The organism is Paraburkholderia dipogonis (assembly GCF_046027395.1).
Classification (GTDB): domain Bacteria; phylum Pseudomonadota; class Gammaproteobacteria; order Burkholderiales; family Burkholderiaceae; genus Paraburkholderia; species Paraburkholderia dipogonis_A.
Genome location: NZ_JAQQEG010000004.1, coordinates 230,686 through 273,964 on the forward strand (window position 1 = coordinate 230,686; position 43,279 = coordinate 273,964).

The window sequence follows — 43,279 nt, forward strand, 5'->3', positions numbered from 1 at the left end:
AGGAGCGCGCGCAGGGAGTTCTGCTGGGACACCGCAACCCGCATCAGTCCGGCACCCTCGCAATACGGCCATGTTCGCGAATCGCGGTGCTTTCCTTCGAGCTTTTTCGCCATCCGTTTGACGACCGGCAGGCATTCGTCAATGGTGGTACGTATCTCGACGGTCGGTACTTGCGGTGCCCGCGTTACATCCTCATCGATTCGGGCCTGAGTGCGCTGTGACAGCTCGTCGTCCTGTGGGTTTTTAAAGACGGAACGCCGGTAGGTCGTCGCACCCTTGGTTGGTGGGAGTGACGGTTTTTCAACAGTCTTGCCGGCGGCAAGCTTTGCCCAGTAGCCAAGAGGTGGAACCGGAATATCCAGGTTCACGCAAATCTTGCGAAGTCCCACATCGGAGATTTGATATTTCTTCGACACCTTGCTGACCGGTTCGGACCAGATTTCCTCGTACAGCTTGTCGCGCTCGAAGTCTTGATGGACGTGTGGCATGTGAACTCGTCGTGTGTTTGGCGGGGTCTCGTTAGTCTTCGCCGCCTGGTGTTGAGCCCGCTACGTTTGAACTCAGTTCGATGCGTCTTTTGCACGGCGGGGACCTTGGAACAGAGCCAGACCTAGTTCGCAGAAAGCTTCTTTCCGGCCAAACCTACAATGCTCGCCATCAGTCGGCAACCTCGGGGTCCGAACTCATGAGACTAGCTGTCCATGCCTTTGCGAATAGCGCCTTGCGCGGTACACATTTTCCAGCGGCGGCGATGCCCCGCATCGCTATCGTCGTCGCTCCGTCCTGCCCGGCTGACGCGGTTGCGGAATTCACCCGACGCAATCACAATTGTCGCGTGCGTTTTTACACACATTTTATAGTATATGGCCACACGAAATTCTGTGAAAACTGCAGCCGTCGACGCGGCATGGGCAAGACTTAGCTCGCGCGCCATCCGCGTCGCGCTAGCGCGCCGGGATGTGAGCTACGCACAACTTGCTGAGGCACTGACCGGCATGGGTCTCGCAGAATCCGCGCGCTCTGTGGAGGGCAAAATCCAGCGCGGCACCTTCCGCTTTGCCTTCTTCCTGCAGACTTTGACCGCATCAAAAAACCAATATCCTGAACATTGGGCACTCGCTCTGCGCGGCGGAGCGACCTGGGAAGAGCGAGCCGCAGCGGTGATTGAGACAGAACTGGCGAAACTACCGTGGTTAGACGGCACCAAACTCTCGCAACGGCTTGACGAAATCGGCGTCCAGGTGGAAGCCGACACGGTATGGGAACAGATTGAAGAAGGAACGCTTTCCACTGCTCTATTTTTCCAGTGCGCCACTGTCTGCCGGTTCACGAGCCTTCAATTCTTTCTGGACTGCCGAGACTTGATTGACGCTGCCGTCGCTGGCGCATCAGTCCGGTAAAGCGACGATTCGAACAAAATTTCTTGCTTTTCTTCGACGGCCGACTATATTTCGGCTTGGCTTTATCGCGTGTAAAAACACACGAAAAATAACTTGCTGTGTGGCTGCAAGTGGGTGATGTCGCGGGTCATTCGGACGTCTCTGACAGGCACTTGTTGCCTGCAAGGAGATGTCTGTACGCAGAGTCGCATCTGTAGTGGCCGAACAGAAGATGTTGTTATTGCAACGGAGCATCGTAAAGACCATGGACTCCATCATTTCGACCCAACGAGCCAACGCATAAGTGCGCATCCTGAGATGTCACTTGCTGAATGGCAAATCTTCGAAACGCAACATGATTCCAAGCACTTTGCTGGCCGCGACAAGCGCTTTTGCACGGGCCTGGTCAGCACCTCCATTCAAAAGGTTGGCCCTGCCGTGCTACGTGGCGTCTCGTCTTCCAGTCGTGTCTATCAACCGGTCGGCGCTCGCGGTTGTCCAAGGGAGGGCCAATACATCCAGGAGCGTCGGTGCAAGGTCAATGGGTTAACACGGCACGCCGACGTTACGACCGAAGTTCTCGCGGAGAGGGAGTGATGACAACGCCAGTGGAACGTACGAAGGCTGTGGTCGACACACGGGACTTTCTGGAAATGCTGGCCAATGCAGAAGAGGTCACGATTCGCGGTCTGCTGCAAACGGTCGCAATTGGTCTTCTCAGGCACTACCCCCTGAACGTCGATTTGGACGTGTCAGCATCTGCGGCCCCGGGAATCTGGGCGCATCCGACGGCCGAGCGGCCTGAAGGAAGAGCGACATGCACTCGCGTTGTTCGGTTGTTCGCAACACGAACTGACGAATAGCGTGTCGAGTGAAGAAGACTATGCCGCGACCTACACGCGACTCGTTAAATGACCCTTCGCCCCATAAGGCCCGCGTGTTACTGATTTTGCGGAACGCCGCGGTGGCAGTGACTCTGTTCGACCCTGTCGGTGCTCGAGCGCTTCTCGAAATGCCGGATGCGGAATTGGGGCGGCGTTTCAAACTTGCGCTTGTTCGAGTTGCCGGCCTGGCCACCGTGTTAAATGTGGACCCGAGTTCAAGTCTCGACGAAAGCGCACCGGGGCGGAAGAACCCCAGCTCGACTCGGCGGAAGCCGACGCAAGCATCCTTGGTTGCCAAAGCAAGACTACTAGGCGAGTCTGACTTTCGTGCAGCCATGGGTATCACAAATCAAAGGCTCAGCAAGGATGTCGCTGCCCGACGCCTTTTCAGTGTCGACATCGACGGTGAACCGTATTTCCCAGCGTTCTTCCTGGTTAAGCAAGTCCGCAAAAAAGACTTAGCCAATGTTGTGAAAGCGCTCCGTGACTTGACTGGCTGGAGCAAGTGGGAATTTTTCACAACGCCCGTCCGGACGTTGGGCGAATTGACACCATTGCAAGCACTCTTCTACGGCGACAGGAAGCGCGTGTTGCGCGCCGCCGCTGAATTCGCCAAGCGGTGAGGAATCCGTCGGCGGTGACCGTCAGTTATATATTTGGAGACCATGGAATCTATCTGGCAATTCGCTCTCAGAAATCCGCCGTTGCTGCTCGTGCCGGCATGCGCATTCTTCCTCACTCTTGTCGTGTTGCGCATTAAGAAAAAATATGTGAATGAGGGAATCTTGCTTTGGCGCAAGCCTGCCCCGGAGTGCGACCACTGCGCATCAAAATCAGCGGGAGACGAGATGCACGCGGATAACGGTATTGACCTTGAAATTGCGCTTCGCAAGTTCCATGAACTCGGCTTGGCGGACGGGGACTTGGGGTATGCCTATTGGTATGAAGTCGGACAGCTACTGAAACGAGCTGCTGGCATGCAAGCACAAATAGACGTGCTTAGCAGAGAGCTGGAAAAGTGTCGCGCCTTGCGACCGAAAAAGATTTGACATCACCGCCGCGCTACAGCGGTTGGGATTTTGTTCCGTCGACGCGGCGCGCATGCGCACTCGGTTTCGTCGCAGGCAGATGAAGAATGACCATCTGTTCACGAAGTACTTTTGTGTCGTCACTTTATTTGAGAGCTGTGCGAAGCAAGGCCGACTTTGCTTCCTTTTAGGCTAGCAGATTGCGGGGGCGTTTTTGCAAACTGGAATGGGCCGGGAAGGTTGCCGGGCCAGAATGAACGCGATATTTCGGGTTCATTCTGGCCCAGCCCTGAAGACAAGCACATCAATATGAGGAACAATCTGTCAGTTATGTTTGATGTATTTAGAACATTGTCGAGCGGCACTGATTAGAAAACAACGCCGACTGGTCGCGCATCGGCTCGTGCTCGGGTGTTTGACAGCCTCTCCGTTAATATTCGGAGGAATATGCCGTAATATTGAGCAAATAGCCGTGACAGCCAGTCGGTTTTGACCGGGGCCGTCAGTTGGCTGCCGAGGCGCGTCTGGAGAGGGAGGCGCTGAGGAAAACACACTAACAAAACAAGCCCTTAACCGGGGAGACCGAAGTTGAACATCCAGTCGTTGCTTGCGGGCGTACCGACGCCCGCACTCGTCACGGGCGCATTTTTAACCGCCCTAGTCGTTGCTGTCATTGCGTTTTTTTTCGGCCCCGCGATAAGGCATCTGCTTCGGCTGCGCTCTATCCAGCATCGCATTGAAAGCTTCGAAGACGGAAATTACCCTTCGCAATTTGAAGCGGTATTCGCTGGCGACCGCCGGCTCGCCCATCTATGGAATGAGTATGCCGAATCGTTGCACGTTCAGCGTGAAGAGCGCGACGGGCAGATGGTTGTTCGCGCTGTGCGCGCCACGGTGCCCGCCGAGTTGTACTTCAACAGCCAGGTCGTCGTAGACAGCCGTCTGCGCACGGAATTTTTTAAGCATGTTCCTGGAATTTTTACTGGCATCGGTATCATCGGGACGTTCAGCGGACTGATAGAAGGCCTTCACGCCTTCCAGATAAGTGATAACGCTGCGACCGTGCGCGGCAGCCTCGAATCCCTCATGCATTCTGTGGGAGAAGCGTTTCTTGTGTCCGCCTCGGCAATCGCTGCGGCGATGCTAACCACGCTCTTCGAAAAACTCCTTCTTGCCTCGCTGTACCGACGTACCGAGGAAATCGTACATGCGATTGACGCGCGCTTTGAGGCGGGCGCCGGCGAAGAATACCTGGCGCGTCTGGTTAAGGCGTCGGAGGAGTCGGCGAGCCAATCCAAAATATTGAAGGACGCCCTCGTCAAGGAGATGGGAGAGCTGCTGCGCGAGTTGACTAGCGCGCAAATAGAAGCAAACAAAGAACAATACGCGCTGGTCGCTGAGGCGGGTCGCCAGAACAATGCCGCTCTCGGACAGGTTATTGCGGAAAGCATCCAGCAAGGTCTCAAAGGCCCGCTCGATGAAATTGCAGCAACGGTTAAAAGCGCCAGCGGCGACCAGAGCGCAAGCGCCGGACGAATGCTGCAGGACGTAATGACGAGTTTCAGCCAACGGCTGAATGATTTGTTTGGCGGCCAGATTTCGGGCCTTACCGAACTCAATCAGCAAACTGCCCACAGCATTCAGCAGGCCGTCAGCACCTTGCACACCCTAGTCGCGAACATCGAAGCTTCGAGTCAACGTTCCACGGATGCGATGGCGCAGCGCATGGCAGAGGCCATCGAAAAAATGGAATCGCGGCAGGAGGCGATGAACGCCCAATCAGCTGCGTTCGTTGAGCAGCTGCGCCAATTGGTTTCGACATCCCAGTCGGAGACAAACCAGAAACTGCAGACGACGCTGGAAACGCTTGGCACGCACGTCGGAGAGATGCTGACCACGTTGAGCGGCGCGCAGAAAGATGTATTTGAAAACAATCGGGCACGCGAGAGCGCTATGTCTGACCGGGCGACCGGTGCGGTTACAGCAATGTCCGAATCCGTGGATGCCGTTGTCAAGGAACTGGGCATCGCGACGACGCAGATGGCCCAAAGCGTATCTGCCTTGACGCAGTCCACCGCTTCATCGGTAGACCGCATGCACGCAGGCGCGGAAGCATTAGGCGTGGCATCGCGAAACTTCGCCACGGCGGGCGAGCGCGTCGCCGGCGTCATGGGTCAAACCGCCGACGTTTCGACCAAACTCGCCGCGACGGCTGGGAATTTGACGAGCGGCGCGGGAGCCATCCAGGAACTTCTGGGCGACTACCGTGCCCACCGCGACAGTATCGGCCAACTTGTTACCGAATTGCGTGCCACCGTCGATGTTGCGCGAAGAGAGGCCGCGTTGACTGGCGACATTCTCAGTCGAATCGAGACGTCCACGGGCCATCTTGGTGCGGCGCAAAAGCAGGCCGACGAATACCTCGCTGGTGTAAGCCGCGTCCTCGCAGACGCGCACGGCGCCTTCGCGACCGAGGTGAAGCGCACGCTGGATAAAGCGAATGCCGAGTTCCATACAAAGCTGACTTCGGCAGTGGGGTTGCTTTCGTCCGCAGTCGGGGAGCTGGAGGTCACGCTTGCCGCGATGGGAACCCTCACACCGGCAAGGAGGTAGACGATGTTTGGAAGTCAAATAGTCGTCAAGCGAGGAAGCCGTGATGAGGCGGAGAAGCCCTTCTGGATTTCCTTTGCTGACTTGATGACAGCGCTGATGGTGCTCTTTCTCGTGGTCATGGGCGTGGCATTGCTCGCCGTGACGAAGGATGTAACGGAGAAGGAAAAGCGCGAAGAGCAGCATCGGAAGGACATAGAACTTATTCTCGACCGCTTTCAAACTGCGGCAAAGCGGTACAACGGCATCAAGATAGACCGCGACCGGCACGTCATCGATTTTGGCGACCGGGCGCGTTTCGCATTCGGGAAATCGAATCTGGCACCTGAACAGGAAACGGTGTTGCGCCAGTTCGTTCCCGAAATTCTGACACTGGCGAACGACAACCTTGGCAAGCGGGTACTCAAGCGCGTGGTTGTTGAAGGCTACACGGACAGAACGGGCACATACCTGAGCAACCTTAACCTCAGCCTTCAGCGTAGCGAGCGGGTGTTGTGCAGCATGTTTGCAACGGCTGGTGCGAGTCAGCTCGAAGAGGACCAGAAGCAGGACGTACGAAATCTGTTTCTTGTCGGCGGATATTCGTTCAATGACTCGAAGGAGACCGACGAGGAGAGTCGTCGCGTCGAGATGCGCCTCGAGTTTCTTGGTGTTGGCGAAGAGAGACCTCCGGCCCCGGCGCAATCGGGGAACTTCGGAGACTGCGCGCTGCGATGAGCGAACTGAACTACCTGGCGTCTTTACTACAGTCATCCGTCAGCGAAGAGACGCAATCCATTCGCCCGGACACTGAAATCGACGAACTTCTCGAGAAGCTGAAAGCGCGTGCGAAATCAGGTGGCGGCCGGGAACCCGTGCTTGACCACCAGCTGGATGCGGTCCGGCGGTACTGGCATAGCCAGGAAGTGTCCACGTTCCGAGATGCGTACTTGCTGTCCTTTGGTTTATGCATTCCGCACCGCCCCCAAGGCGAGTGCGTAATGGAAGACCGACCACGCTTGCAGCGTGTCCTCGACAGCGTTGACGGCTACATAACCAAAACTGCGTCATACAGGCGCTGCTATCAAGGACTCGCAAAGAGCTACTTCACGTATGACGTGGACGCGCCTGCAGCAGCGCCCGTCGGAAAGAAGAACTGGCTGACTTTGCGAGACTATCTTCACGACCGCAACCGTGAGATACGCGACAGCAGACCAGGACCCGCATGGGTCGACACGGCAATTGAAAATCGGCAGCTTTTCAACGAAGCCCCGTGTACCCCCTATGTGGACCAGCTGCTGCGCGGCGACGAATCGCATATCGACCGTATTTGTGAGCAGCTTCAAATCGGGAAGGAGTCGTGGTTCCTGCGCCAACTCGTTCTGACGCAGGTTGAAGGTGCGACGAAGCTCGATGACGACGAGTTTGTGAGCCTGCTCCCTCGCTTGCTCGGTCTGCTAGCCCACAACGAGGTGCTTCGCGACCGGGGAACAATTCTGGTCCTTGACCGATACGCCCGGGTCTCCGGTAGCCCGATGCATCCAAGACTTCGTGACCATGCCGTTTCCTGGTGGGGCAATCCGTGGCTGCCTTCAAATGCAACTCGATGGGGTGGCGTGGCGCCCGCGGCTCGAACGATGGTGTCCGACTGGTTGAAGCTCGAATTCATCGAGACATTCTTCACCAAGCTGGCAGAGGATGGACTCGCCGACCGTCGCCGAATGGAGTTCTGGAAGCGATATGTCAAGTCTATCGACGACATCGAGTTCGCATTAGGCTCGACTGCACGTAATTCGCGTGAACCGGACCTTGTCGCCCTGCGTAAAAAAATGAAAGGCCTGACTCGCGAACTCGACGCGTCCGGTGCCAACAACGCCTTCATTATGACGATGGGCAAGTTGGTCGCTGTGGAATTTAGCGGTCTCGGAAATGCGTTTTACGGCTATGACTCCAGTCGCTCACTGCCCTTCAATACGAACCAGGTATTGAAGCTCGGAAAAGATGAACGTAACTCGCTCAAGCAATCTAACCGCATGCTCTGGCTAAAGCATGGGGATGGCATTCATGGCTGGAACCGATGGGAGGATATGTTCGAAGCAACGCTTCGGGAGAATTTTCAGATTCACCCCTCAGTCGAGACGCCACGTGCTTCAGTCAGAGCCCAATCCGGAAACGAACGAGCAAAATCGACCGGTTCCGTCTCCCCTCGCGACAGTGGTCGGTCGCCGCAAAGCGGAACTGAAACGCACGAATCCTACTCGCACATCGCACTTCGAAGGCTAGCCGCGACACACGGCCTGGAAATCGATGACAGGACATCGCTCGGCGGAAATTTGTGGGTCCGAGGAAACGAGGGCGATGAGAGTGTTAATCGGGTGTTGACGGGATGGGGCTTCCGGGTGAAGCCGGGCAAGGGTTGGTGGAGATAAGGCAAAATAGTGTTCAAGCTATTCAAGCAGGCAAAAGAGCGAGACGCTGCATCCTGGAATCGGCGCTGGTCCGACCTGGGCATTGTTCTGACTCGTCGAGTTGAAAAATCCGGCGCCTCCGTCGACGGAACTCTCATAGAGGCTTACCTCACGCAACTCGCAGATGACGGTCTGGTGAGTCCGCTGGAAGACGGATTTCTGCTCGATTGGGAGTCTCTGTATGACACTCTCGAGCGCCCCGACTACTCGCAGTTGCGAGACGTGCTTCGAATCCCGGCATTCACAGATACGCGTCCCTCTCTGCGCAGCGTCCACTCATTGGCTGACCGCGAATTCGCTATTGCGATAGATGGATGGCACGTTGATGGCGGTCGTGAATTTCGCGGCACCATCACCGGACCCATGATGGCGGAAGGCACTGCAGAGGCGCTGATGCGCCCGGCGCAATGGAAACTTCTCAGTGCGGTGGTCGCGTTCTCGCGCCGCAGTGATGAGGACCGCTCGGATTTGAGCAATCGCCAAGGTTGGGGACGGATTCGAAAGCTCGCACTCGAAGCTGAGACACGGCTTGATGATTTTCTGTATCGCTCGGTGGTGCTGAGTCCGGAACAGCTCAACATCGGCCTTAGAAAGTCGTCCCATGTGGTGGATGACCACGTCATTGAAATCGAACCTGGATTCGAAGGAGCGCCTGCCGATTGGCTCGATGCTTTCGACAGAGTGCGGGAGATTCGCGACCGGTATGACATCACCACCCGGGAGGGAATTGTTCAGGTTCTGGTGACGCCGAAGGTAAAGACCGTGCTTCGCGAAATCAAGCGCTTGCCCGGACGACGCGTGGCAGGGTCAAGGGCTCAGGCGTTCCTGCTCAATCCCTACGCGGCACTGGGCGCCGATGCCAATGATGTCATCGAAGAGTCTCAGTTCGAGCGCGCCCGTGAAGACGCCGGCCTTGACTACGAGCGCTTTGTACCGACTTTCGAGCGAAACGCTGCAGGCTATCCACTTCGCGTCGGCTTGCTTATCGAAACGGCGTCAGCGAGCGGACCGACTTCCTCGAAGACGCATTGGCTCGACGACGACGAACTTTACACGTTCGTCACTGCCCTCTCCAGGTCTTTGGCACTTGGACACCAACTGCTCGCCTGGCAGGGCTACGACCTTGCTCTGCAGGGAGATTCAGAGCAGCAACTAAAAGAATTGTCGGCCGCACTGTCTCAACGTCGTACGCCTCCGACGATGGTTTCCTATGCTCAGGTCCATGACCTGGGAGGCTACTCGGCACGCATAGAAGCCATTGGCGTGGAAAAGCCATACCACTCTCCGTACATCGCGAAGAAAGACGAAGGTGAGGGATGGTTTCCCGACAACATCCTGCCTGTCATTGTTTATCAGTCGAAGGATGGCGGCGAGCCGGTGGCCGTGCCCACCAACAAGCTGGCCATTGAAAAACTCAAGAACGAGGTAGAGGCAGCCGATTCGAAAGGCGTGGCGCGGCTCGACGTCCCCTGGCTCAAGGACCCTATTTCGGTTTCCGACGCCAAGGAAATCATTTCTACGTTTGAGAGCGTCTTTTCCGATTTGGAATCGGGCAAGCCGTTTGACCCTGCAAATGTACGCAAACCACCCAGCGAACGCGGACCCAAGAAGCAGCTCGTTTTGCGTGCAAACATTCAGGCACTGGAATACGAAGAACTGCGCCGTGAGGCGCTGCAGGCGGTCCCCGCGCGCCCCAAACTACCTCTAAGCATCCGGCCCGGATTCGCCCTGCTGCCTCACCAGCAGACGGGCCTCGCCTGGATGCAGCACTTATTCAGTTTGCAGACTGACTACCAGGTTCGCGGCGCAATCCTCGCGGATGACATGGGACTCGGCAAGACCTTTCAGTTGCTGGCGCTCATGGCCTGGCTGCTGGAGCAGGAGCCCACCATAAATCCTATGCTGGTGGTCGCGCCGGTTTCGCTTTTGGAAAACTGGGCCGAAGAGGCTGACAAGTTCTTTCAGCCTGGCGCATTGCCCCTGCTGACTGCCTACGGCGACAGTCTTGCCGAGTTTCGCGTACCGCGTAGCCAGATAGACCAGCGGCTGCAAGCTGAGGATGGTCTGGTCAAGTTTTTGAAGCCCAACTGGATTGGCGATGCGAAGGTCGTATTGACGACATACGAAACGTTGCGGGACCTGGAGTTTTCGTTCGCGGCACAAAAGTGGTCATTGATGGTTTGCGACGAAGCACAACGCATCAAGAACCCAGCCGCAATGGTGACCCGGGCCGCAAAGAAGCAGAATGTCGCATTCAGGATTGCATGCACTGGAACCCCGGTAGAGAACACACTCGCCGATATGTGGTGTCTCTTCGACTACGTGCAGCCAGGGTTGTTGGGTGCCCTGAACGATTTTGGTGAGCGTTACCGAAAGCCAATTGAGGCGAAGACAGACGAAGAAAAATCTCGCGTCGACGAATTGCGGGCTCGCATTTCACCCCAGATTCTCCGACGTCTGAAGACCGAGGTCGATACGGGACTGCCTCCGAAAATCGTAGTTGAAGATTGTCGGCGGCTCTCAATTTCTGGCGTTCAGCGCAACCTCTACGCAAAGGCGGTGGATGGCTTCAAACGACGTAAAGAGCCCGACCATACGTCGCCGTTCAAAAATCACCTTGGCTTGCTGCACTATCTCAGGCTGGTATGTACCGACCCGAGAGTGCATGGTCTGAGCGTGTTCAAGCCGGAGCCATTGGGCGAATATCGCGCGAAATCTCCAAAGCTCGATTGGCTGCTCAGGCAGCTCACCGAAATCAGAGCGAAAGGTGAAAAGGTAATCGTCTTTTGCGAGTTCCGGGAGATTCAACGTCTTCTGCAGCACTATATCGAAGCCGAGCTCGGGTTTCGTCCCGACATCATTAACGGAGACACGAGTGCGTCGTCGAGTCACGTCGCCAGTCGGCAAAAGAGAATCAAGGCCTTTCAGGACGCGCCCGGTTTCGGTGTTCTTGTGCTATCGCCGGTGGCCGTCGGATTCGGCGTGAACATTCAGGCGGCGAACCACGTAATTCATTACTCGCGCACCTGGAATCCGGCCAAAGAGGACCAAGCCACTGACCGCGCGTACCGTATCAATCAGAAGAAGCCGGTCTACGTCTACTATCCAACTGTTTGGGCGGACGATTTTACGACTTTCGACGTCAAGCTCGACCAGTTGCTTGCTCACAAGAGAGGGCTATCAGAGGACATGCTCAACGGCGCCGGGGACGTGGCGCCGGGAGACTTCAATATCGCAGACGTTGTACCGCATTCGCAGAGCAACGACCTGGATGAACGAATCACTCTGGATATGGCGTTGCGCATGGGCTGGCAACACTTCGAATGTCTTGTCGGCACACTTTGGCACAAGCGTGGGTACGACTGTTATCGGACGCCGGGTACGAATGATAACGGCGTCGACGTCGTGGCCATCGATGGCAATCGGGGTCAGCTCATTCAGGCAAAGACCAGCGGAATCGATGGCACGAAACTGGGATGGGACGCCGTCAAGGAGGTCGTCGCGGGCGAAGCGTTCTACCGGCGTCGGCACCCGAGCGTGTCGTTTGAAAAGGTCTGCGTTACAAATCAATTCTTCAATTCGCAGGCACAGGAGAATGCGACCTTAAACTCTGTCGAGTTGCTTGACCAGAAGCATCTCGGCGAGCTGCTTCAAGCGCACGAAACGACGATGCTCGAGGTCGAACGGATGTTGTTTGCCGAATGGCAATCGGCGGACCTTACGGATTAAATCAACAAGACGAATGGGGAGATGATGTTGTCGCAAGTATGACGTGCAAGGTCGTTGCCGTTTGTCGGTCGGTCGTCGGGTAAATATGCATGAGCAACGCTGTGCCATATATTGACTCATCGCCTGCCGTCGTAGCGGCCGGGCGGCGTCAGCGATGAGCCCCTGAGGTAAATGCGGACGGCCTCGCTCGGTCTGGGTATTTACCCACGAAGCGTACCTCACGAAATAATCTCAGGTCGCACTTGGGTCGTAGAGCAACCGGCAAGTGGTTGCGTACCATACGCAGAACGCGGGGGACGAAGTCATGGCTAAATCAACGGTGACGTCAAAGGGGCAGACTACTATTCCGGCGAAAGTGAGAGCGGCTCTCCGCGCCCTGCCTGGCACGCGGCTTAAGTGGCACGTCACACCAGACGGTGACGTCATTGTGCGGGCAAAAACAAGGTCTGTGCTGGACCTCGCAGGGTCGTTGAAAACTGACAAGCATGTCGAGGTTGACGACATGAGTCCGTGGCGCAGATGATGCCGCATCCGATGGGAAAGTCCCTTCGCGCGTACGGACTCGACCAGCCTGACGAGCGGCTCTACGCGCAATTGGTACCCATCGCGCGCTGCTCGGCCAGGTGCAGGTTGCGAGCCTTGTGCTGTCGACATCCAACTGCATTCACTTCGACCGCCTGGTTGCCCGCATGTGACAACAGGGCCGCAAGAAAAAACGCGTGATGTTCGGTGCGACTGGCTGGCCAAGGAAAGGCGTTTGCCATCAACGTCCACCCAGAAATATGTCACGCGCGGCTATTTCTCTGGTCGTCTGCCGGTGTCGCGCAACCCGAACTCAACCAATTTTTGGTCAGTTGTGTTAGCGCACTCGCGAGGCATCGAAAACCACGCTTTAGTGAGGTTCGCCAGTTCCAGCCCTGCTAGCTCGGCTACATTGATTACTGAGTCTACAAATACTAGGCAAGGCATGCGCTCACAATAATGCCGTGAGCCGCCGGCCGTTCTCTTGTTGATTTTCCGGACAGCGATGTGGAGTACAAGTTATTGCGATGTGGAGTACAAGTTCGGGCGATGTGCGGTACAAGCGCCACCGATGCGGAGTACAAGTTGTAGCAGAGCAAGCCCGGAAAGGAATAACTACGCTGCTTTGCTTTGATATTTCGGGATATGGTCCCGCGCCGCCAATATTGCGCATTAGACGGCCATCGTTTGCACATATACCGATATATCTCCAACTCGCAAATGTTTTCATGGCCACCTCATCAACGTCCGTTCACGCGGCCGCTATCTGCCAGCCCGCCTCGCCTGACAGCCACCCTCTCCGGGATGCGCTCCCTATTCATTCTGCGCAGTCGGGCCTCATTGACACAGTGGTGCTGCGGGCAGCAACTGAGCGCGCCATCCGTCTCACGGAGCCGCACCATGACTAGGTTGCGCATATCAAAAGAAGTCGGCAACAAGGTCGCTGAGCTACGCGAACTCGCGAGCCGCACAGCCGCAGTGGCACTGACCACCTCGCCCGACGAACAAAATACAGTTTTCGATGCGGCGGAACAAATTGACCGTTTCGCCGACGGACTCGAACGTCGTGCCGGGGCGACACTCATCGAGCCAGCGATTGCCATCCTTCCATCAAATGCGACGACCGAGGAGGTTCGAACCGCGAGGCGACGACAAGCAACCCGCCGCGGCGCCGATGTGTTCCTGCCGGCCTGGTCGTCGATGGCACGCGCGTTGCCGAATGCATTTCTTCGGTCGGCGCTGTTTTCTGTCGGACGAAGCGTGCAGGCCGACAACGCGAGCCTGCTGGTGGGCGACCCGAAAATGCTCGTCGCGGAAAAGGAAATTGGCTCGTTTCAGAATATGACTCTGACTCTCAGCGGATACGAGTTGTGTCAGTTTGACAGGTCCGTTTATACCACCTGTCTCGACTACTATCGGGAGACACCGCTTTGCCCCGAGGATAGTTCCCGGCACAAACAGACGACCTTCTATGAGTTCACCCGTCGCATGGGAAACGAATACAGCGTAAAGGCGCATAAGGCCGTTCGGGCGAGCCTGCTTCGTTTAAGCTTTGCTCAACTGCGCTTGCGCTACAACCGCCTGAATATCGAAGCACCGAAGCTTCTGTCCGTGACGTTCGAGGACGGCGGCGACGACGGAAATTTCAAGGCGAGCGATGCTCTGCTGCTTCGCGTGACCGCTTCCGTTGCCGAACTCTTTGGGCCAGGCGCCTGGACCGCTGTCGATAATGAAGCGGTCAACTATGACGGGCTGCGGGGGTGGCTCGCAAGCTTCTATGCAGGCCACGCTGGCCCGCAGTGGTTGCCGGTTAAAACCTTATACAGGCTCTCCGGTTACGAGTCTCACCCGCGCAATTTCAAGGCTAGCCTCATTCGCGCTCTCGAAAGACTGAAGGACCCAAAGACGCCGAGCAGTTGTCGCGTCACGGCCTATCACTTTTCCAAAGACGGGATGCAGATTCTTGTCACACGTTCTGAATGGCGCGTTAGCCAGGTCGACTGACATAACGGGGAAGGCGCGCCATGCATGGCCACCGAAAAACAAAGGCGCATGCGGAAGGTTCGGACGAGTGATTGCTTTTCTCGCCACAACCTGGTCTGCGGGTGAATGAGTGCGCTTGCGCAATGACACAAGATGACAAGTCGAATTCGCATTCTGATACCACGCCAGCGTGTTCATGTTCCATGCCGATTAAAATTGTTACGTACGTCGGTCAGTCTGAAACCGTGCGCTTTCGCGCGGTTTATGGAGACCGCTTTTTCCGAGGCCTGCTGGCGCGTTGCCTAGGAATCGCGTTTCGGGTCACCATCAGCGGGTTGATGGTTGGCACGGGTGCAATCGTTTCGAGCCAGGATTCACGTCCTAGTGTTCGTACGACTTGTACAAGCGTACGCAGAGAAGAGCCATTGCCGCTTTCGAGGTTCCGCAGGGAAGGAACGCACGCTAATGCCTGCCCGCCCGGCGAGTGTCGCCTGGTCAAGATTACGGTGGAGTCGCAGCGTTCTCAAGCTCTCGCCTAGTTCGACTTCCCATTCTTCGACGGTCCTATTGCGCACCATTAGCTCTTCCCATCGTGCGTGACCCAGGTTCACGCGTCTCATTTATTACAGGCAGCTTTTTGCCGATTAAATGGCCAAACCCGCTATAAAGGGCAATTTTTTGCCTGCTATTTCAAGCGTACTGACAGCGGCCGGCTGAACGCTGCCCGGCCCGACCATGTCGGCGGCCGAAATCCGCCGTCCTGCATCGCGTCGTCCCGGATGACCATCCAGCTCATCGGCGGTTCGAATCGAGAACTTTGCGCACAACGGTCACTATGTCGTCATCGTCGCTGACAATCACCGGCGCCATATCTTGGCCTATTCCGCTCTCAAACAACGCAGTGCTGTACGCTTGACCCCGTGCGACCCTTACATCAAGCCTCGCCTCGCGGTCTGTTTTCGTTCCCGGCAACGTCTCGCATGTGATGAACACCGTCGCCGCGCGCAGCCTGGGATAAGGCGGGTATTGCCGCTCTGGAGAAAGGTTGCCTCCATCGTGCAGGGCATTGCGAGCGCGCAAAAAGATATTTACGCGGGGGTCGATTTCGTCGACTCCAGTGCACACGAGTGGAAGCTTTGCCTTTGCGGAAAACTTGCCGTCATGGATTGTTACGACGGTTCTGGAGTATTCAGAGGCCCAGCCGTGCGCCAAAACCAGCAAACGCTTGTAGTTTTCGTCTTCGGCTAACGCCTGGAGCGGCGTAATCGCACCGAGTGCGCCACTGCGCTGGGTAAGAAAGAATATGCGTTCATTCGGAGGTGCGGGCCACAGCATGCGACATATGCGCTCAAGACGTCGTCGATTGTAGGTCGGGTCAATAAAAAACGTTGGATAGAACGCAGACCCATCCACATCGACCGAAAACACACTTCCACTCGCTTTCAAGCGCGCAAGTCGGTTCGGTGCGACCATGCGCTTCCGTCGAAAGTCGGCTTCCGATAGGAGTCGACCTTCGCCTATCAAACGTCTGAACTCGCGCAGTTCGTCGATGACGAAAACGTTGAGCGGTGCTGGCTTAGCGCGTGACATATCGAAACCCTCCGATTGTTGACGGCCTCAGGTCCGTCCTTGCCGTTTCTCGAAAAGAGCATACCGGGACGGCACGTTGAAGCTGCATAGCACACCGGGCGTGGCCGGGCTTTACAGCGTTTGAAAAATTGGCGCTCCGCGTCGACTGATGCGCGATTGACCCAAGCGCAGAACCGCCGCGCAATATAACGATGACGGCCTCGACTCTTCGCGCCCGGTCTCGCTCGCAATGATTGGCTGAAGAAGCAACTTCGGCTGGCCGCGATTCCACGAAAACACGAATGGCCCGGACTTGCCCCTGCGCAAACACCTCGGCGAATTTGCTCCTCACTCGGTCCGGCAGGTCCGGGTCGAGGAAGTCGACGTCGGCGAAGCTCAGACGCAGCACCTGGGTGAACTCGCCAATGTTGGCAGGACGACGCTCCGGCGCGGTTACTGAGATGACGGTAATCGACGAAAGCTGCTGAAGTTTTTCCGCATCCGGCCTTGACAGTGCGAATACCTGACGCGCCCTTCCCGTTCGAGGCCTGTAAAGCTTGCTGAGAATGTACGGCTGCCGCTGCGCCATTGCATGCCCCTCAATCGCTATGTACTGCGTCGTCTTGCATCGATGCAGATACGAACAGGTCGCGACCCGCCTTTGCGCCGATGACTGCCAGCCGGCACAGGTCACTGATTCGCACCAGACCGCCGCGCGCCGTCCCATTGGAAAGCGTCTGCGCACCGACGAGCTCGATGCCTGATAAAAGTCTCGACAGCGCCGATGACTTGGTACCCATGCTACGAGCCAGGTCGGCAAGGGGCATGAAGGTTTGTCGGAACACGAGCAGGTGCTGTGGCAGCACGACTTGACATTTCTGTCCGCGCAGCACAATCGAATGTGAATCCAGCAGACCTTCGTCAATCCAGTGCTTGATGCTTTCCCACTTCCACCCGGTCGCTCTGGCCAACTGCTGAATCGACATACCGGCCTCGAGCAGCGGCGTCCCGAAATGCTGAGACACCTCTGCTCTCAGAAAGGATATTTCGCCCAATGTCCGAGCGCGACCAACGGCTTTGACCTTGCCGCTTGCGATGGACTGCATCAGCGACTCGATGGCCCGTCGGTCACCCATCCGCCGACTGGTCAATTCCGCCCAGGTGAGCGTCGCATCGTCGGCCGCTGACGCGGGCTGAGCCAACCGTTGCACACTCTCATATAAATCCAGGATGGACTGGCGGTTAACTGGCCCACCCTTCATCAGGTCTTCGCGCCAGCGGACATCCGACTGGATTACGCCGGCCGCTTTCATGCGTTCGAGCACGACGGGTGTAACGCACGCAAGTTCGCAGGCAACGACGTCGGAAATCCATCCGGCGCGTTGTCCCTGGATGCGCTCAATCTCTGCACACGGAATTTCGAACAGTTGACCACGCGTGCCGGTACGTCGTGTGCGGTGTTCGCAATCACCTGCAGAAATCGAGTCATGCAGACGCGAAACGCTGACACCAATAGCCTTCGCAGCATCCGGGGCGCGTATGTATCCAGTCGAATCCTCGGCCATTTCTTTGGCCGAATCCAGGCCCAGGACACAGTCGGATTTCCGGGCCGCGACGTCGATGATGATTTGAAGCAAAGGCTCGAGCGCGGTACCCTGGCAGACCTTGCGTAAAGTGATGTACCAGTCGCCGAGCAGCGTGTTCAGCGTGCGGGCATCCTTGCGACCGGCGGCAATGCGTTGCTCAACGTGATTCCGGAAACCCGTCGGCCAGTCGGCCAGTAACGCTTCGAGTGGCGAGAGAAATTCGACGGCATCGTTTACGAGTTTCGGCAACGCCGCGCTGCGCGGCAACCCTGGGCGCGTCGGGTCCGAATATTGGCAAAGCGTACGGATGACCTTCTCCAGCACCTTGACGTCCACGCCGTGGAGAGGCGGCTTCATGCTGCCAGACTGCTGCCCATTGCTCGCAATCAGCGTCGACAGCCACTGCTGCGCCCGCGTTGCCGGCACACGCGGCAGGCTGCTCAGGTCGTGGCCACAAGAGCACAATCCAATGTAGAGACGCTCCGGCGACAGGTGATTCCCGCACGCATTGCACTGGTCGACCAAGCGGATTTGGTGACGCGCACATGCCGTGACATAGGCGTGTTGCCAGTGGTGTCGAAGGTAAGGCGATGCAGCAAGACACGCAGGGCACACAGCGTCAGATTGCACACGGTGCAGACGCCCCCAACCCTGGCAGAGATTTTCCTGCTGCAGGGTAAATTCGGTCCACGCCTGTTCCACGTCGAGGTTACGGGCTACGTCTTCCGTGCGTGTGAGCAAGGCACGGCGGTTACGCTCGACACCCGCCGTACTTGCCAGGTCGCGCCAGTTGAAAAGCGCATTGTCTGCAGCAAGGCGTCGGTAGTAGCCCATCCCGGACTCGTCGTCCTTGGGCGCGTAGGCAAGAACGAGGCTCATTGTTTATCTCCTGATTTTTTTCGAACTGGTACGGACGCCGCGTTGCTGGTCATCACATGAACGTATGCCTGCTTCAGCGCCGCCGGTTCCACGCTGGCGCCTTCGCTGCCAGCATCTTGGAACGCCAGTCTGTGTGGGGACCCCGCATGGCTGACAGATTCAATCGCCTTCTGACAGTCTGCGTATGTAATCGCGCGCGGCGCTTCATTTGCCATCACGTTGGCCAGCTCACGCATGAAGTCAGCGAGCACCCCAATCAGGCCGCCCGTGAGTAAATAGCATTGCTGCGTCAGCACGCGTGGAGGTACGTCAATCGGATAGCCCGCTGCCGAAAACAGGCGTGCGTAGTTGGTGACGCACGAGACGAAGGCGACCATCTGGTCAGCGTCGGTTGCGTCGTACGGCAGAAAGTTGCGCGGGGGACAAGCGCGGCTACGCAGTTGTTCATTTGCCGTGAAAAGCCGTTCAAGCCGCGGAATGCCGAAGAGAATCAGCGTCATACTGAGCGTGTCCGAAAGCGTCTTGAGCCAGTCGCTTGCTGCGCGTGGTGGCACCCGTGACCCCTCATCAACAAGGTGCGAAATTTCATCGAAAATCACGACGCGTGTGCCGGCCAGGCGAAGCTGTTCCACCATCCAGTCAAACATCGCGCCCGCCGTCATGCTGCGGGAAACCTTTATGCCCAACGCGCCCAGCACACTTTTGGGAAGCAGTTTGGCCGTTGCGGAGGGGGGCACATTAACAACCAGTACGGGCACATGGCGTCGTCCGTCAATGCGGCTGGCAGGGTAGTCACGAGACAGGCTGGCGATGAGCGATGATTTGCCCGCGCGGCTCGGACCCGGAACGCGAACGATTTTTGGCGCGAACCCATCGAGGGCATCATCGATGCGCCGTTTTAACGCAGTGAGGTGCTCCATGAACGTCCGATGCGGTAGCTCGCAAGTCTCGATGTCCCGGCGCAATTGTTGAGCTGGCGTCACAGCAGTTTTTCTCCAGTGGTTCTGTTCACAATGTTCATCAAAGGTGCGTTGTCGTACGAGATGTCTTCGGACGGAAGACTGCCGGCCGGCAACGATGGATTGGTTGAAGGTGCAGGCCCAAACGGCGCAGCCGCAGAAAGCGGTCGGTCGATGGCCCGCTGGACGGCCGAGCTGTCTTTGGCGCGGCGCACGGTTTCGTTGTTTTCCTCGCGTTTGCTGCGGGTCTTGCGCTTACTGCCTATCCTGTTTCCGGTGACTGCTTCGTCCATGTCCCGCTCGAATTGGACTTTTTCATCCGGAACTGTCCAGTCATCCATGCCCGCGTCGAATCGGGCTTTGGCTTCCGCGAAGGTCCATGCCGGCGTGTCTGGGCGGACGTGTTCGTGTGTCAGCGTGACGAGCGGGAAGTCGTCGCCCTCGTACACATATGCCTGACGGAAATCGTCGGGGTTGTAGACAATGTGGAGTTGTGCATGGTCACCATACTTGGCCAGCAGGTACGACATCGCTTCGCCTCGGTACCTGAACCCATGCTCCAGCGAGATGCCCGTCTTCGCGCTCAGTACGCACTTCTTGTGTTCGAAAAGCGCAGCCATCCATTCACGACGCGGCGGCGGCAAGGTGATGGGCTGTCCCAATTCTTCGGTCTGGTAACTCAGGCGCTCAAGTGGTGTCTTTCCCTTTACTGAATCGACCAGCAGCTCGTCCCAACGCAGCCTGTCGAGGGGACTGTTGACCCAGTCCTCATAGAGCCATCTGACAATCCACTTCTCCAACTCGACATCGGTCATCAACACGTCGCCGAGCGCCACGGGGTCGCGCACACCGTCCTTCCCTTCGAAGCGCGTGCATCCGGAAAGACGCTGCAGTGCTTGCTTGAGGGATTTATTCAGGCGTTCGATGAATGGCTTGCCTTGAGCTTCCTTAGCCTTGCAATGCTTGACATCCATTCCTAACCGCTGAAGGCGAACAATTCGGCCACCTTTTGTCTCCGAACCATTGTCGAAAATGACCTGTACCGCCGTGCCATAAACGTTCAGCGCGTGAGCGATGCCAAGCTCCGCAAACCGGGCTGCCTTAGCGGGCGTCAGGTACATTTCGAGGCACAGCAACGAATCCATCTCGCGCGGCGAACCGATGACGAGTCGCCATCCCACCGGATAGCCGGTGCAAACATCAATTGCGAGAACCAGATAGATGGTCCGGGCGATGCCGTGGGGTGTGATTACAACGAATGGCAGATGCACCGCGTCCTGCTCAATTCGGGCGAATGGAAACGGCGCCCGAATACGATTCTTCGCAAATGATTTGCCTGCGACCCGATTAAGCGGGTCCATCCGGTCGTATTCGGCATCAACGGTCAGGTCATTAATCCTGGCGCGCACGAACTTGCGACTGATGGCATGCCCGACAACATGCAGCAAGCGGCGACGAGCCTCACGGTTGATGTATTCCGTCAGGTCAAGAATCGTCCATTTGGATTCCGTGACCAGGAAACGCTCCTGGATGACTTCGTGGACAAATTCGACAAGTTCTTCCGAATACCTGGCATCAGCATTGCCTTTGTTTTTGTCACCCTTGAGAACCGGCAGGCCAAGCAGTTGGTTCGTGTGAGCCCGGTACAGGGTTGCGCGCGATGGAAACGGGCGGACAAGGGGCTTATCTTCGTTTTCGATAAGATAGGCTTCCCGAGCCAGAAGTAACGCGGCGTTAAACGACAGGCCCCGTTGGTCCCGGATGGCATTTATGCGCCGCAGCGTGTCGTTCAGCACGCTCACCCTGCTGTGCAATTCCACATTGTCGTACTGGGCGGCAATGCTGACGCGTGGCATGCCTTTGCGATGCAGGACCAGACTGCCGTCGGAAATTCGCGCGCGGACGTCGTCGTATTCGACATACCGGGCCTCACGTTTCTCAGCATCGAAGAGCTGGATAGAGCCCGCGTGCAGGCGACTGTCGAGCACCTCGAAGAAGCTGTCCGGTTTGCCGGGCAGCGCGAGTGTGTCTCCGGCGCGCAGGTCCGACATCATGGCCGCAGCCCCTCAATCAGACAGAGGTGGCTGAGGTCCCCGTACGCGGCAGACAGCTCCAGCGTGGAGCAGATTTGGTGATGCGCCAGGTCCGCCTGCAGCACACCGGTAGCGAGCAGTGGAGGAATCAGGCCGGTCGGAATCTGGAGGTCAGCGCACAGCGCCCGCTGCAGCACCGGGCCCGATTCGCAGTAGCCTTCGACCCGGTCGATGATGTCCGGCGTCAGGTATTCGCGGGCACGCGCTATCGCCGGCTTCAATAGTTGCGCGTTGACGAGGACCGGATGTCGCTCATTCGCAGGCACGACGACCGTGGACAGCGGATAGCAGTAAGCCTCCATGATTTCGCGGGCCCGCTCGACCTTGTTCCAGTACCGGCCATCGCCCTCAAAGCCTTGGAGCTTGACCTCGTATGCGCGCTGCAGCCCGTCGGCCTGAACGGTCGCAAAGTCTGGCGTGTACTCGACCTCTCCGACGCGACCGCCACGCAACCTGCGCGCTTCGGACAGTTCTTCGCGCGTGAACAGGAGGCGTTCGCCAATCAGGTCGACGGTGAACGGTTGCTGCCTGAAAGAGCGCACACGCGGGTCGACGCACAGCATGTGCGCTACCAAGCGCTCCGCGTCGGAGTCGACGGTGATGTGGCCGTCGGCCTTTTCGGCATACGTGCCGATGCGGGCCTTGCCGTACGTCCGCGCCGTGAGTCGAACGCCGGCGTTCGCAGCACTCAGCCGACTCCGGACACCATACGACGGTGCGCTTCTCATTTCGCACCTCCGACCGGAGCCTGCAACCGGCGGTGCGTCAGCGTAGTGACCCGGGATGCAGCTACGCCCCGTCGGGAGGGTGGCTTGAGTTGTAACGTTATTGTCAGCATTCTGTTCTCGCAAAAAAATGGCTTGCTGAGAACGTTTAGTGCTGTGGCCCTAGCGACCGGTCGTATACGACCGAAATTAGTCGTGAGAGAATTCCGGCGGCATAGAAGCGCAGGCTTGAATGAAGTCGAGAGAGGACGATGGAAGAACCGCCGAACAAGCGTAGCCGGCTGCAACTCGAGCCGTATGGCGAGTGGGAAGAAGAAGCAAAGGGACTCATAGAGGAAGAAATGATGCGTCGGGGCATCCGCTACAAGCAACTTTCCCGGCTGCTCGAACAGCTGGGCGTCTACGAATCGCCCGACCAGCTCAACCGCAAAATTAACCGAAAGCGTTTCTCGGCATCCTTCCTCATAGCCTGTCTGCGCGCCATGGGTGTGGAAAGCATCGCGCTTTATCAGTTCAAACAGGAGCAGAACAAAGAGGCGTAGGTGACTGGTTACCCCCGTCACCGAATCCGCCCGCAGCCAGACCTGTTTCATCGCCCGCTCCCGCTGTACCCTCTCATAAAATGGGGGCCTGACCTGGCGGGCGGTCGTCGCGACTAATAAAGGCGCATTCCTGGTGCTGCATGCCGGCATTGCGCCAGCTTGGGTTTACCACCGTAGGCAATAGTAGGGGGATTTTCAAGCTGCCAAAATTTCTCCGGCGATGAAAACATCAACGCCGCTGAGCATACGCGTACCCGTTCGGCCGAGCATTTCCCTTAGAGTCTGTTTACTTCTGGATAACACACTTCCTGCCGATAACATCGAGGCTCAACATCAGTTGCTGGCCATGTTGGTCGACGGGAGCTTGGAGTTGAAACTTGAACGAGATGCAGGTCATCCTAACGCCCGCCGAGCGGCTCCACTACCGAGACTTGTTGAGGAGCGCGCGCTACGAGACGCTTGCGGACGCGGAGGGGTTTGAATCGATTTGCTTCGCGATTGAGCGCTTGGGTATGCGGCTGCACGGTCAGGTCGCGGCGATGGGAACCTACCGAACAGCTCTCAGAATTCTCGCCAACGAGTCAACAATTTTTAGCGAGCTACCAGCACAGTTTCCGCAGCTTTTTATGCCGTTTGATGCGCTGTTCGAGGCAATTCGTCGGGCACGTAACGACGCGATGCACACGGGTGTTTACGCTCGCAGCATCACGCATAAGGCGAACGAGCTTTGCCTCGGCTTGGAGGACGCCCTTATGGCAAACGGACGCATGGACGACGAGGCAATCGTCGCCCACTTTATGGTTCGCTCTCCCATCGTCGTTGAGGGATGGCAGCCCGTGGCGCAAGCACGCCAGCTCATGCTTACCTATTCAATTTCGTACCTTCCGTGGTGGAACGGCGACAAGTGGACGCTGCTTTCCGAAACGAGTGTGCTCCGGTACCTGCGGTCTGCACGAACGCCAAATGAGCGCGTCGGCTTTCCGGCAAGGCAACTGCAAACGGCAGAACTGGACCTTATCGACGCAGTGACCGTCCCGCCCGACACAAAAATCGACGAATTGCTGTCGATGCTTCCGGCAGATAATGCGTCGAAGCTCTGGCTCGTCGTCGACAGCGTCACTCCAGAGCGACTGTTGGGAGTTTTCACTCCCTTCGACTTGTTGTAAGACAGTTGAACCCATCACGCGCCAGCAGTATTGCTGGCGTGACTGTGCGACTCTAAAGCACCCCAGCGACGTGGCGACCAGTTGGACTTAACTGCGCTACTCGGACATCGCTTCGATTGCGTCGGCAAAAATTCGAACACGTTCCTCTTCCAAACGCTGAATTTCAACCGTCCTTTCGTTGATAGCTCGAAGTGCATGCTTGGCCGCGGCACAAGCGCGCGCTGAAGGAAGGGGAACTACAAGTCCTCCAAGGTCAGAAAGTCGAATGTTACGAACCGTACTTCCGGTGACGATTTGTCGGAGACGCTCTGCTCCAGTCCGACTTTTGAAGAAGAGATACAGTGCCTCCGCGTAACTTGCAGATTTCGAACGCAATATTAGGCAGGAGTTCGGCACGGATACAGGACCACCGTAGGCGTCCTCCACGAGCCCCATGGCACCGACCGCCCCTTTCGCCACCATGACTATGTCGCCAGGTTGAAGGTCGGCAGCTGTTTCAGACGTCTTTATACGTTCCGTCTCGCAAGTCTGGTCTGGCGTTATTTCGATAAATCGAACATACGGCGACGCGCGGACTATGCTTTCGGTGCTCAGGCTTGCGCCAAATCTAACCGAGCCCATTGATACTGACGATGGACGAATAATCTGCACGAGGTCACGCAGTGACACGCGATTGTCGGCCACTTCCTCGCCGGACGATGAGCCTGTGAGTATCATGCGTGGGAGAAGCGAGCCACTGCGCATAATTTCTTCGCTGGTCAGTCTACGACTGTTATCAGCATCCTCGATGCGGCCTTCGATGCCATCGAAAATGCTGCGGGTAAGAGTGCGGCTCGACTCAACCTCAATTCTCCGACCCCGGCCCCTGGTGCCCGCAGTTGGACGCTCAGGCAAAGTCATGACGAACACGGATGCGTCTGCAGATGGCTCTCCAGAGAATCGGAGAATCAGCACAGAATACTGGTGGGTTGCAAGCGGCGTCACGCCATTGGGAAGCTCGAGTACCGCTTCTACACGACCCGATGAGAGAAGCTCATTACGAAAATCAGCCGCCTTTCCAGTACGATAGAGCATGGAACTCGGAACAAGCGCAATTAGCCGTTTGATACTGGAACCGACGGCCGAAATAACCCCGCGTAGGTCTTCACTGGCTGCATAAGGAAGCTGTTTTGCATGCGCACCGCCCAAAACGCCGGGAATAAGTGGAAACGCCGCTATTGCGACATCGTTACTAACATCCGCTTTAGAGACACGCTCGAACGGCAAAAATCCATTGGACTTAACGCCAACCACGTTTTCCGCCCCCCCGATGACGGTCCAGGTGGTGGCACGGGTGATTGCGACACATAGCGCCGGAATGTCAGACCCGGAGCAATACTGTTCGACTGACACGCCAGCCCCGTTCAATCGAGATGCCACAAGGCAAAGCGGGTCCTGCAGGACAACAGCCCGCGTATGCGCCCCCTCTATAGCAAGGTCCGTCAGGAGCTGCGCAATATCCGGCGTCAGCAACGCCTCCCCACGGCGTCTCGCGGTGTCCGAACTCGAAACCCAATCGAGAATTTCAGAAAGGTGAGGCGCCGTCTGTTCTAGTAGCGCCCGCAAGTCCGCCTGGAGGACGGACACGGCATTCGACCTAGGCGAATCTCCCCTTTGCACGCCAGCGAGCATCGACAATGCAGCCTGATATGCATCAGGAACACCGTGGTCGCGCAGGGTCACCACAAAGTCCCGGAATTCGTCGGTCGGATTCAAAGGACGATTCATCTTAGTTGCGCTCCATCTGCGGGCTTCTGACCGTTCCTTCGGGGTATGGACGGGTATCGAACGTAACGTGCAAATCTAGCTTTATCGGCGGCAAGTTCACCGGGTGCAGCGCCAGGGCCGTAACGATAGCAGCGAAAGCCGGCCGCCAGGACTGGCGCGACTTGGGCGCAATTGACTCTTCTTCTCGCGTCAGATTTTTCATTTTCTTGTGACTCAGAGTTTTGACCATAAAATCATGACATGATTTATCGGCGAGTGACAAGCGCCTTTTGCGTAAAGGAAAGCGGAAATTCAAGCTAAGGCGACACCCAGGCCAGCGAAAGCAATCTGTTAGATTCAGCCGTTGAATGCGGCATGGCTTCCAAATCCGCCACCTCCCCGCTTCGGCGAACCTGTCAAGAACATGACGACCAGCCCCCCCGTTCGACGTGCGGCATTACCCCGCACGGGCCGCCGGTAATGATGCCAGCCGGGAACCGAGCTTCGCGTTGCCTCGACGGTGGCTGGACGGATTTTTACTGGCGGAATCAACCGGTCACCGTATGTTTGGACGCCTCGAGGCGCTATGCTCAAGTCGCTCAGCGAGCCGAGGGGGCATTCAAGATAAAATCACCAACAATTTCCTGACGACAGACCACGCAGGTCAAACCACGAGGGGATAGGCTCGGAGCTAGAAGGCGGTATGGCTCACGGTTCGTCGCACCGCAAAAGTGCGACCGGATAAAAAACAACTGGCTGGATTCACGGGGCGCAGCACATGGCGACTAGAGCCAACGCGTTACAGTATTTGCAAGTAGCTATGGACAACCGTGGCGTTGAGTTTCGGGATGGGCAGTGGGAAGCCATTGACCATATCGTCAATCAGCGAGGCAAGGTGCTGTGCGTCCAGCGCACCGGCTGGGGCAAGAGTATGGTGTATTTCGTTTCTGCCAAGCTGATGCGCGACCAAGGAGCGGGCGTTACTCTCATCATTTCGCCACTTCTGGCTTTGATGCGCAATCAGATTGAAGCGGCAGAGCGACTCGGTCTACGGGCATTGACGGTCAACTCGACCAACCGAGAGGAGTGGGACCACGTGCGGAACGAGTTGCTTGCCGACCGTGTCGACCTACTGTTGATTTCCCCGGAGCGTCTAGCCAACGACGAGTTTATAGCGCAGACCTTGCAACCAATTGCTGCCCGCATTGCGCTGCTGGTAATTGATGAGGCGCACTGCATCTCTGACTGGGGTCACGACTTCCGTCCAGACTATCGCCGCATTGGTCAAGTGCTGGCTCGATTACCCGGGAATATCGCCGTTCTAGCCACGACGGCCACTGCCAATCGGCGCGTGGAGGAGGACGTCGCGGAGCAGCTCGGCGGTGCCGTCGCTGTCCAACGGGGCCCCTTGATTCGTAATAGCCTTGCTCTACAGAACATCCAGCTGCATAGCCCTGCCGACCGCTTGGCGTGGCTTGCAGAGCATATTCCTCAACTGCCCGGCAGTGGCATCGTTTACGCGCTGACGACTCGTGATGCCGACCGCGTCGCAGAGTGGCTTCAACAGAACGGTGTCGACGCGCATGCGTACCACTCCGGCAAATTGGATGGCGAGCGACAGGCCTTGGAGCAAGCGCTACTGACGAACGACATCAAGTGCCTAGTTGCGACTAACGCACTTGGTATGGGTTACGACAAGCCCGACCTCACCTTCGTAATCCACTATCAGACACCCGGCAATGTCGTCGCCTACTACCAGCAAGTCGGTCGTGCTGGGCGTGCCATCCCGGTGGCCTATGGAGTTCTGTTGTCGGGGGAAGAAGAGGACGCCATCAACGAATTCTTCAGGGATTCTGCCTTCCCACCAGAATGGCAGGTAGAACGAGTTTTGGAAGCCCTCGAGAACGCCGACGATGGCATGAAGGTGCGTGAAATTGAGCGCGCTGTGAACCTGCGCCAATCTCAGATTGAAAAAGTGTTAAAGCTCCTCGTGGTCGAGCCACGTTCTCCAGTAATGCGTATAGACGGTGCGTGGTACCGCACGGCGAATCCATACCAGTTCGACCGTGGACGTATCGAACATCTCACCAATCAGCGAGAAGCTGAATGGGAGCAGATGAAAAACTATCTGGAAAACGAGTCTTGCCTGATGCGGTTCTTGGCTGGCGCGCTGGATGACCCAGCTGCGAACGCTTGCGGGCGGTGTGCAGTTTGTTTAGGGAACCCCGTGCTTCCCGTTGAAATTGAGCGCGCGACGAAGATTGCTGCGCAAAGATTTGTTAGACACAGCGAAATGCCACTGGCGCTAAAGAAGCAATGGGACCTTGAGGCGCTCCCAGACTACGAGGTCGCTTACGGATGGTCTAGACAAAATATTCCACCGGCCCTCCGAGGCGAAGACGGGCGCATCCTTTCCCGGTGGGGAGAACCGGTGTGGGGAGAACTTGTCGCGAGCGGAAAGGCAGAGGGTCGCTTCGACGACGAATTGGTCGATGCAACCGCCGACCTGATTCGGAATCGATGGCGCGAAGCCGCAGGTATTGAATGGGTCACGTGCATTCCGTCCCGTCGACATCCTGAGTTGGTACCAGATTTTGCGGCGCGCTTGGCTAATGCGTTGGGCGTTCCCTTTTTGCCGGTCATTCAGAAGACGCGAGAAACCGAACCACAGAAAAGAATGGAAAACCGTTTCCATCAGTGCCACAACTTAGATGGGGCATTTGAGGTTCATCTGCCGGATGGGGCTGAATCGCCTGTCTTGCTAATCGATGACGTGGTCGACTCTGCGTGGACATTGACTCTGGCAGCGGCATTGCTACGGCAAGCCGGGACGTCTGCCGTATTCCCCTTTGCACTCGCAACCACAGCAGCAAAGTAAAACGAAAAGGATATGAGTCAAACCCTTCTAAGCGTCGATACCGAGGTAATCCTGCTGCTGTGTGGGCGGTTTGGTGGTGAACGTCAAGACCCGTTTCAGCCGTTGTCGGCGCGCGACTACGGTGAATTCGCCAAATGGCTGAATGCTCGTGGCCTACGTCCTGCAGACTTAATGACGGCAGAGGGACAGGCGCAACTGCTGGAAGTGCATCAGGCAAAGTTAGATGGCAAACGTCTCGAGTTTTTGCTGACGCGGGGAACCGCGATGGCCTTGGCGTTGGAGCGTTGGAATCGCAGTGGTCTGTGGGTGATTTCACGCGGTGATTTGGAATTTCCGAAGCGTCTGAAGCACCATCTAAGGCATGCGGCGCCACCGCTGTTGTACGGGGCGGGGAGTAGGGACATCTTGAACAGAGGGGGACTCGCTATCGTCGGTTCGCGCGATGCGTCTGAATCCGCACTCGAGTTCACGAGAGATGTCGCGGCGCAATGCGCGCATGATGGGCTATCGGTTGTCTCCGGCGGAGCTCGTGGCGTTGATACCACAGCGATGCAAGGTGCAGTCGATGCCGGCGGTTATGCCATAGGCGTGCTTGCGAACGATTTACTCAAAGCTAGCGTCCATAAACAGAATCGGGTGGGCCTACAGAGCGGGCGGTTGGTGCTCGTCTCGCCGTTTTATCCGGAGGCGGCGTTCAATGCCGGGAACGCGATGGGTCGGAACAAGCACATATATGCGCTGTCCGACCGAGCGTTAGTGATTGACTCCGCCTTGGGAAGCGGGGGTACTTGGGAGGGCGCGACGGAAGCGCTCAACCGGAAGTGGGTGCCGCTTTACGTTCGCACACCAGGTCACGGCGCCGGGAATGCCGCGCTAGTTTCGAACGGGGGCATTCCGTTTAACTACGTGCCCGGGCAAGGCATCTCTTTATCAGACGTCTTTGCCAGAGAAGAATCGAGTATTTCGAACCGCGCCGAGCTTGATGCCGCACAGTCATCTCTTTTGGATACCGCGCAGGAAGTCGTAGCACCGGAGTCAAACGAGACAAAGGACCACCAAGAAATTACTGAACGTGGTGAAGAGGACATCGCCTCCCCGGGTGCAACTGACGCTCCCGCGGCGGAATTAGCGCCGATAGAACCGAGTAAGCCAGCTTTCACAACCCAAACCGAGCCTCTATCGGCCGCAAACTCCTTAGATATGTACCAAGACTTCCTCGCGAAGGTTTCTTTGGCGCTAGCGTCAGCCCCCTTGACTGAGGACCAGCTTGCGACTTGCCTAGGTCTCGAGAAGTCTCAAGCAAAGGCATGGCTTGCGAGAGCTTGGAGCGAGCAGCGCGTTGAGAAGCTCAAAAAACCTGTACGGTATTCCTTGGGCATTCAATCATCGCTTCTAGCGTGACGCAAGCAACTCGCTCGAAACTACTCCCCACAGACAAGGTGACCGTAAAACCGTCACTAATTCTTATGTGATAAGAGCAATTATCAATTAAGAAATAATCGTGCGGACAGAGACCGCACTATCACTTCCTTCTCGCTCAAGCCGCCTCTCGGAGGCATGACCTGAACGCTGACATCGTGTCCAGCGTGAAGTCGGATGTAGGGTCCGTTACACGGGACAGCTACAGCAACTCTTCTATCTCCATAAGGTCAGTCATGGAGAGCGGTTGGCGGTGACGCCATGAAACGAGCGTCCTGAAGTGACCACTGGCGCGCTCCGGAAAACGTTGCGGCCTGGCTAGCTCCACGTCTCCCCGAGCGCCTGGGCCTGCTGCAGGACCAGCTCCACCGCTCCGTCCTGCTGGTCCGGCGGATACTTGTATTTTCGGAGGATACGCTTGACCATCAGCCGCAGCCTAGCTCGCACGCTCTCCCGCTCCGACCAGTCCACAGTGATGTTTTGGCGCAGGTTTTCCGTGAGTTCGTGTGCAATTTTCTTGAGCGTCTCGTCGGTCATCTCGCGCACGGCGGACTCGTTATTGGCGAGCGCGTCGTAGAAACGGATTTCGTCTTCCGTTAGGCCCAGTTCGTCGCCCCGGGTCGCGGCAGCGCGGAACTTCTTGGCCATGTCGATGAGCTCTTCGATGACCTGGGCAGTTTCAATCGCCCGGTTCTGGTAACGCGTCACGACGTTGGCGAGCATCTCAGAGAACTTCTTCTCCTGCACTACATTGCTTGCAAAGCGGCTCTTGATTTCGCCCTCCAGCAAGCGCTCCAGCAATTCCACGGCGAGGTTGCGTTCGGGCAAGTTGCGGACTTCAGCGAGGAAGGCTTCATCGAGAATACCAATGTTCGGCTTTTCGAGCCCGACCGCCTCGAACACATCCACCACCTTCTCGGACACCACCGCCGAACTGATGATTTGCCTGATGGCGAGTTCGCGCTCCTCGTTGGTCTTCTTCTTGTCGCTCAGCTCGCGCTTGGTGAGGATGACCTTTACCGCCTGCAGAAAGGCCACTTCCTCGCGCACGTCTTTGGCATCGTCAAGCGTGCAGCACAGCGTAAAGGCCTTGCTCATGGCGAGCGCTGTATCGGCGAATCGCTTCTTGCCGTCTTTAACGCCCAAAACATGATTGGCCGCACCCGCGAGATACTTGAGACCGCCGGTCAGGAAGCCACTGTAGTCGTAACCGTGGAGCATGCCGCGCAGGATGTCGAGCTTTTCTGCGAGAACGGAATACGCCTCCGCCGCGTCGACCGTCGGACGGCCTCGTCCATTGCTGGCGGTATACTCCTTCAGCGCACTCTTCAGCTCGTTGGCGATGCCGATGTAGTCGACTACTAGGCCACCTTGCTTGTCCTTGAAGACGCGGTTCACCCGGGCAATCGCCTGCATCAGGTTGTGACCTTTCATGGGCTTGTCCACGTACAACGTATGCACGCAAGGCGCATCAAAGCCAGTCAGCCACATGTCACGCACGATGACGATGCGCAGCGTATCAGCCGGGTCTTTGAAACGCTTTTCCAGCCGCTTCTTGACCTGGCCGCTGTAAATATGTGGCCGCAGCAGCGCTTTATCACTCGCTGAGCCCGTCATGACAATTTTGATGGCGCCTTTCTCAGGGTCCGGGTCGTGCCAGTCGGGGCGCTGTTTGATGATTTCGTCGTAGAGGTGGACGCAAATCTCGCGGCTCATCGCTACCACCATGGCCTTGCCGTTCTGGGCCTTGTTGCGTTCCTCGAAGTGCGCCACGAGGTCGGTCGCCACAGCGGCCACGCGCGGTTCTGCACCGACGACCTTTTCCAACGCTGCCCAGCGGCTCTTAAGTTTGGCCTGCTGGCTTTCCTCTTCATCCTCCGCCAGTTCGTCCACTTCCGCATCAATGTGCGGCAGGTCCCCGGCCTTCAGCGACAGCTTGGCCAGGCGCGACTCGAAGTAAATGGCGACCGTGGCGCCATCCTCCTTGGCCTGCTGCATGTCGTAGACGTGGATGTACTCCCCGAATACGGCGCGCGTATCGCGGTCCTCGCTCGATACAGGCGTGCCGGTAAAGGCCACGAAGGTGGCGTTAGGAAGCGCGTCGCGCAGGTGCTGCGCATAACCCACTTGGTACTTCTCCTGGCCGGGTTTGCCCTTTAGTTGCGCTTCAAACCCGTACTGGGTGCGGTGCGCTTCGTCGGCGATGACCACGACGTTGTTTCGGTCCGAGAGCACCGGGAACGTGTCTTCGTCCTCGCCGGGCATGAACTTCTGGATGGTGGCAAACACGATGCCGCCCGAGGGCCGGTTGGCGAGTTTGGCGCGCAAGTCCTGGCGGGTGCCGGCCTGCACCGGCTGCTCGCGCAACAGGTCTTGTGCCAGCGAGAAGACGCCGAAAAGTTGTCCATCGAGGTCGTTGCGGTCGGTGATGACGACGATGGTCGGGTTATCCATCATCGCTTCTTGCATAACGCGGGCAGCGAAGCAGGTCATGGTGATGCTTTTGCCGCTGCCCTGCGTATGCCAGACCACGCCGCCCTTGTGGCTCGCACCGGGGCGCGATGCCGTGACCACCTGCTGGATAGCCGCGCGCACCGCGTGGAACTGATGGTAGCCAGCAATCTTCTTGACCAATTCGCCGTCGTCCTCGAACAGCACGAAGAAGCGCAGGTAATCCAGCAGGTACGTCGGTGCCAGCACACCGCGTATCAATGTTTCCAGCTCGTTGAACTGGCCGAGCGGGTCAAGCGTGGTGCCGTCGATAGTGCGCCATTGCATGAAGCGCTCTGCATCGGCTGACAGCGAACCCATGCGCGCCTGCGACCCGTCTGAAATCACCAGGACTTCGTTGTACTGGAAGACGTCCGGAATCTGCGCTTTGTAAGTCTGAATCTGGTCATAGGCCTTCCAGATGTCGGCATTCTGGTCGGCAGGGTTCTTCAGCTCCAGCAGTACCAGCGGCAGGCCATTGACGAACAGCATCACGTCGGGTCGTCGCGTGTGATGCGGGCCTTTGATGGCAAATTGATTGACCGCCAGCCACTCGTTGGCCGCCGAGTTAGCCCAGTCGACCAGCCGCACGAAATCCCCCCGTGTCTCACCGTCGCGCTGGTATTGCACCGGCACGCCACCGATGAGCAACTGATGGAAGCGCCGGTTAGCTGAGAGTAGCGCGGGGATACCGAGGTCCCGCACCCGTTGCAACGCATCCTCCCGAGCTTGGGCCGGAATGCCGGGGTTCAGGCGAGCAATGGCGCTGCGCAGACGTTCGACCGACAATACTTGGCGATAGTCAGCCCGTTCTGCATTGGCACCATCTGGTGCGAGGTCCGGGCCGAAAAGGCGGGTGTAACCCACATCAGTCAGCCAGCCCAGCGTTTCCTGTTCAAGTTGGTCTTCGGTCATAGTCGTTTTCAGGCGACGAGCGCCTCGGCTTCGGACAGACGGAGTTGGCCAGAATTCAGGCGGAGCAGGAGCGTGTCGCGAATGGAGCTGAGTGTGTTTTCCAGCTCAGAGTTCTGGGTCAGCTGTGCTTCCGTCGCGGAAACCGTCTCTTCAAATATCTCTAAGACCTTGGTGTCGGGGACTACCACCGGCACGGACCCGAGGATGGAAGTGTTCAAATTTGGCATCGTTGCACCAATCGCATGACGGACAAGCCATTGTCGTGCACGCGGAGCGTCTAGCGTCATAGAGAGAAACGACGATGACAGAAATGACGGACCAGGACGAACAAGCAAGCAACCGGTTCCGCACAACCAACCAACTTCACGTTCGCTTATTAAGGCGTGTCGCTCAACATCACCGCGACGACTGAACACAATATCGCCCGACTTGAGCTTATGTCTTTGAAGCCGGTCCGCGTCCTCGGGGCGTATACGCGCGGCTGTGGCAGCATCGACTCTTCGCCCCTGAATATCCTTCGGCATTACTACGGGAATTCCATGTTCTACATAGTCGGAAGCATGCAGTTGGCTACCGAAAGGCCCCGTTTGAATCGTGCCGTCGCAATCCTTCATTAAGTCCGCTAAGGTTGATGCGCGCCAACCCGTCGGGACCAACCCCAGTTTCGACTCCTCGAATTCGTCCGGAAATAGCGCGGCAACGGCTTCGACCATCCTTTCGGGCGCGCGCCCTTCCTGCTTGGCGCAGACAGGTTCGAAATCGACAAACCAGGACTTGAACAACGCCTGGGCGATGGCCTCCAGCGTGGCGCTGTTTTCCCGAAGCACCCGGCATCTACGCTCTATCTCTTCGAGCAAATCGACAAGATGCGCTCGAGGAGCGGTACACGGTGGAACGGGGTATGAAAGAAAATCCTCTCGACTTAGCGCGACAACAGCGCTACCCATAGCTCGCCCCGCACAATACTCGCGGTATTGCGGCGTTCGAAGCAACCAATAAATATACGTTCTTGCGGCTTCGTCGGATTCAATAAACTCTAGCTTTACGGTGTCTTGGGTCAGGCGGCCGACCGGCACCAGGTCCGGCACTCTTGCCACTGAGCCAATCATCTTGCCGTCCTTGGTAGCCCCTTTGAGTGCGGCAAATAAATCGCCGGGAAATAGCATTAGCTTTTCGGGACACTCCCCGCCGTATGTCTTAAATTCCGTTTCGCGAAATCCACCACCGGGCTCGATTGCTCCAAGTCCTAGCAATGCAGGCCCTGGCGCACCTACGAGACTGCCTTTATACGTTGTGCCCCGTACCAAGGTTACGTAGTGGCCTAGGCAACATGATGTCTCAGAATTCATACCCCAGCCTCTCCAGCTTCTGTCGGATTCGCTGGTCCAGTTTCACGCCCTTCGCTATCTGTTCGCCTAGTTGCTCGGTGAGTTTCTGCATCTTCTCGCTAAAGGCTTCATCGTCGTCCTCGACTTCGTCGGCACCCACATAGCGTCCCGGCGTCAGTACATAACCATGCTTGGCAATTTCGGCGAGCGTCACGCTACGGCAATAACCGGGAATGTCGGCGTATTCACCGATACCTTCTTCCGCCGCACCGCGCCATGCAGCCACGGTCTTTGCAATTCGCTCGATTGTTTCGTCGGTCAGTTCCGCCTGGACCCGGCTAATCATCGTGCTGAGCTTGCGAGCGTCGATGAACAGCACTTCGCCTTGGCGATTAGTCTTCTGCTTGGCGAGAAACCAAAGACAGGCAGGAATCTGGGTGTTGAAGAAGAGCTGCCCCGGCAGAGCCACCATGACGTCGACCACGTCGGCGTCGACCATTGCACGGCGGATGTCCCCCTCCGAGTTCTGGCTGGAACTCATAGAGCCATTGGCAAGTACGATACCCGCGCGGCCATTCGACTTTAAGTGATACAGCATGTGCTGGAGCCATGCGTAGTTGGCGTTGCCCTGCGGCGGCGTCCCATACACCCAGCGCGGGTCGCCCTCGAGGCTGCCATGCCACCAGTCGCTGATATTGAAGGGTGGATTGGCCAGAACGAAGTCGGCGCGCAGGTCCGAATGCTGGTTGCGCACGAATGTGTCGGCCGGTTCGCGCCCGAGGTTGTAGTCGATACCTCGAATCGCGAGGTTCATCGCGGCTAGCCGCCAGGTGGTGGGGTTGGACTCCTGCCCGTAGATGGATGCGTCCCCCAGTTTTCCGCCGTGGGTTTCAATGAATTTCTCGGACTGCACGAACATGCCGCCGGAGCCGCAACAGGGGTCGTAGACTTTGCCGTGGTGGGGCGCCAACACCGCGACAAGAGTCTTGACAATGGAGGCAGGCGTGTAGAACTGCCCGCCTTTCTTGCCTTCGGCACTGGCGAACTGGCCGAGGAAGTATTCGTACACCTGCCCGAGCACATCGCGCGCGTGGCTAGCATCTTCGCCAAAGCCGATGGTCGAAATCAGGTCGACCAGCTCGCCCAGCTTGCCATCCGGCAACTGCGAGCGGGCGTAGCGCTTGTCCAGGATGCCCTTGAGCTTAGGGTTCTCGGCTTCGATTTCCGCCAGTGCCTCGTCAATGCGCTTACCGATGTCAGTCTGCTTGGCCGCGCCGCGCAGGCTCTCCCAACGCGCGGTTTCGGGCACCCAGAATACGTTGACCTCGCGATAGTAGTCACGGTCTTCAAGCTCGTCAGCGAGCAGTTCGTCATCGCAGCCGTGCAGGAAGTATTCGTCGCCTTCGTCCGCAAAGCGACGAGTGAGGTCGGCTCGCCGGGCGGCAAAAGTATCGGAAATGTACTTGAGGAAAATGAGGCCGAGCACGATGTGCTTGTACTCGGCAGCGTCCATATTGGCCCGTTGCTTGTCGGCGGTCGCCCAGAGGGTCTTTTTCAAGTCATCAAGCATCAGAACTGGTCCGTCCGGTCATAGTCAGGCGTATATCCGGGCATAAAACCCGGGCATCTCGCCATCAAGAAATTGGAAGCGATTCTATCTTGAATGGCACCAGGACTCGCCGACTCGGCTTGAGTACGGTGCGGCGGGGTGTCCAGACGTTGGCAAGCGGTAGATTTCGCCGGCAGCCAGGCGTGATGTTCTGTATCGGGCATAGCACGTTCGAGCGGCATCGTTGCGACGGGTGCATCTCGCTACGCAAGCATCGGGCTCGCTATTTGTCACGCTCCAGCGGCTAACTGTCGCTCAAGATGCGCTATGGGCCATACTGCAACTGGCTCCGGCGCCCAGCGACGGATGCGTGACGGTCGACGTAATCAAGCTGAGGGGGACAGCCACGGCTGGTCCGCTGGTCATTTGTCTGCAGCCGACTCTCCATGTTGATGCCTTCACATGGTCGCGCATCGAAACCCGTTGCGCCGCTCGCGCCGTATGCCGTTCAGCCCATTGTCACCGAAGTTGCCCATTGACGTTGCATCGACGGCCTCTTCGGTAAGTGCTCTCGAAAGTTAGGGAAAGACAGGATGGTTGGTAATAAGCGACAACAGCGCCAGCAGGATAGACTACGCGTCTTCCTGAAATCCCTGACGCTGCGCGAAGAACGTATTGCGGGGCTGCGGTCACAGGGAGTGAGAGAAAGCCGTCACTCGCGCGGGGATAGCCCCGGCGTTTAATACTGCTACTACAACAACGCCGGGGTCAAAAATGCCATTCAAAATCCACCATAGCGTCATTCACGGGTTCGTAAAAGAAGCACGGAAAGACATCGCACAGGTCGTAAAAAAGGACCAGCTACTTGATACGAAGCTGCCTGGCGTCATTTCTCTCGTTAAAGGGATGTCTGTTCTCTTAGGGAAAAAGGAAAATAACCAGGTGTGGGGACGTTTTGGCTCGGACGGTCGCGAAGGACCGTTCCCAGCGGCGTTTGGCAAATGCGTGAGCGCGCAGCCCATCGGAGACACTCCTGATGCAGCCGCCTTTCTCGCCCTGACGCATCTCGTGGTTGACCAAGTCACACAACAGGCGGCGGCTGAGCCATTGTCGACCGGCGGTCACATCCTGTGCGCCATGTACGACACAGAAGCCGGCGACACCGCGGTCATCATTGCGATGATTAAACAAAAAGGCGGCGTGTTACTGGACGAGAATTACGTGCCTGTGGGGATTGTGGAGGTCGATATGTCGAAGCTCCACCAAGCAGCGCAGATTCGGGTTGCGGATTTTCTGGAAGCTGCTGCTGCCGACGAAGCCCCTGTTGCTGCCGATAACGGAGCAGGTGAAGACAATCCTGAGATGGCAATCGTTGCTGCAGCTCCGGTGGCGCAAAAGGCCGGAGTGGATAATGATGCAGTCTTTCTTTCTTTCCTGTCGCAGCGAGCAAGTCGCGACTCGTCTGCCTATTTCGTGACCGCGCTCGGTTGTGTGGTTGGCTTATCTTCGACGAGAGCCACTAGCAAGCTGTTTGAAGCTGTAGATGCGTACTTCAATGACAGGAAGGAAATCAATACGCTTCGAAAACAGGCCAAGGAACGCCTGTCAGAGTACCTGCAGGGACGGCTGGCAGCAGGAGAGCCAGCGACACTCAATGGTGTCCACGAGGAACTGATTCGTGTCGTGCCGGCAGATAAAGCTGAGTATGTCGCCGACCTTCAAGAATATTTGAACGGGGAGAAATTCAAGGTGCCAGAGCACTTTGAAGTTAACGCGGACGTGGTCAAGCGGTTCAGCAAAGTGTTGCTGCAAAACGACCGCATCAGCATCAAGTTCGACCGCGGCATGTTGGGCAGCGATGCTAATTCCACGCTGTTTTACGACAAAGACAAAAAGACGCTCACATATCGAAATCTTCCCGAGGAATTCCTCGCGCGTCTGGACAGCGCCTTGAAGGGTGGTTGATATGTTTGCTGAAGTCGTCGCACTTTATCGCGCGCTTGCGAGACCTGAAGTCGACAAGAACGGCAGGTACATTTTCGTCGGCGCAGTTGACGCCGAAATTCAGCGGCTTGTCGATGCATCCAATCAACTGGACGCAGCCTACGGCGAGGTCGATTATTTTCGACAGGGCAATGGACAACTCCGCATCGAAGTCTCGCTGCCGCAGGGGAGCAACGGACACTTTTATAATACTTTCTCGGCCTTCTTTCAAACGCCGTCAATCGCGTTCGGCGTGCTTCCTGCTGATTTTTATATCGCTGACCTCGACTATTACTCTGGAGACACTACCAAGCCAACGAAATTGGAGGAGGTAGAGAAGCTTGTGAACTTCATCCGCATGCTGTCCGAATTCGCTGAGGACCGTCTCACATTTGGTTCGGGTGCGAATCGCCTGCTGTTCGTATTGCCGTCCGATGGTAGTAAGCCGCAACGTACTCTGGTACTTGAAGTTTGGCCCGAAGAAGCAGCACTCGACAATACGTTGGCGCATCTGCATCTGCTCGAATTGCTGGTCGATGGTAGCAACGCCAAGAAGATGCATGTCGAAGAACGTCGTCTCGTAATGAAAAGCGCAATCAGTGATGTGCTAGCGAGCGCTGGCGCCGACACGAACCGGCTGACACATCTCTGTAAGGAATGGCACGAGGTCCTGCTGAAGTATCGGCACAATTTTCAGTCCTACATCAACAAGTTCGCCTTCGACGAAGTTCGAAAGAAGATAGCCGACTCGGAAATTGAATACGCGTCGAAGCTGAGCGGAGTCTTTGGCGACATCGGGGGTAAGCTACTGGCTCTTCCTCTTTCCCTTGTCGCGCTTATTGCGCTGGACGACGCCAAGACAACATCTGCCTTTTTCATCGGATGTCTGGGACTCGCTATTGTTTCCGTCGTTTACTTCATCATTTTGCGCAACCTTTGGCTTGCGGCAGACCGTTTGAAGGCAAGCTTTGAGCTCGCTTTCTCGCCTTTCTTCAACAAGCTTGAGACGTATCCAAGTGTGCTCAGAAACGTTCTGGAGACGCGAAAAAAAGCACTGGACACCCAACTGCGGTTTCTGAAACTGACTTTCGCCGTGTTTTATGTGCTCGCGTGCGTACCGGCCGCTGGGGCCACGCTGAAGGTTCTCGCTCGTTACTGGTCAGAAGTCTTAACCCTTTCGGTTCATTTCAGCACATGGGCGAATTCAATGTATGCGGTCATCGCCTAGGCTGGGCGATTGGTTCCTGACGGGCACCTGAATTCAAATGTCCGCCGCTGGCGTGCCTTGCTAAACTATGCGTGCTTGACTACCAACAATCGTAGCAAAAATGAATCTAACAGCTGCTGAGCGCCTGCGTACCCTTGCCAGAATGTTTGCGCGCCCTATTTTTTCGGAACTTGCGCGGACAGGAAACTGGCGCCAGCCCCTGTCCTTTCTTGAGACTCACGGATTAGTTCGGAAGGCAGGTCGCCAGCCCCTTTCGGCCCTGTTTGACTCCGCATGGCACGAGATTCGACAAGGGTATCGGAACGAGTTTGTGTACAAGACTGAAATCGCAAATCGAATTGTATTCGGCCGCCATAGCCCGCGGACATCTTGCATGCACGTTGAACTGCCGATTGGACGCTCGATTGTTGATGTTGCAGTCTTCAATGGCACGGCGACCGCCTACGAAATTAAGACGGAATTTGATACACCTCGCCGCCTAACAACCCAAACTACTGATTATCTTGCGGCGTTCGACCGCGTCTGCCTAGTTACGCACCCCCGATGCGCCGATAACTATATGGCAATAGCCGACCCTCGCGTGGGCATTCTCACATTGACGGAACGCGGCTCCCTCCGCACGCTTCGTGAGCCGATGGGTAATCAGGATAATGTTCGACCGTCCGCGATATTTAGTTGCCTTCACAAGGCCGAATATGTCTCGGCTGCCCAAAGTAAGCTATGCGCAACGATTGAAAAACCGACGGCCGTCATCCAAGCATTTTGTGCCTCGGTCTTTAGCGAGTTTACGCCCGATGAGGCGCATGCTATCTTCGTTAAGGCATTAAGAAATCGAAAAACCGACGGGGCTACAGTGCGCTTTGTCACTTCGCTACCTGAGAGCCTCCGCGTTCTCGGCTACGCAACTCCGTTGTCGGGGCGGCAGAGAGAAACCGCACTTTCTGCATTGAGAGAAGACATCCGTTATCGTTTGATTTAAAACGGCCTCTCTCCGCTCAAAAAAAGTGGACTGAGAGAGGCCGACCTTGTATTTCCCATATTTTCACGCCCGTCGCTCGGAGCTGTACGCGCTTCGCGCGCTTTGTAATGATTATCAGCTTGCTGATGTGGTTGTACCAATCCTAGAACCCGTAAACAGCAATCCGAGTGACTTACTCCGGGCTGGTATAGAAGTTTTTGGACGCGCCGGCGCTGGGGCAGTGGTGATTACCAACCCATATCAGCACGAATTTCGCAACGGAATCGACGAAGACTGGGCGGAGGCGGTCTCTGCCAAAATTGAAGAACACCCATCGATTATTCCAGGCTATCTCTGCTCACAAACAACGACTCGTGCCAATGTGACTCGCTTCCTCGCTGAGTATCCCCGGCGGGATGTAGCCTTGCTGTATTGGAACGCGAGATTGACGCAGGCGGAGGTACAGGCATTGGCTGCGCATAATCGCGTTCGCTTTCACGTCAACTTGCATGAGCGGATGAGCGCAGCGCAACGCGCAGCGCTACCATCGAACAAGGCGGTCGACATCCGGGACGACTTCATTGCGCAGCCGAAAAACGCCGACTACCAAGGCACGGAGTTCTTTACAGACCGCCATTTGACGTTCCGCGATGTCGCCATTGGGTTTGGTGACTACTCGGTCGTTGGCTCAGCCTTTATCCCGGGCGGTGGCCAGCCATCTGCGGTCGCCATCCACGCCACCTATAAAGCGCGGCGTACGGGCGAAATCTGGGTTGAGCATTTCGTATCTGACGACACCGAGCGTAACGTCGGGACAGTTGGCGGCAAGTATCAACAAGCGGCCGAGAAACTCGTGGCTGCTGCTACGGCGCGCCCGCGCGAATTCGGTAACGACCGGGCTCTTCAGGTATACGCAGCGGACGCCACCGAAGAACATTACCCGGGGCTCGGAAAAAACAAGGAACGACAGATTTACCATCATGCCGCCCTCATGTACCAGATTCTGACCGGCGCTCTTTGAAAGCAGGCAGCTTGATTTGGGCCGATGTAGCGCGGAGCGGAGCGCTCAAAAAAGAGAAAGCAGTAGCTTCACGCGGAGCTACTGCTTTTATTAGAGGGGACGTGGAACCGTGCGGCCGCATTGCGGTAAACCGAATTTGGCGTTACAGGACGTGTCCCCTTAGACTTTGCTGTACCACTTGCTGCGACGAGAATAACTGAAATGCTCCAAGCTGTCCATCCGGGCTATGGCACCGTTGCTGCGCGGACCACCGAATTTTTTTCGGCCCAAGCGCCGTGGCATCGGTCGCTATGGGCAGTGAGCTTGCCCTTGCTTATAGACGAGCTGATGGAGGCGTGTGCTGCGACACAAGCAGGCGTCCTCGGGGAACCGTCCGTCAAAAGGCTGCTGAGTTTATGCAAGCGTGTCGCCGGGCAAGACCTCGCTTTGCAGGCCCACGAGCGTAGTACTCTGAACGAGGCGCTTCGAGATGTTCCTCGCCTCCATGGAGTCGCTTATTACACGCTGAGGCAATTGCGAAAGCGGGTCGGGGACGACTATCTATTGCGCTGGGCTGACATTTTGCAGGCAGGACCGCCGCAATCGCCAGAAAGAATTGCCCGCTGTCTGGCGTCGTATTTACTCGACGCCGGCTTCTCGCAGCGGTTTCTTCACGATTGGTTCGCTGAACGCCTGTATAGGCGCCCAGAGGAGCAGACGCTTCCACAGTTGCTCCGCGAGGCCCACGAGGAAATCGCGAATCGAGAGAGCCAGACGTTCCAGGTCTTACTAGCTTTTGCGACACCTCCGCAGTCTGCCTCCGGGTATCCAAGAGGATGGCTTAGCGCGGCCCAAGTATCGTCTTGGCTAAAAGAAAACGGTTTTGCAACCACCGAGCTCAGGCAAAGCGGTGGCCTCGTTCTGCCTACGAAAGCACGCGATGTATTCGCGGCCGTTGACTCCGCAACTGCGGTGATTGACGGGTATGTCGCTCGCGCGTCGATTGGCACGGGCAGACCGCTTCAATTGCTGGCGTTCCTCTGGGTCCAAGGGCATCCGGTCGCTCTTCCAATTGGCGCCAAGCATCGAGGAGTGAAGGTTCGCGCCCTTTACCGAGAGGACCAGATTTTTGCCGAATCGGACGGCAGCAATGTCGACTCCGCAATTGAACTGCTCGCGCATCTTCAAAACAGCTCTCCCAGCACCGCAATCGCGGGCGGTTGGGCTGCAATCGAATCGCTCCTTGGGAAATCGGGAGACCGGTCAGCCGCCGCGGATAGTTTGGCGTATCTCGTCGCTTGCTCGTATCCACGCGCAGAGTTTACCCATCTTTCCCACCTCGCACAGAAGATGCGTCTTGACGTCGCACAAGCATGGGCGAACGTCGGCGTAAACCGCGATAGGGCGGCACTTGTGGCGGAAGAAGTGGCAAGAGGTGCCAGCTTCGGCTTTACGCAAGTGAAAGAGCAAGCAGCCATAGCGAGAATGGGACGCCTAATTCAAGCTCCGTCACCGACGCTCTCCGCCGTTCAAGCTGCCGTTTCGGAGGTCTTCCACCGACTCTACCGGCAAAGAAACATGATTCTGCACGGTGGCCTGACTAACAGCGTTGCTCTTCGCTCCGCATTGCGAGCGGCCGCGCCCCGCGCGGGCGCGGGGGTGGGCCCGGGGGGGGCGCGGGGTT

At 57.1% G+C, this 43,279-nt stretch carries 31 protein-coding genes (1 of these 31 cut by a window edge); 19 read left to right on the forward strand and 12 right to left on the reverse strand.

The annotated features are described in order from the left end of the window. On the reverse strand, window positions 1-488 hold the beginning of the coding sequence (locus PQR32_RS06610; RefSeq protein ID WP_408223406.1) for a hypothetical protein. 673 nt of this gene lie to the left of the window's left edge; the window shows 488 of its 1,161 coding nt (coding positions 1-488); its start codon is at window positions 486-488; its stop codon lies beyond the left edge, outside the window. Between the two features lie 393 nt (window positions 489-881). On the opposite strand from PQR32_RS06610, the gene PQR32_RS06615 reads away from it, so the two are divergent. From PQR32_RS06615 to PQR32_RS06660, 10 genes are all read left to right on the forward strand, one after another. Further along, on the forward strand, window positions 882-1,400 hold the full coding sequence (locus PQR32_RS06615; RefSeq protein ID WP_408223408.1) for a DUF6471 domain-containing protein: 519 nt from the start codon (window positions 882-884) through the stop codon (window positions 1,398-1,400). 575 nt (window positions 1,401-1,975) lie between these two features. Further along, window positions 1,976-2,242: a BPSL0761 family protein gene (locus tag PQR32_RS06620; RefSeq protein ID WP_408223410.1), complete on the forward strand. Its 267-nt coding sequence runs from the start codon at window positions 1,976-1,978 to the stop codon at window positions 2,240-2,242. A 101-nt stretch (window positions 2,243-2,343) separates the two neighbouring features. Further along, on the forward strand, window positions 2,344-2,886 hold the full coding sequence (locus tag PQR32_RS06625) for a hypothetical protein (RefSeq protein ID WP_408223412.1): 543 nt from the start codon (window positions 2,344-2,346) through the stop codon (window positions 2,884-2,886). Window positions 2,887-2,928: 42 nt separating this feature from the next. Continuing rightward, window positions 2,929-3,312 carry a hypothetical protein gene (locus tag PQR32_RS06630; protein WP_408223414.1) on the forward strand — a complete coding sequence of 128 codons (384 nt, stop codon included), beginning with the start codon at window positions 2,929-2,931 and terminating at the stop codon, window positions 3,310-3,312. 567 nt (window positions 3,313-3,879) lie between these two features. Next, complete coding sequence (gene zorA / locus PQR32_RS06635; RefSeq protein ID WP_408223416.1) at window positions 3,880-5,904, forward strand: anti-phage ZorAB system protein ZorA; 2,025 nt, start codon at window positions 3,880-3,882, stop codon at window positions 5,902-5,904. Between the two features lie 3 nt (window positions 5,905-5,907). Beyond that, window positions 5,908-6,618: an OmpA/MotB family protein gene (locus PQR32_RS06640; RefSeq protein WP_408223418.1), complete on the forward strand. Its 711-nt coding sequence runs from the start codon at window positions 5,908-5,910 to the stop codon at window positions 6,616-6,618. Further along, window positions 6,615-8,309 (forward strand): EH signature domain-containing protein, encoded by a 1,695-nt coding sequence (locus PQR32_RS06645; protein ID WP_408223420.1) that lies wholly within the window; start codon window positions 6,615-6,617, stop codon window positions 8,307-8,309. Before PQR32_RS06640 ends, PQR32_RS06645 begins: the two co-directional genes overlap by 4 nt. A gap of 9 nt (window positions 8,310-8,318) precedes the next feature. Beyond that, window positions 8,319-12,077: an SNF2-related protein gene (locus PQR32_RS06650; protein WP_408223422.1), complete on the forward strand. Its 3,759-nt coding sequence runs from the start codon at window positions 8,319-8,321 to the stop codon at window positions 12,075-12,077. A gap of 304 nt (window positions 12,078-12,381) precedes the next feature. After that, the gene (locus PQR32_RS06655) at window positions 12,382-12,600 is read left to right on the forward strand and encodes an AbrB/MazE/SpoVT family DNA-binding domain-containing protein (protein WP_408223424.1); all 219 of its coding nucleotides are present in this window, start codon (window positions 12,382-12,384) and stop codon (window positions 12,598-12,600) included. Window positions 12,601-13,499: 899 nt separating this feature from the next. Then, window positions 13,500-14,603 carry a replication initiation protein gene (locus PQR32_RS06660; protein ID WP_408223426.1) on the forward strand — a complete coding sequence of 368 codons (1,104 nt, stop codon included), beginning with the start codon at window positions 13,500-13,502 and terminating at the stop codon, window positions 14,601-14,603. Between the two features lie 771 nt (window positions 14,604-15,374). Here the strand turns inward: PQR32_RS06660 and PQR32_RS06665 are convergent. From PQR32_RS06665 to PQR32_RS06690, 6 genes are read right to left on the reverse strand one after another with little or no spacing between them, the layout of a single operon-like run. Continuing rightward, the gene (locus PQR32_RS06665) at window positions 15,375-16,172 is read right to left on the reverse strand and encodes a hypothetical protein (RefSeq protein WP_408223428.1); all 798 of its coding nucleotides are present in this window, start codon (window positions 16,170-16,172) and stop codon (window positions 15,375-15,377) included. After that, window positions 16,159-16,740: a hypothetical protein gene (locus PQR32_RS06670; protein ID WP_408223430.1), complete on the reverse strand. Its 582-nt coding sequence runs from the start codon at window positions 16,738-16,740 to the stop codon at window positions 16,159-16,161. The genes PQR32_RS06665 and PQR32_RS06670 overlap by 14 nt, the downstream gene beginning before the upstream one ends. Window positions 16,741-16,750: 10 nt before the next feature. After that, window positions 16,751-18,616, reverse strand: a complete 1,866-nt coding sequence (locus tag PQR32_RS06675; protein WP_408223432.1) for a TniQ family protein — start codon at window positions 18,614-18,616, stop codon at window positions 16,751-16,753. Continuing rightward, window positions 18,613-19,536, reverse strand: a complete 924-nt coding sequence (locus PQR32_RS06680) for a TniB family NTP-binding protein (protein WP_408223434.1) — start codon at window positions 19,534-19,536, stop codon at window positions 18,613-18,615. Before PQR32_RS06680 ends, PQR32_RS06675 begins: the two co-directional genes overlap by 4 nt. 59 nt (window positions 19,537-19,595) lie before the next feature. Next, window positions 19,596-21,629 carry a TnsB C-terminal domain-containing protein gene (locus tag PQR32_RS06685; protein ID WP_408223436.1) on the reverse strand — a complete coding sequence of 678 codons (2,034 nt, stop codon included), beginning with the start codon at window positions 21,627-21,629 and terminating at the stop codon, window positions 19,596-19,598. Next, window positions 21,626-22,396: a hypothetical protein gene (locus tag PQR32_RS06690; RefSeq protein ID WP_408223438.1), complete on the reverse strand. Its 771-nt coding sequence runs from the start codon at window positions 22,394-22,396 to the stop codon at window positions 21,626-21,628. Before PQR32_RS06690 ends, PQR32_RS06685 begins: the two co-directional genes overlap by 4 nt. A gap of 248 nt (window positions 22,397-22,644) precedes the next feature. On the opposite strand from PQR32_RS06690, the gene PQR32_RS06695 reads away from it, so the two are divergent. After that, a complete protein-coding gene (locus PQR32_RS06695) occupies window positions 22,645-22,935 on the forward strand; it encodes a DUF6471 domain-containing protein (protein WP_408223440.1) in 291 nt (96 codons plus the stop codon). Between the two features lie 377 nt (window positions 22,936-23,312). Beyond that, window positions 23,313-24,101, forward strand: coding sequence for a hypothetical protein (locus PQR32_RS06700; RefSeq protein ID WP_408223442.1), 789 nt, complete (start codon window positions 23,313-23,315; stop codon window positions 24,099-24,101). Window positions 24,102-24,197: 96 nt separating this feature from the next. On the opposite strand, the gene PQR32_RS06705 is transcribed toward PQR32_RS06700, so the two are convergent. Both PQR32_RS06705 and PQR32_RS06710 read right to left on the reverse strand, forming a co-directional pair. Next, window positions 24,198-25,868: a restriction endonuclease subunit S domain-containing protein gene (locus PQR32_RS06705; protein ID WP_408223444.1), complete on the reverse strand. Its 1,671-nt coding sequence runs from the start codon at window positions 25,866-25,868 to the stop codon at window positions 24,198-24,200. Window position 25,869: 1 nt separating this feature from the next. After that, window positions 25,870-26,130 carry a hypothetical protein gene (locus PQR32_RS06710; protein ID WP_408223446.1) on the reverse strand — a complete coding sequence of 87 codons (261 nt, stop codon included), beginning with the start codon at window positions 26,128-26,130 and terminating at the stop codon, window positions 25,870-25,872. A gap of 537 nt (window positions 26,131-26,667) precedes the next feature. On the opposite strand from PQR32_RS06710, the gene PQR32_RS06715 reads away from it, so the two are divergent. Continuing rightward, on the forward strand, window positions 26,668-28,725 hold the full coding sequence (locus tag PQR32_RS06715; protein ID WP_408223448.1) for a RecQ family ATP-dependent DNA helicase: 2,058 nt from the start codon (window positions 26,668-26,670) through the stop codon (window positions 28,723-28,725). Between the two features lie 12 nt (window positions 28,726-28,737). Then, window positions 28,738-30,126 carry a DNA-processing protein DprA gene (locus PQR32_RS06720; protein ID WP_408223450.1) on the forward strand — a complete coding sequence of 463 codons (1,389 nt, stop codon included), beginning with the start codon at window positions 28,738-28,740 and terminating at the stop codon, window positions 30,124-30,126. Between the two features lie 336 nt (window positions 30,127-30,462). On the opposite strand, the gene PQR32_RS06725 is transcribed toward PQR32_RS06720, so the two are convergent. The 3 genes from PQR32_RS06725 to PQR32_RS06735 all read right to left on the reverse strand — a co-directional run bounded on the left by PQR32_RS06725 (window position 30,463) and on the right by PQR32_RS06735 (window position 36,447). Further along, on the reverse strand, window positions 30,463-33,549 hold the full coding sequence (locus tag PQR32_RS06725; protein WP_408223452.1) for a type I restriction endonuclease subunit R: 3,087 nt from the start codon (window positions 33,547-33,549) through the stop codon (window positions 30,463-30,465). Window positions 33,550-33,557: 8 nt separating this feature from the next. Beyond that, window positions 33,558-34,715, reverse strand: coding sequence for a restriction endonuclease subunit S (locus PQR32_RS06730; RefSeq protein ID WP_408223454.1), 1,158 nt, complete (start codon window positions 34,713-34,715; stop codon window positions 33,558-33,560). Window positions 34,716-34,887: 172 nt separating this feature from the next. Then, window positions 34,888-36,447: a type I restriction-modification system subunit M gene (locus tag PQR32_RS06735; RefSeq protein ID WP_408223456.1), complete on the reverse strand. Its 1,560-nt coding sequence runs from the start codon at window positions 36,445-36,447 to the stop codon at window positions 34,888-34,890. A 753-nt stretch (window positions 36,448-37,200) separates the two neighbouring features. On the opposite strand from PQR32_RS06735, the gene PQR32_RS06740 reads away from it, so the two are divergent. The 5 genes from PQR32_RS06740 to PQR32_RS06760 all read left to right on the forward strand — a co-directional run. Next, complete coding sequence (locus tag PQR32_RS06740; RefSeq protein ID WP_408223458.1) at window positions 37,201-38,391, forward strand: nucleoid-associated protein; 1,191 nt, start codon at window positions 37,201-37,203, stop codon at window positions 38,389-38,391. Window position 38,392: 1 nt separating this feature from the next. Further along, window positions 38,393-39,637, forward strand: a complete 1,245-nt coding sequence (locus PQR32_RS06745; protein ID WP_408223460.1) for a hypothetical protein — start codon at window positions 38,393-38,395, stop codon at window positions 39,635-39,637. Window positions 39,638-39,779: 142 nt separating this feature from the next. Then, on the forward strand, window positions 39,780-40,616 hold the full coding sequence (locus PQR32_RS06750; protein ID WP_408223479.1) for a sce7726 family protein: 837 nt from the start codon (window positions 39,780-39,782) through the stop codon (window positions 40,614-40,616). A 46-nt stretch (window positions 40,617-40,662) separates the two neighbouring features. Beyond that, window positions 40,663-41,616, forward strand: a complete 954-nt coding sequence (locus tag PQR32_RS06755; RefSeq protein WP_408223462.1) for a sce7725 family protein — start codon at window positions 40,663-40,665, stop codon at window positions 41,614-41,616. A 201-nt stretch (window positions 41,617-41,817) separates the two neighbouring features. Next, a partial coding sequence (locus tag PQR32_RS06760; protein ID WP_408223464.1) for an integrase occupies window positions 41,818-43,279 on the forward strand: 1,462 nt, incomplete at its 3' end.

Bases quoted from the DNA above. Each gene is read 5' to 3' on its own strand.
- PQR32_RS06715 (WP_408223448.1), top strand. From the start codon at position 26,668: ATGGACAACCGTGGCGTTGAGTTTCGGGATGGGCAGTGGGAAGCCATT.
- PQR32_RS06695 (WP_408223440.1), top strand. From the start codon at position 22,645: ATGGAAGAACCGCCGAACAAGCGTAGCCGGCTGCAACTCGAGCCGTAT.
- PQR32_RS06620 (WP_408223410.1), top strand. From the start codon at position 1,976: ATGACAACGCCAGTGGAACGTACGAAGGCTGTGGTCGACACACGGGAC.
- PQR32_RS06670 (WP_408223430.1), bottom strand. From the start codon at position 16,740: ATGGCGCAGCGGCAGCCGTACATTCTCAGCAAGCTTTACAGGCCTCGA.
- PQR32_RS06645 (WP_408223420.1), top strand. From the start codon at position 6,615: ATGAGCGAACTGAACTACCTGGCGTCTTTACTACAGTCATCCGTCAGC.
- PQR32_RS06750 (WP_408223479.1), top strand. From the start codon at position 39,780: ATGTTTGCGCGCCCTATTTTTTCGGAACTTGCGCGGACAGGAAACTGG.
- PQR32_RS06665 (WP_408223428.1), bottom strand. From the start codon at position 16,172: ATGTCACGCGCTAAGCCAGCACCGCTCAACGTTTTCGTCATCGACGAA.
- PQR32_RS06730 (WP_408223454.1), bottom strand. From the start codon at position 34,715: ATGCTATTTCCCGGCGATTTATTTGCCGCACTCAAAGGGGCTACCAAG.
- PQR32_RS06660 (WP_408223426.1), top strand. From the start codon at position 13,500: ATGACTAGGTTGCGCATATCAAAAGAAGTCGGCAACAAGGTCGCTGAG.
- PQR32_RS06640 (WP_408223418.1), top strand. From the start codon at position 5,908: ATGTTTGGAAGTCAAATAGTCGTCAAGCGAGGAAGCCGTGATGAGGCG.
- PQR32_RS06690 (WP_408223438.1), bottom strand. From the start codon at position 22,396: ATGAGAAGCGCACCGTCGTATGGTGTCCGGAGTCGGCTGAGTGCTGCG.
- PQR32_RS06680 (WP_408223434.1), bottom strand. From the start codon at position 19,536: ATGGAGCACCTCACTGCGTTAAAACGGCGCATCGATGATGCCCTCGAT.
- PQR32_RS06685 (WP_408223436.1), bottom strand. From the start codon at position 21,629: ATGATGTCGGACCTGCGCGCCGGAGACACACTCGCGCTGCCCGGCAAA.
- PQR32_RS06735 (WP_408223456.1), bottom strand. From the start codon at position 36,447: ATGCTTGATGACTTGAAAAAGACCCTCTGGGCGACCGCCGACAAGCAA.
- PQR32_RS06675 (WP_408223432.1), bottom strand. From the start codon at position 18,616: ATGAGCCTCGTTCTTGCCTACGCGCCCAAGGACGACGAGTCCGGGATG.
- PQR32_RS06630 (WP_408223414.1), top strand. From the start codon at position 2,929: ATGGAATCTATCTGGCAATTCGCTCTCAGAAATCCGCCGTTGCTGCTC.
- PQR32_RS06740 (WP_408223458.1), top strand. From the start codon at position 37,201: ATGCCATTCAAAATCCACCATAGCGTCATTCACGGGTTCGTAAAAGAA.
- PQR32_RS06705 (WP_408223444.1), bottom strand. From the start codon at position 25,868: ATGAATCGTCCTTTGAATCCGACCGACGAATTCCGGGACTTTGTGGTG.
- PQR32_RS06720 (WP_408223450.1), top strand. From the start codon at position 28,738: ATGAGTCAAACCCTTCTAAGCGTCGATACCGAGGTAATCCTGCTGCTG.
- PQR32_RS06745 (WP_408223460.1), top strand. From the start codon at position 38,393: ATGTTTGCTGAAGTCGTCGCACTTTATCGCGCGCTTGCGAGACCTGAA.
- PQR32_RS06725 (WP_408223452.1), bottom strand. From the start codon at position 33,549: ATGACCGAAGACCAACTTGAACAGGAAACGCTGGGCTGGCTGACTGAT.
- PQR32_RS06655 (WP_408223424.1), top strand. From the start codon at position 12,382: ATGGCTAAATCAACGGTGACGTCAAAGGGGCAGACTACTATTCCGGCG.